This window comes from Achromobacter veterisilvae (assembly GCF_900496975.1).
GTDB lineage: Bacteria > Pseudomonadota > Gammaproteobacteria > Burkholderiales > Burkholderiaceae_B > Achromobacter > Achromobacter veterisilvae.
Genome location: NZ_UFQC01000028.1, coordinates 1 through 54,973, shown reverse-complemented (window position 1 = coordinate 54,973; position 54,973 = coordinate 1). Strand labels below are relative to the sequence as shown.

The following is a 54,973-nucleotide window of genomic DNA, read 5'->3' as shown; positions in this document are numbered from 1 at the left end:
TTGTGGAACAGTGTCTCGACCAACCGGCTCTTCTTGTGGACGACTTGATCATTGAAGTTGAAGCTGCCGTGGCAGTGGTGGCACTCGGCTTTCTCGCCGAAGAAAAGCACCATTCCGCGTTCTTCAGAAGCGGAGAGCGTTTCTTTACCCTGCAAGTAGCGGTCGTAGCGGCTATCCACAGAGACCATGGAGCGCTGAAATGCGGCGATAGCCTTGATCACCGTGGCCATGTTCAGCGGTTCGTCGTCGTCGGGAAAGGACTGTCGGAACAATGGCGGATAGATCGGATCGTTGCGAAAGCGGTCCAGAACCTGCTGTCGATTGGCGTCATTGACGCCCATTTCGATGGGGTCATCGCCAAACAGCGGGATCTCCATCTGCTGTTCCAGCGAAACCAGCGCTGGATTGGCCCAGTTGTATGTGGCATGCCAAGCGCTGTTGGCGAGCCCCAGTGCATTGCGATGCGTGCGCTCCCCAGTCGATCCCACCGATAGTGATCGGCCGTCGGTGAAGGCCCGGCTCTGGTGGTGGCATGACGCACATGACATGGTGCCGTTGCCAGACAGTCGGGTGTCGTAGAAGAGCTTCCGCCCGAGTTCGACTTTTACCGCCGACATCGGGTTGTCGGCAGGCACGCGCGGCTCCGGTACGTGCGTCGGCAGGTTCCATGACCAGACGGTGCTGGCGACCTCTGCTGCCACTCCCATGGGCACGGCGAGTAAACCGATAACCAGCCCTAGCGTTCGGCGCATCATTGCCTTCCCCCTTTCGAAGAATTCCTCGCGCATATGCATGACATGCGAGTTGTCTTCTGCTGGAAAACTGATTTCGCTTGCGCCGCTCCGGTGTGATGGCTCCTTCTTGTTGACTGTCTTTCAAGACCCCTGTGGGACAGCATGAGCAGGTCATCTGGAATGTGCATGCTTCTCATCCTCCAGTTCTTGTTTGTGTTCTACATTGAGGCGTATTCATCTGGCGCCGCGCAGAGTTAAGGCGCACGAAGCGGGCAGCATCTCTCTCGGAGAGGTGCCGACCAACCGCGTGCGAGAGCTGCTGCAGGGAGCAGCCAAGGTCCTATCGCTTCGTGGCGACAGAAAAGGCGGGGGAGTGCCTGGACGCATCGGGCTCACCACTGTCAAGTGACAATCCAAGTCGCTCAAAGATGGGGCCGCACTCGGGATCGGTGGGCCCACTCATGCATCCCACGGCGCCTCCCCGATCCTCGGAGAGGCGGGTGGACTTGAACAGTGAGCCAAGATCCAGTTCGACCCGCTGCGTGTCCGGGTCGAACTGCTCTAACACCACTGGGAGACGATTCGAGCGCAAGCAGGACACTGTTTGACCGGTGACCGGATTGCCGGTGCACCCAGTTGAACCCAGGTGCACATACCAGGACGCGGAACGTGAGCCATCCAGCTTCGTTACCCCACCTTCGGGGTCGATCTCGATCTTGGCGAACTTGCGGCCCGCTTGCCAACTCCAGCCCATCGCCGCAATGTCCAGCGGCGCCCCTTCCAGTTCAGTACTGGTGTGGTTCAACGAGGGCGGAACGCCCACAGTGAAGGCCAGACCGGTGTATCGACCAGCTGGCACCTTGCCGGTAACCACTGTATTGGTTGCGGGGCTCCCTCCAGCGCATGTGCCGGTGGCATCCTCGAAGTCGAGAAGTGCGACCTGATCGTTCTGCCAATCGTTGGGGGTCAGGGCGATGGGGGTTCTCCTGCCATCGGCCTGAACCAACGCCACGTCTTGCACGTAGAAGCGGGCATCGCGCAATGTGGCGCGCTTTGCATCTCTGCCCAGCGCGCCCAGCGCTGCTCCGCATCGAGCGCTATGGCCGTTTGCTACCAACTCGAAGGCGATGGTCACAGGCTGAAGGTCGTCCTTGCGAGGTCCAGGAGTGCTCACGCACCCAGAGAGGCCGATCACCAAGGCCAACGCTGCCGTCACGTGAATGAGTCGCATAGTGGCCTCCCGTCAAAACCGGGCGCTCAGCGTGACATTGACGCTGCGTCCCAGTTCGTAGGTAAATGTCTCTGCCATCGACTGCTGGTATGTGGCATAAGGTTTGTCGAAAAGGTTTGTGATACCGACATCTATACGGTACTGGCGCTGTTGGTAGGACAGGCCAATGTCATGCACGGCATAGCCGCTGCGCCGACGAAGTTCCGTTGAGTCGTAATCTTGGGCGCGTACAAACTGCCCGAGGTAGCGCACGGACCAGTTGTTGTCAATCCGATACTGAGCACCGAAGGCAAGCTTGTCAGGTGGCGCGTACAGATGGGCACCCGTGTCTGCATTCTTCGAACGCAGTCGCGAGTAGCCCAGGCCCAAGGTGAGGTCATCCCAAGCGTAGGCCACTTCCACCTCAGCGCCATGTCGCTCGGCGCGGGCCACATTGTTTCGCTGGAAGATCAGGCCGGTCCCAACGAAGGGTGCTGCACGTGTGTAGCTGCCAACCACCTGTTGATCGATCATGTCTTCCACATCCTCCGTAAAGTACGTGGCCTTCACGCGCAGGCGGTCGCCCGCGCCCAGCACATCGTCGAACGACAAGGTCGCACCCACTTCCTTCGCGGTACTGGTCTCAGGCTTCAGATCAGTGTTAGGCCGGAAGTTGAACAGTGCCTGGTTCGTGTTGAGATTGCCGAACATTTCCGTCAAAGTCGGACCGCGGTAGGCCTTTCCATAACTGGCGTAGACGCCCAGAACGTCCCAAGGCTGGTACTTGAGGGTGAGCTTGGGCGAAAGCTTGTTGTGGCTGACCTCGCTCTGACCGGGCGACGTGAGCTTGTAGTCGTCGTGACGCAGGGCGCCGATCAGCGTCCAGTTGTTGAGGAACGAAACTTCGTCCTGCAGAAACACGCCCACGGCACGCATTTCCCCGTTGGGCAAAACGCTATTGGACTGCCCTGCGGAAGTGTTCTCGCTGGTATCGCGGTAGATATCCACGCCATAAGTCAGGCGATGCGCCATCCACGGGCCGGTATTGAACCGGCTGCTGTTTTGCAGGCTGGCCCCGACCGTCTTGGTCATCGTCGTGGTGTCGGCTTGTGGGGGCGTCGCCAAGCTATGACTATTGAGCTTGAATGTGGTCTGGTAGATCGTCAGCTTGCCGTCCAGCAGACTGCGATCGGTATCGCGGAATGCCCAAGTACCTGTGTACTGCTCCTGGTCTCTTTTGAGATCGTGCGAGAACTGGGACAGTAGATTGCCGCCGGGATTGGTGGGACCAACCATCTTGTCGACAAAACGCTGGTAGCTCAGCTCCACACGGTTGAGTTCATTGGGAGAAAAACCGCCCTTGAACAGACCGCTCTTCAGGTTGCCGTCGTTAGGGTATTTCGCGTGGTCGCCGCTGGCCCCGGTATGGATCTCGCCGAAGTCGCGAAAGGTCCCGCTGGCCAGAAAATCGAAGTTTCCGGAGCGTGCTGCAGCAGTCAGGTTCGTCGACCATTCCTCATTGGCGCTTTGGTAGCCGCCCTTGATTCGTCCCCCGAAGCTCTTGCCAGGCTCCAGGAAATCCTCCGCATCGATGGTCTCGAACGCCATCACGCCACCAAGGCCACCGCCACCATACACAGCCGAGACCGGGCCGCGTACGACATCGACCTGCCGGATGAAGTCCGGGTCGATCAGCAATGGGGTATTGACGCCACCCTCGTTGTTGCGTCGCGCGCCATCCACGGACAGGATAATGCGCGGACCCTGCAGGCCGCGGATTGCAGGGCTCTGGGCAGCAGGTCGAGGACCGCCGCCATAGTTCACGTTGGGAAGTGCGCGCAACAGGGTTGAGACCGTGTTCGCCTGGGCATCGTCCAATTCCTCGCGGGTCACCGTCGAGACGGAGGCTGGAACGTCGAATCGGCTGTGTGGGCTGCGCGTGGCCGTGACGGTGATGGTATCCAGTACGGTCGTGGCCTGGGAGTCTTGGGGCTCAACGGTGTCGCTTTGCTGCTGCGCGTGGGCTGGCTGATGGGCCAGTGCGCAGGATACGGCGAGTGCCAGTGTGAAAGCTTTGCCAGACGGGTTTCGGAGGCCCTGCGGGGTCTCACAAAGGGCTGTGGCTATACGCCGGTGAGAGAACTGCGCTCTGATGGCGACTGCTAGCGCACGTGGGCGCAGACGCGAACGGCCAGCGCCGATCGCGGAAGAATCTCCGGACATGAAAAAACTCCAACAATGATCGTAGCGAAGACCGCGCAGAAAGTAATCTGCACGGTCTGATGGGCAGCGAATCAGATGTTGGAGGGGGGCGCGCGTGCCTGGTGCGCGGTTCTGAAGCCTTCGGCTACAAAGCGCGCCGCCGGGGGAGCTTGAGGAGCGTGAGTATTGAGATCGAGGGCGGGCAGAAAGGCCATCGATGGCGGGAGCCCGACACAGTGCGCGAGCGGACACAACGCACACATACCCCCGGATGGCATCGTCCCGCTGTCTGGCTGGTCTTGATCGAGATCAATGCCAAAGTCCGACAATGGCACAGTCTTCATGCCAGAGCCGGTGCAGATGATGACCATCTCTTCGTCCGCCGAGATGGACACCAAAGGCATGCTTGCTACGGCGAAGGTCTGCAACAGAAACACCACCGCCACGGCAACCGTACCGAAGCGGCGCATTCTGTTACGAAGTAGCCTCCGAAATAGCATGTCGTTTTCTTATTGCTCTAAAGCTGAAATGTGATGAAAAATCCCCAATCGTCATGTTACCTCTTTCACCCTTGACAGTCCAGACGCTTGTCTGTAAATCGGCTACCGTCACGTTGCTTCTTTGCTGCGCCGGTGGGTCGGCCATGCAGACATAGTTGGCTTCTTGGTGCGACACGTAGATGTCGCTTCTGCGTCGGTTCAACCCTTGAGAACCGAACGACCTACTCCCCCAAGGAGCAGGTTCAGGGTATTACCTCACTGCTATCAGTTAGTGCATCAAGGTGCCTGACACAAGTCAAAAGACCTAGCCTTGGCTGGTGTCTCAAACGACAGAGACACTTCTACGGAAGAGACTCTGCCTTACGGCGACGTTTACCAAACGCTCGTTCGCATTCTTACGCCCCTAGACTGCCCAACAGGGCAACTAGACACTCCAAACCTGAGTAATCCATACAACATCCTTGCGATATCAAATGGAACTCTTTGTGTGCGTAAAACGATCTGACTTAGATAACGTGAAACCGCAGAGCGCAAGCTCTGATCTGCCTTGTTATGCCTTCTGAAAGGAAGTGCCATAACCGTGTGTACGACCACACGTAGCCTATGGTGACGTGCTCGACCAGTAATGGATGGGTGCGAAGCTCACCAGACAACGTACCCCCGCGTAAGCGGCACTTCTGACCTGTGAGGGTCAGGGTGGACACTGCCAGCAGAAAGGCGGTTAAGGGGCTAGGCTAGTTTCGTATGGGCAATGTAATGTGAATCATCGTTGGAACCTGGGTAATTACTGAATGGCTGAATCTGCTGTTAGGCCATAACCAAAAAGGTGAATCGCCCCTGGTTCACTAGACATCTCCAAGCCGTACATTATGGCAATCACGGAGGTGGATATGAGCGGCAAGCGGTATTCGGATGAGTTCAAGGCCGAGGCGGCCAAACAGGTGATCGACTAGGGGCGGCCGGCGCGCGAAGTGGCAGCGCGGTTGGGTGTCAGCATCCATTCGATGTACGCGTGGGTGCGCGAGCAACGCAAGGCGCCCCAGACGCGGCAGATGGACACCTCGCTGGCGGCGGAGAACCGGCGTCTGCAGGCCGAGCTCAAGCGGGTGACTGAGGAGCGTGACATCCTAAAAAATGGCCGACGTCAAGCGTTTAGTGAAACCAGCCGGACGGCTAGAACCCTATATGGAACGTGGGGTTAGCTCTAATTTTGGCCGCGTTGCGGAGCTGCGACGTTGTGGACTAGGAGCCACATAAGAGCATCGCGGTAGGAAGCCGGAGCGTGCTGCAGCGGAGGCGACTGCCAGCAGAGGGCGGGCATATTTAATTATCCTAGCCTAGTCGATCGCGGCGCTCCAGAATGAACAACGCGCAGCGTCGAGTCGGTGCATTCCGACTCACGCCTCAGCACCATTAAGGCATCGACTACTCTGCCACAGGCCCGATTCCCTCCGCTAGCATCTTGCGCAACCGCACGCGTCGCTGTTCAAGCTCTGAGATCTGTCGCTCGATGGACGCAAGCCTTTTGCGCTGCACTTCCGTCGTCTCAGGGCACGCCGCCGCCCCTTCGATCATCTTCATGCAATCGGGAAACCCTCGGATTTCCGTCAGACTGAAGCCTGCCGCAATCAATCGCTGGAGTTGGCGAACTTGCGTGATGGCTGATGCAGGGAACAAGCGATAGCCGTTCTCGGCGCGCACGGAGGGCAGCAGCCCGTTATCGTCGTAGTGCCGGATCGAGCGCAGACTCGCCCCCGTCTTGCGGGCAAGTTCGCCGATGGACATTGAGGCTTGTGTCGTGGTTTTAGACATGAACAAACGATACCACTTTTTTCTCTTGACACTCACATCAATGTGAAGGTTGAGACTAGGAATCTTCCCAAAACCCAGGAGTGTTGATTCATGTCTCTACCGAAGATTCGTGGTGCGCTTGGTGCGCTGTTCGTGACCCTTGCATTGCTGGTCACGTCATCCGCCGCGCGTGCCGATACCAAGGACTACACCGTCACCGCACCCGATGGCGTCGTGTTGGCTGTGCAGGAGGCTGGCAATCCAAACGGCACCCCCATCATCTTTGTTCATGGACTGCTTGGCAGCCGGTTGAACTGGAACAAGCAATTGCTTGATCCCCAACTTCAACACCATCGTTTGATTACCTACGATCTGCGAGGCCACGGCCTGTCCGCCAAGCCAGTGGAGGCAGAGGCATACACTGATGGTCGCCGGTGGGCTGATGACTTGGCCGCTGTCATCGAATACACCCATGCACACAAGCCGGTGCTTGTCGGATGGTCATTGGGCGGCGCGGTGATATCGAACTACCTGGCCTCCCACGGAGATGACGACATCGCTGGTGCCGTATATGTCGATGGCGTGATCGAGTTGAAACCCGACCAAATCGTGTCGCATCCCGAGGTTTATCAGGATATGGTCGCTTCGGACTTGAAGACTCACCTGGATGCCGAACGCGCTTTTCTGCGCCTGTGCTTCCATCGCCAGCCCGACGCAACTACGTTCGACCTGCTGCTGGCCAACGCCGCATTGGCATCATGGGACATGCAGCGCTCCGTGCAGTCGATGACGGTTGCCGCAGCGGAAGGACTTGGCAAGACGCAGGTTCCCCTGCTGTTGATCTATGGCGCCCAGGACGCGCTTGTGAAAGCCAAACCCGCTATCGCCAGAGCCAAGAGCCTCAATCCCAAAGTGCAAAGCAAGCTGTATCCGGCATCGGGGCACGCGCCGTTCCTTGAAGAGCCTGATCGCTTCAACCACGATCTCTTGGAGTTCATCCACAAGGCTGATCCGCATTGATGACTTGTCGTGTCAGGGAGACGTTGATGCCGGATTTCGACCAAAATTTTTCGCTAGGGTTCTTCCCCGGATTTTCCGAGCTGCATGTCGAAGCTGGCGGCGTGGCATTCTGCGGTGTTACGGGTGGCTTTGGGCCACCCATGCTCTTGCTGCACGGCTATCCTCAAACTCATCTCGCATGGCGCCGCATTGCGTCACGGTTAGCCCAATCGCTCACAGTCGTAGTGCCGGACTTGCCGGGCTACGGCAATAGCCGGACATATTCAGAGCACCCGCGCTGGACAAAGCGCCGCGTGGCTGAGTCACTGATCGACTTGATGTCCAAGCTCGGACACGGTCGGTTTGGCGTTGTCGGGCATGACCGAGGGGCGCGCGCCGGGTATCGCTTGGTACTTGGCTACCCAGTCGGCCCTGCAAAATTCACGCAGCCGCCAAGGCCGAGCGATCTGAGCCGGTCTTCCTCGCCCGCTGTGCCGTTGTCAGGGCTGCGGCCAACGTGGCGAGCAGCGCAGATAGTGGCGCAAAAAGGCCCCTGAGCCCCGTAACCATCCCCTAGCCTTGGCCGTTTCGCCTAGCGTCGGGTAGCTCGCAGCCGCTGCATTGCACAAATCTTCCAGATTTTCTGTGGGTAAGGGCTAAGATGATCGTTCACCTTGGCTAACCGTTCTTCCTGCTAGGCAACCATGGCTACCGACAACTGGATCAACGTGAAGCAGGACCCCGAAAGCGGTATCGAAACCATTCGTGCCCATTTCGAGGGGCACGCCTACGATCCCCACTGGCACGACAGTTATCTAATCGGCTTCACCGAGCAGGGTGTGCAACAGTTCCACTGCCGCAAGGAGCTGCACAACAGCACCGCGGGCCAGGTGTTCATGCTGGAACCCGGTGAAATCCACGATGGCTATGCACCCGCGCCGGGCGGCTTCACATACTCCATGCTTTACTTGGACCCGCAATGGATTGAGCGGGAGTTGCGAGCATTGTTCGAGAATGCCCCCGATCACTGCCAGCCGAGTTTCGACAAGACCCTACCCTGTGAACCCGGCCTGATGCCCTGTATCGTCAACGCCGTTTTGGCGCTACAGCACAATGAGCTACGCATGGTGCGGCAGGCATCGTTGGATGCCCTGCTGGAGCGACTTTCGCGGCAACTGCTTTGGCGTACACGGGATGCGGTAGACCCGCGTCTGCCTTCGGTGGTCATTCGTGCCCGCGACTATCTGCACGGGCACTTTCAGCAGGACATCAACCTCGAGGATCTGGCCCATGCGTGCGGGGTCGACCGCTTTCGTCTCTCCCGCGCGTTCAAGGCAGCCTTTGGCCTGGCGCCGCATGCTTACCTAGTGCAATTGCGCTTGGCCCAGGCTCGGCGCCTGCTCGCGAATGGCTGGCCTCCCGCCCACGTGGCCATCGACCTGGGCTTCGCCGACCAGAGCCACCTGGGGCGCTGGTTCCGGCGGGCCTATGGCTTTACGCCGGCAATCTACCGCCGATCCTGCACAAATCTTCAAGATCACTGGTGAGTTGCTGCGGACAATCGACTCCTAGCAAGTGACTGGAGTCCGTCAATGAACACCCTCTCTTTCAACCAACTCTTGCCCTTCGTGCTCTTTGCCTTCGTTGCCTCTATCACACCGGGCCCCACCAATTTATTGATTCTCGGTGGCGCCGTCCGCCACGGTCTGCTGGCTGTTTTGCCTCTTGTGCTCGGCGCCGCTGTGGGTGCGACCGGCCTGCTGCTGGTGGTTGGCCTCGGGCTTGGTGAGATGCTTCTGCATTATCCGCTGCTACAGAATGGCATGGCCTTGGTGGGGGTGGCCTGGATCAGTTGGCTGGGTTGGAAGCTCTTCAACGCCCCGGCCAGTGGTATCGAGGTCGAAACCTCCGGCAATTGTCCAGGTGCCATCCATGGCGCCGGACTGCAACTGATCAACCCCAAGACCTGGATGATGGCGTTGTCAGTGGTGAGCGTTTTCGTCGGTGCCGGCTCAGGCCCGGCAACCTATGGTTTGTATGCGGCGATCTTCCTGTTGGTAGCGCTGCCTTGTCTGACGGTTTGGGCGTTGTTGGGCAGGGGCGCTGCTCGCCTTCTTGCATCGCCGAGGGCCATACGGTGCTTCAACCAGGGAATGGCACTGCTGCTGGTTACATCGGCCTGGATAAGCGTGCTGAGCTAGTCTTGCGTGCTCCAAGGCCAACGCACAGTCACTTTGCTGTTCGTGCTGGCGCTTCCAAATGCCCTGCAGGCTTTTGGCGATACCCAGCATTTGGGTCATGTGACGGAGGGGCGTCTGGTCGTGACCCTAGCATGGCTGACACCTATCAATCCTGATCATCGCAACCTTCGAGAAGCCAAGCTGACGCTGGAATCGGCACGCATTCCGCAATCCGAATGTTCGTCATGCAATCTGCGAGGACTATCGGGCGGCAGCACAAGAAGACCGTGCTCATGATGCAGCAGACCGCTCCGCAGGAAAAAACTGCACTGTCCTGTCCTCGTTCTATGGTCAGGAGCGCGGCATAGCGCATCACCGATCTGCATCTGGCATGCGTTGGGCTGGAAACGTCTGCGGCAAATCCATTCGAGGCGGTCATCTTCAGCCCGAAGAATCACCTGAAGACGTGCTGGCGGAGCTGCTTCCCTTCCTCCTGAGCACAGAACCGGATGAAAGGAATTGAGCTTGGTTCGGTCATTATCAAGTCGGACTTTTCAGATTCCTGCTCTATTTACTATGGATAGCGCAGCAGTCGCCAGAACCAGAAAGACAGCGTATCGGGCGACGGGACTGCATCCGGAAAAAGCTCCACCACGGCACTGTGGTTGGGGTAACAGACTTGGCGATCACTGTTCAATTTTAAATGGGCGCAGAATTTTACGAAATGCTGGTAAAAACCAACGGCGACCACCTGCTCGCTCTTCTTTAATCAGACTTGTTCATCGCTACAATCGCCACTCCAACCCGGCATAGAAAGCACGCCCATCGCCAGGAAAGTAATATGCGCCATCGCGACCTTGTACGTTGGCTTGCGCGGCTGTACCCGCGACATACTTGCGATTCGTCAGATTGCGTCCTTCGACAAACCAGCGCAAATTTCGCGCCATTTTACCGCCAACTGTTAGGCCGAACAGGGCGTACCCACCCTGCGACAATGTGTTTGCATGGTCGATTTTTGTATTACCTGGCAACCATTCGATAGAAGGCGTCATAAACAGGTAAGGTGAGATTTTCCATTCTATCTCCGCACGAAGGACATGTGGCGCAATACCAGCCAAGCGATTTTTACCATAGACAGAGTCATGATTGAAACGGAAGTCATTGAATAAATAATTAAATCGTCCTGTAGCATGAGTATAAAGGGGGATTTGCATTCCTAGTTCAATCCCTTGGTGGATGGTGCGATCTGCATTTACAGTGCCCAGGGCCACTCCATTTGCGTCATTAAGTGATAGAAGTTCACCGTGCAAGCGCGAGCGATAGATTGCCGCGTCTACCCACGAATCGCCATTCCGAAACCGATACCCTAGTTCCAATGTTGTAGCTTTCTGGTCAGAAGCGAGAGGATATGCGGGCCGTACAACCAACTCACCGAAAGGAGGAGCCTCTAAACTTCGGCTGAGATTTGCATAGATTTGTGAATTCTCGGAGTAGTTGTAGATAAGGCCGAGTTTGGGACTCACGCCCGTGAAATGTTTGCTGTAACTATTTGAGGGTGCAAAGAGGTTCCGCAAATCACGCCCCGCATACACGGCCTGTGCCCCGACCTGAAGAGTCCAAGACTCCACCAACTCATGCGAATATTCTCCATACAGCGTGTACTGGCGCCCTATCAGAACGTTATCCCGAGTTTGGCGACCGGCCTTACCATTCAAGTTGGCATAGCTGCGCTCATCCGCCCGGTGTTTCATAAACGAAGCCCCTACTACCAACCGTCGTGTTAATGCTCCCTTTGACAGATTAAGGATCCCCCTGCTGTCCATGCCTGTATCTATAGACTGTTGATCGAGAATGCCATAGGCCATGGAGTGCAATCGGTCCCGGTTAGCAAGATAAATTGAACTAATCCATTTCACCTTATCTGTAGGAGTCCACTCCAATTTTAGAGCTGCGCGACTCATTCGATAGTTGTTATCTGCATCCAGCTCAGCGTAGCCTGGTGCGCTTTGATGGCGGTCAGCCCTCATGGCTGATCTGGTGAGAGCACCTGGCAATTGCAGCTTACTGTCAATATGGGTTAAGTAAAGGCGCGCATACCACGCAGAATTGAACATCAACCCGACATTTCCTGAGAATCGGGTTGCGCGCGTCCTTGCGTGATCGCGATGACCGTCTTGCTCGCTATGTGATAGGCTCAAAAATCCATCCAAGCGTTCATTGGCTCCTGCAAAGGAAGCGTGACTTTGACTCTGGCCATAAGATCCTGTCTGCGCTCGCAGGACAACATGCGGTGCGGTCCAACCAGTTGGAGTGACGAAATTTACCGCCCCTCCAAGGCTATTTCCTCCAAACTCCAACGCATTCGCACCGCGCCAAATCTCGACGTACTCAGCAGCAAGTGGATCGATTGATTGGAAGTCACCGGCTCCGTCGGCATGGCTTAACGGTATACCGTCTTGATAAAGATAGATGCCGCGAAGCAAGAACCCCCGTTGAATACCGGAACCACGTATCGAAAAACGCGTTTCCTCGCCGTGTCGAGTCTGGGCATAAACTCCGGGAGCGTATGACATTACATCAGCCATGTTTCCGGCTCGGCCATCGCGATAGTCTTTCGCATCGACCACGCTGGTTCCACCAGCACGATACGCCATTTCTTCCCGCGCCTGTTCGAGCCGCTCTCTGGCTAGATCATCGGGCGTCAGAGAACCTGTTACGGTGACGGTGGGCAATGCGGCCACCTCTTCAGTCTGAGCCCATGCTGGGCCGGCAGGCGTCGAACCTAGGAAAATTGCTAATAAGGAAAGGGCGACCTTGCCGAAGAAAACCGGACGAGTAAGTGTATCTACATGCCAAAGAGTTTGATCCGAGTTGCCGGTATATAAAAATATTTTGATCATGCGGTACAGCTTATGAGTGGATTGGCTTGCAAATAGCGAGCGTCACGATAAGCGCCAAAGCCGCAGTAACAATCATGGGGCCGGCTCTGTACCACGATGACTCTAATAATGCATCGCCCGCCACTCGCTTCTTTAAGGCTGATCTGAGTAATCGATGCAGGCCGGTCAGGACAATTGCGAGAATAACCTTCCCAATTAGCCAATTTTGCTCCATCCAGCCGCCACTGATTGCCATAAGAAATCCAAGCCCAAGAACTGTAAGCATGGCCGGCACGGTTACATAGTGATCCCACCAAAGAAGCGTACGGCCAATACTCCTCTCGTGAGGCAGAACTACACCATAAACCCGTGACCAGCCCGACATTACGAGAGCCAAACTCATTACCCCCCCGGAGAAGGTCAGCGCTGCTATTAGGTGGAGGGTTTTTAGTGATAAATACATTATCGAGGAATTGGCAGACATTTCTATGGCAAGAAGGTATACGCTGCTATCAGCGCAAACGTATCAGCCATACACAAAAAATCCACCGATCTCTCAGCATAGTGAAATACGCCGCCATAGATTATCTCCATTGTGGCCAGCGCGAGATTCGTAGACCCCTCTTTGGAACCAAACAGAGTTCTGTCAAAACGGATCAATTGCGGCTGCGCGGCTTGATGACGAAAGGATGCCTATTGAGAATCGTTGCGACTGCACATCGCGTGAAGCTCAATGCATTCGATTTTCTTGGATAGCGTTGATTCGGGGAACTGGCTAGAATGACAACAATCGACTATTTTTCGCCAACCTTCCTACTCGTTGCCAGCATCCAGATGAAGCCTCCTTTGCAGCACTCACCACACAAGGTCGTCTGTTTAGTAGTACCGGGGGTGCTGTCATTCGACCTAGCGACTGCCTGCGAGACCTTTCGCTTCGCAACACACGAGAACGGCCTTCCTTGCTACCAAGTGGCCGTATGTGCAGAGCAGGATGAGATGGACGCTGGTCCGTTCTCGCTGCGAATTCGCCACAATCTGGCTATTCTGAAGACTGCAGATACGATCATCGTGCCGGGCGTCCATACGCCACAGCGAGCACTGACGCCTGGAGTAACCGAAGCACTTCGCACTGCATTAATGAGGGGAACGCGGATTGCATCTATCTGCACTGGAGCATTCGTTCTGGCAGAGACCGGCCTATTAGATGGTCTTTGTGCTACCACTCATTGGGCTGCTGCCGCAGATCTGCAGCGCCTTTACCCAAAAATTAATGTGGACCCTCGGGTACTTTTTGTAGACAACGGACAGGTACTCACTTCGGCAGGGGCTGCCGCAGGCCTTGATCTTTGCCTGTACATGATCCGCCGTGACTTTGGTGTCGCGGTGGCATCGCAGGTGGCCCGACTGTCGGTTGTGCCGCTGCAGCGTGAGGGCGGGCAAGCACAGTTCATCCCTCCCAAGCCCCAAGGAGCTGACAGGAGTCTTCAACCTTTGCTCACTTGGGCCTTGGCCAATCTACATAAACCGCTGTCTTTGGTCTTGCTTGCTCGCCAGGCACACACCAGCCCGCGGACACTACATAGGCGATTCCACGAACAGTATGGAGAGTCACCGGCTCAGTGGATTATTCGCGCAAGAGTTCGACGGGCACAAGAGTTACTGGAACGTAGCGGACTTACAGTAGAGCAGATCGTGGGAGAAGTGGGCCTTGGTTCCGCCGCCAACTTCCGTCTGCAGTTTCAGCGCATAGTAGGAGTCAGTCCTCGCCAATATAGAAAGAACTTTGGAGATAGCTGAGCGAGACACAATAATCTGACCGAGTTGGTGAAGATCGGATTCAACCTTTGCCAGATTCGATCTGGCGATGTGGTTGTACGCTGTTATTGCACATATTCCCCGCCATGATGGACAACAAGGGCGAGCGCGCAATCCACTTTTTTGTCGCGGCATACTCCACGGCTTCCTTTAGGATTTCGTTCTTCAGGATCTTCTTGCCGAGCACGCGCTGGAGCTTGGTGAATCGCCCCGGGGAGATTCATGGTGATTTCCGCATGGGCCGCCGCCAGCTCAGATGCCGGCACGACTGCCTCGCCAGCCGAGACCGCCGTCAAGACACCCTAGCGCTCAGGCTTGCATCACTGGAACAGCAGTCCCGCCGAGACACCTTCCTGGCGTGCCAGCAACGACACACTCATGCCCGGCTCATAAGTACGGCGCACCAGGGCCGCCTTCTCTGAAAGCGGCCAGCGCCTAGGGCACAGGTCCTTTGCCACTACCTCTACTGACTCCGTATGCCTAGTCATATGCACAGCCCTGTTCCTATCTCTAAAGATAAGCGACAGGACGGGGCCGGGGAATCAGGGGGCTGCTCCAAGGAGATGCTTGGCTTGAATCAGTCGATAAGTGTCCATTTGGCCAGTTGGCGGCCGTACTGCGGCACTCCATACTTTGCTCGTAGCCGCAGTTGTTCCGGCATATCGGACCTGTTTACTTGTTGTGACCTATGCAAACAATGGATGTAGTCGCAAATGACCTCAGTAACTCATATACCGCTGCGCGAGCACCGCTTAAGGTGCAGATTGCGCTGTTCAACGGCTTCGACCTGTTAGATGCAATAGCTCCATACGAGGTGTTCCTGGCAGCTGGAGAACTCAGTGCAGTTCCCGTCCACGTTGAACTGGTCAGTGCCGAGGGTGCCCGTGATGTCCCGTGCGGTGTCAGCGGCGTGCGCATCCCGGCTAGCGCAGCCTTGGCTCCCCATGATGGCGGTATCGTCTTGGTGCCGGGTGCCGCCGGTAAGGTGAGCGGAGATGGCTCCGAATCCGTCCCGCAATTGCTGCTTCAGGCATCGCAAACGCAACTGTCCTCTGCTATGCGAGAAGCAATGGAAGATCCGGACGTCATCGTGGCCACGGTATGCGGCGGGTCATTGATTCTTGCCATGGCCGATTTGCTTAAGGGACGTTGTGCGACAACCCATCACATGGGCCTAGAGCTATTGAGTGCGCTGGGGGCACTGCCAATGTCAGGTCGGGTTGTCGACGACGGCGACTTAGTCACTGGTGGTGGCGTCACGTCCGGCCTAGACGTGGCTCTTTACTTGCTTGAACGCGAACTTGGTGCGGATGTAGCGCTTGGTGTTGAAAAGCTCTTTGAATATGAGCGGCGCGGCACCGTCTGGCGCAGCGCCAGTCTCAATGGGCAGCGGCCTGATACCGTAGCAGTTTCCCAGCTACACGAAATCTCCGTTAACAAGCCCGCTTCCGCACTGGATGCGGGCGATGAGCGTTTGGCTAATCGATTTATCGGCGTCTGGAAAGTTGAGTTGGCAACGCCGATCGGCGCATTGCAAATCACGTTGGACATTTCATCCCTGCAAGGCATCTTGCATGGTCGGGCAACGCAAGGAGATCAAACGGTGTCGTTCCAAGATATCTCCCTTCACGGCGATTGTCTTCAATGGACTCAGCGCGTGACCAAGCCTATGCGGCTGACATTGAGATTCTCAGTCACGGTGGAGGCTGACGTAATGACAGGTACTGCAAAGGCCGGCCTTCTGCCGGCATCGAGGTTAACTGGCAGCAGGATAATCGAGGTTCACGCATGATGCCCCTGTCGAAAGTAGACGCCGAAATCCTTCAGGTGCGTCGCATGCGGGTGGCCTCATTAGTGGAGGGCGCTACGTTGGTGTTGCTACTAGGGGTGGCGGTTCCGCTCAAGCACTTGGCTGGAATGCCGACTGCAACGACGTTGCTAGGCCCCATCCACGGCCTAGCGTTCATATTCTACTTCTGGACGCTAGTGGGATCGATCTCTGGCTATGGTTGGTCACGATCTGAGCGTGTCTTCATGGTGTTGGCCGCTTTGATTCCCTTTGGGGCGTTTGCCTGCGAACGCAGACTCGCGAAACGCGAGGCAACCCTAGCTTCCCAACGTTGAATGAATGGTCATGCTGTATTTATCGATCAAAGCGGTGCACCTGTCGGCCGCCATCACGTGGATGGGAGGGCAATTGTTCCTTATGCTCTCAATAGCATTTTCCCGGCACACCTTGAAGGCTTACGACCGCGATGCAGGGCTAGCGTACCTCACACTGGTACATCGTTGGGATCAGCATGTGACCACCCCGGCAATGATGGTGACATGGGCACTAGGACTGTACCTTGCGCTGCAAGGTGGATGGTTTCCCCAACCGTGGTTACTGGTGAAGTTAGTACTGGTCGCGGGTCTCTCTGCGAGTCATGGATTGCTGCGGGGGCGACTTCGCAGGCTTTCTTTTGATGACGGGGCCAATTTGCACAATGGTCGCGGTGTCGTTATGCCTTCGATCTTGCTTGGGAGTACGGTGTTGCTTGTCGCACTGTTGGTATGCATTAAACCAATCTGACTTACTATTTTTTACTCGACTGCCGGGCGTCTTCCAGGCTGTCGCCAGGGCCGACGAATAAGAGCAGATGCTGGCTTTCAGTCGTCGATGGTGCCCCTTGGGTCTAGAGAGCAACGGGGTGAAGAGAGGTCGAAATGGAACTTCGTCACTTACGATGTTTTCTTGCAGTCGCTGAAGAACTGCACTTTGCTCGCGCCGCTGAGAGGCTGCACATCGACCAATCGCCGCTATCTCGCACCATCAAAGAGCTGGAAGAAGAGTTGGGGGTACTGCTATTCATTCGTACCACCCGCAGTACGCAACTGACTCGAGCGGGACACTTGTTTCTGGAGCATGTTCCGCGTGTATTTATGATGCTGGATCAAGCTCTCGACAGCGTCAAAGCCGCCGCTAGAGGATTTCACGGTCAGTTACGTGTGGCCTTATCTGACGGAATCATGCCATCGCGCTTACCTGCACTGCTGGCGCAATGTCGTGAGGAAGATCCTGAGGTGGATATTCGATTGTTCGAAATTCCTTTGGCCCAGCAAATCGCTGGTTTGCACGATGGCATCTATGATGCCGGATTTTCGATGGCTGAAGATGCCGGCGATGGAATCGTGGCCACTCCTGTCTGGGAGGATGAAGTGATGGTTGCGGTACCGGCGCGCCATCCCGTGCTAGCTTTCAAGAAAATTCCGCTAGTTGAAGTGTTGCGCTACCCGCTAGTACTGGGATATCCTGTCATATGCGAGGGGCACGCTCGCCAGATTGACCGCATTCTGCGAATGCAGGTACAAGAACCACTGGTTGCTCAACGCGTAGGCAGCTTTGATGTAATGATGACTTTAGTTTCTGCGGGTTTGGCCTTGGGCTTAGCAGGCGCAGCGCATATTGCTTCCACCCGAGAGTCAGGCATCGTGGCTCGACCGCTAGAGGGTAATCCTCTGATGCTGGCAACCTACTTGCTGCACCGCGACGCTGAGCCGGCCCCTATATTGGCCCGGTTTGTCGAACGGTCGACTGCTGTCGATTCGAAATTTGACCGTCCCACAATTGACAAGTTCTGAAGCATTCAGCGGAACAACAATTGCACCGACTCGAGTGATATCACCGATTCCACGGTTCGCCCGCTGACACGGGCCAGGTCAAGAACCCGACGACAGGCGAGAATGCCCCCGCAGCACTTTGCGGTACCGGTTTTGAGGCGTGGCATGGAGGCTCCATAGCGCTGCCCGGAAGGATGTCCGCGAACCGTCCTTCGTGGCGCGTTGGGCAGGAACCACAGCGTTGAGGGCGGCACACATTTGCACAACCTACCGTATGAAGCGCCAGCGTGTTCGCCAGCGCCCCGTCCATTGCGGCGGGGCGCTGGTCGGGCCGGTCCGGCGCAGCCGGTTCGGCTGCATCAAGGATGCGCCAAGCATCGCACGGCGGGGATGGCCCGCAGGGCTGCCCCCTGAAGGCAAGCGTCAGCGCGCAGCGCCTCAGGTGTGAAGGCGTGAGCAACTGTCTTGAATGTCAAGCGCAGGCGGCTCGACCGGATCCACATTCCAAGTCGGTCTTGACATACATCCAAATATGCAACATCATTAGTTACATGAAACGCGATAGCCGTCTGTCTTCCGTCCTGCATGCCCTTCTGCACATGGCCGAGCAGGAGGGCCCCGTCACTTCAGAAACCCTGGCGCAATGCCTGGGTACCAACCCAGTCGTTGTCCGGCGCACCATGGGATACCTGCGAGAAGCGGGCATCGTCACGTCCGATCGAGGCCATGCGGGAGGATGGCGCATTCATGCCGACCTCGGCACCGTCACCCTGCGCCAGTTGCACGAAGCACTCGGCGAGCCGACGATGTTTGCCATCGGTAACCGCAACGAGACACCGGAGTGCCTGGTCGAACAAGCGGTGAATGCCGCGCTCGAAGGTACGTTTGCCGAGGCCGAAGCGCTGCTGCTGAAGCGGTTCTCAGAAATCACCCTTGCCGATCTGGCCGCTGACTTTGCGCGCCGGCATGCGGCAGTGCGACGCAAAAGGAGTTGAACATGCACTACGATGTGATCATCGTCGGCGGAAGCTACGCAGGAATGGCTGCAGCCCTGCAACTTGTACGAGCGCGTAGGTCCGTGCTGATGATCGATGCAGGCGAGCGGCGCAACCGCTTCGCAAGCCATTCGCATGGTTTTCTCGGCCAGGATGGCGTGCCCCCCGGCGAGATCGCGGCGAACGCCCGCCGCCAGCTTAAAGCCTATCCAACTTTGACCTGGCTCGAAGCTCGTGTTGAGGCCGTTACGGGACAAGTGGACGAATTCACGGTCAGGATGCCTGACGGCGGATCGCATCAAGGCCGCCGCATGCTGCTAGCCACCGGTGTGACCGACCACCTTCCTGCCGTCGTCGGACTTGCTGAACGCTGGGGTAAGACCGTCTTCCATTGCCCGTACTGCCATGGCTACGAGATCGGACAAGGCCACATCGGTATCGTCGGCGCCAGTCCGATGTCCATCCATCAGGCCGAACTGCTCACCGACTGGGGTGATGTGACCTTACTCGTCAATGGTGCTGTGGATCTGAGTCAGGACGCTAGGTTCGCCTTGGAGCGCCGGGGCGTGGCGATCGAGGAGGCCACGATCGACAGGATCGAAGGGCATGCTGATGTGGTGATGGCCGACGGGCGGAGGCTGAGTTTCACGGGCCTGTTCACGGCGACACGCACCTCTCCTTCCAGTTCCCTGGCCGAAGCCATGGGCTGCGCGCTGGAAGAGACGCCCATGGGCATCCAGGTTCGCACCGATGCCGAGAGCAAGACCTCAGTGACTGGTGTATTCGCCTGTGGTGACGTGGCGCGGGCACCCCATTCGGTGTCGCTTGCCGTGGGTAACGGTGCCATGGCAGGCGCCCAGGTCCACCGTTCGCTGCTATGGCCTGAGACCCCCGTTCCCACGCAAACGGAAGGCCGCATTTGATGCCCCCGTTCTCCGAACCCGGCGATTGTATCGAGCTATTTTGAGAAAATAGCGAGGACTGTGCCTGTCTTTCTGGACTTGCACAGGATGGCAGGCGTGCTGTTGGCCGAACGTGCGCCTGCCGACGCAGACATTCTGGTGCTCGGCGCTGGCGGCGGGCCGGAGCTGAAGGCCTTCACCGAGATGCAGCCTGGCTGGCGCCTCTACGGCGTTGATGCCTCCGCCGAGATGCTCGATCTCGCCCGATGGCTCAGGCACTTTTTCCATATACCCTGACGCCACTCGAATCGGGAGAAAGCAATGAGGAGTACATACTTCCCGTTGCCCTGGGGCTCCAGCCAACTTCACGGTTCGCGCGCTTGCCGCTGAGAACAGTCGAATGAATGACCTCATTGACGAGCCGACCGTCAACGATCCGATGGCTCTATTTTGCTATGTCCCAGGGAATGGATGCCGGTCAGGCAGCGTCAAGGCAGCTGTGGATGGAACTGTCCACGGTCGCGGCGAGGATGTGAGAGCTGCGTTCTCGGAGAACGGTCTGGATCTGAAGTTCCGTCAGCCAGTGGATACCGACAGCCAGGAGCGAGTGATCAGTGTGCGCGGCTTTGGTGATGCGGCCAGACAGATGGCCAACCAAATCGCGGCGAACTACGAAAAAAGTTCCGGCGTCAAGTCTTTCGTGCAAAGCATGTAGAGCTTGAAACCGTATATGGGACGGTAGGTTAGCTCTTTTCCGAGCCTGCTTTGCAGGCTAGGAGAAAAGCGTCAGGAGAGAAAGCCGCATCGCACCGCGTCGTGCTGGACTACCGAGAGCCGGCTGGCTTATCGCATCGTCATAGCCCAAAGGCTTGGCGGCATCCATCATGTCTGCTTTGATGGCGCACTCCGGATCGCCGCGCCCTTTCTGAACCCTCGATCCCCCGCCATGAACGCCTCCAGCATGTGCGGAATCAACTTCTCTGCATCAACTGCTTCGCCATATGCGTGCGCGTGCAGCGTGGCGTAGCGGTCGAAATGTTGTCGGCAACATTACGACCGCTATGTTGCGGCCAAAGATATGTGTTTGCGATGCCTGCCTTGATATCTGCTCCCAGGCTATCGGTCCAGATGTAGGGCCATTGACGCAACATAAATTCGATCATCTGCTGGTCTTCCTTGTTCATCTTGGAGGCCAGTCATGTTCGAGACCCTTTTCAATTCTCAGTTGGTCGTAGCGCGCCACCGATCCGGCCCATTCGCCTTGGAGCGGGAGCGCTACTTGCACCATGGCACCACAGTAGGCGCGACAGATTCCACGCAGCGGCATCGCGCTCACATCCTGCTGCGGTTCGCGCGCAAGATGTCGCCGGGCGACCGCGAAGGCGTGGACGCACAGCGTCTTGAGGACATCATCGGCGCCATCAGCCCGTCACCTACACCGAAGTGTGCCCTGACCATGGTCACAATAGCCCGTCCATGGTTGAAGTACCTCGGATGGTGGTACGAGCCGCAACGACCTGAAGCCTTTGTCGATCAACTTCAGGAGTTTGTGCGATGGATGCGTGACGAGCGCGGCCTGGCACCATGCACCATCGAGCAATGGCGAGACCGTGTCGCAACATTCCTGCTTTGGTGCAGGCAGACTGGCCGCAGTCTGGCAACCCTGGAGCCGGAAGACATCGATGCGTACTTCGTGACGTATGGCGCTGGCCGCTGGTCACGGGTGTCGGCGCGGTACGTCGCCACCATGCTGCGGGTGTTCCTGCGCCACGCGGCGGACAGCGGATTGTGCCAGGCACGACTGGCCGACTCGATCCTGAGCCCGCGCCACTACCGCTTGCAGACGCTCCCATATGCTCCGGGATGGGACGACGTGCAACGATTGATCTCCACGGCAGCAAGTGACTCGGAGGCCGATCTACGGGATCGCGCCATCATGCTGTTGCTGGCTGTGTACGGCCTGCGAAGCGGGGAAGTCGTTGCGCTCAGGCTGGACGATATCGACTTCGACCGTCAACAGCTCCGGATCTGGCGGCTCAAGCGCCGCCAACCCCAGACCTATCCCCTGGTCGCTTCGGTTGCCCAGGCTCTGCACGAGTACATCGACACCGCACGGCCGGCTGTAGAACATGCACAGGTCTTCATTCGCGTGCAGGCACCTCGCATACCCATCAGCAGGCGGGCCATCTACGACATCGTCGCGAGACGCTTTGAAGGGCTGGACGTGACACTTGCCCATCATGGCCCCCATGCGTTGCGTCACGCGTGTGCTTCCAAGATGCTCGCAGAAGGGCTGACGCTCAAGGAGATCGGAGACCATCTTGGCCACCTCAGCGCCGAATCGACCGCGATCTATACCAAGGTGGACCTGGCCGCGCTGCGGCAAGTCGGCCAGTTCGATCTGGGAGGCCTGCAATGAAGACCAGCGAACTCATCGAGCATTACTTGGCAGCCCGGCGCGCAACCGGCACGAGGCTCAAGAGCGCTGAGCGTCTGCTCTACCAGTTCGCCAGGGAAACAGGCGATCTGCCCTTGGCAGAGGTGACGCCTGCAGCCGTATCGGCGTTCCTGCATGGGCATGGCAAGCTCACCACAGGCTGGACGACACGCTATGGAAGATTGAGCGGCCTGTACCGCTTCGCCATTGCGCGAGGCCACATCCATGTATCGCCCCTGCCGCAGCAACGTCCCAGGTTACCGCCACCACTCACTCCGTACGTGTACTCGCACGAGGAATTGCAACGACTGCTGGACGCCACGGATTCGTTGGCAACCCCGATGAGTGAGTTACAGGCCCCGACCTTCAGGGCATTGCTGTTGCTGCTGTATGCCTGCGGGCTTCGTATCAGCGAAGCCTTGCACCTGACGTTGGCGGACTTGGATCGAACACGGCAATTGCTCATCGTGCGCGAGACGAAGTTCTACAAGACAAGGCTCGTCCCGCTGGGAGAGGCTGCCTACCATTCGCTGTCTTGCTACGTTGACCTGCGTTGCCGCGAACTGCCGATGCCCGAGGGACTGTCCTCGGCATTGTTCGCAACGCGCACAGGCCACGGGCTGTGCTATCAGAGAGGAATTCTTCTGTTCCGCAAGGTGCGTGCCCGAGCCGGGATTGGTCGCCCACCCGGCGAACGTCAACCGCCACGCATGCATGACCTGAGGCATACCGCAGCAGTTCATCGAGTGGTGAATTGGTATCAGGAAGGCAAGGACGTACAGCAATTGCTGCCGTATCTGGCAACCTACCTGGGTCACGTGAGAATCGCCTCGACCCAGCGATACCTGCATATGACACCGGAGTTGCTGCACCAGGCGAGCTTGCGCTTCGCCCAGTACGCCAGCCTCGACGCATGCGAGGAGGATGGCGATGCGTGATCACTCGCTGTTGGCGCCCTGGGTGCGCCGCTTCCTCCTCGAACACCTGGTGGCCGAGCGCAACCTCGCACGCAACACCCAGGTCAGCTATCGGGACGCCTTGACCCAGTTGCTGCCCTTCGTGGCCAGTGCCGTGCGCAAGGATGTCGATCGCCTATCGGTCGAAGATGTATCTGACGAGCGAATCCGCGCATTCCTCGATCACGTCGAGCGTGATCGCACCTGCAGCGTGCTCACGCGCAACCAGCGTCTTGCGGCGCTGCATTCGATGGCGCGCTTCATCGGATCGCGATCACCGGAACATGCAGCATGGTGCGCTCAGGTTCGCTCGATTCCCTTCAAGAAGGCGGCCAGGACGACGGTCGGCTACCTGGACAAGCCAGAGCTTGATGCACTGCTTCGAGTGCCCGAACGCGGCTCAGCGCTCGGCGCGCGCGACTATGCACTGCTGCTGTTCCTCTACAACAGCGGTGCGCGAGCCGATGAAGCCGCGACGCTGAAGGTCGCAAACCTGATGCTCGGAACGTCGCCGGCTGTGCGTATCTTGGGTAAGGGCAGCAAATGGCGGGTGTGCCCGCTATGGCCTCAGACAGTCGCCGTCTTGCGTCCCTTGGTGAACGGTCGCGACCCCGAAGACTCTGTGTTCCAAGGTCGCACGGGCGAGCCGATGACACGCTTTGGCGTGCACCGTGTCGTGACATGCTGCGCGGCACTTGCCGCCAACAGCGTCACGTCGATGGCGGACAAGCGGATCAGTCCACACACGATTCGACACACGACGGCCGTCCATCTGCTGCGTGCCGGCGTGGACATCAACACCATCCGCGCATGGCTCGGACACGCCTCACTCGATACGACCAACATCTATGCCGAGGTTGACCTTGAGATGAAGGCCAAAGCGCTGGCCAGCGTCGATATCACTGGGTTGCCGGCATTGCCCAGACCACGAAAGCCACCGGCTGTCATGGACTTCCTGAGCCAACTGTAGGGCACTGGCGGCTGGAATTTATGTGCGCTGTGCTGGCGCCTCTACCTCAATGAAGGCACCAGCGCATGCACCACGAACACATATCTTTGGCCGCAACATAACGGTCGAGGTCGGCTTTCAGGCTGGCCGGGCAAGCGAAGGTCAGCTTCACGCTTTCGGTCTTGGGCAGCGGCCCATATGCCGTATTCGGCATATGGGCCGCTGCTTCTTGGTCGCGCTCATTGCGAAGCTCCCCGATTGAAGAACAGCGGCTGGTACGGCCGCAGCACCAGGTCGTATGCCGCGTCCGGAACTATGCCGAGTTGGATGACCACCGCCTCGTCGGGCGGAAGCTGCATGACTTCGCCGGGCGTTAGCAGCGGGCGCGCGGTTTCCTGACGCGACACCATCAGGTGGCCCAGCCACGGCGCGAGCCGGTGGCCCGCGTAGTTGCGCTGGGCGCGCAGCTCGGTGGCCGTGCCCAGCGTCTCGGAGATCCGTTTGGCGGTGCGCTCGTCGTTCGTGGCGAACGTCACGCGCACATGGCAGTTGTCCAGAATCGAATGGTTCTGGCCGTAGGCTTTGTCGATCTGGTTGAGCGACTGCGCGATGAGGAAGCTACGGATGCCGTAGCCGGCCATGAAGGCCAAGGCCGTCTCGAAGAAATCGAGCCTGCCGAGCGCAGGGAACTCGTCGAGCATCAGCAGCAGCTTGTGGCGGCGCTCGATGCCATCCGAGCCATCGAGCGATTCGGTGAGGCCAGGAATGCGATGACATTCACCATTTCGATGGGTTTCGAGGGCCGCCCTAACGGATACCTCCCAGCAACTGCCACCATTGAATTAAATATCTTGCGTTTCCTCGAACCCGATAGTTTTCAACGCCCCCGACCTTTCTTCGGCACGCAACGTTAGAACTCGAACCCCATTCGGTGTTACAGCTACCGTGTGTTCAAACTGCGCGGATAGTTGCCCGTCGCGCGTAACGACCGTCCAGCCATCATCCTCGGTTCGGACGGCACGCCGTCCTTGATTGAGCATCGGTTCAATGGTGAACACCATGTCTTCCCGCAGCACCAGGCCCATTCGCGGCTTGCCCCAGTGCAACACCTGCGGCTCTTCGTGCATTTCGCGTCCGATGCCGTGTCCGCAGTATTCCCGGACGATCGAATAGCCATTCCTGCGGGCGTGCCGCTCGATGGCGTGGCCCACGTCGCCGAGCGTGGCGCCCGGACGGACGGCCTGGATGCCTTTCCACATCGCTTCATAGGCCACTCGTACCAGCCGCCGCGCCGGCGGTGACACTTCGCCCACTAGATAGGTCTTACTGGAGTCGGCGATGTAGCCGTTCTTCTCCAGCGTGATGTCGAAATTGACGATATCCCCGTCTTGCAAGATGTCTGCGGTGGATGGAACGCCGTGACAGACCACGTTGTTGGAAGAAGCATTGATCGCATAGGCGTATCCGTATTGACCTTTGCTTGCCGGGCGTGCATGGAGTGCATTGACGATGAGGTCATCGACCAACTCATTGACTTGCATAGTGGACATGCCGATCAGGTTCAATCCATCGAGATGGCTGAACACCTGCGCCAGCAACCGCCCCGACTCTGCCAACAGCACGATTTCCTCCGGTCGTTTGGTCATGGCAATGCCATCTTGTGGGGCTGCGCCGCAACGCCTGCGGCCCGCAGCTCACGGGCAACGATGTCGTTGAAGCTCTGCGTCGGGTTCATTTCGCACAGCATGCCGATCCTGATCCAGAAGGCCGCCTGCGCGTTGATCGACCGGCACGATACGGCGCTTGCCTTGCGCAGTTGGTCGTGTAGATCGTCATCAATATTCACAATACCCATGGGAAATAAGTCCTATACGAAACATATATGAATCGTATCATGAAATGTACCGCTGTAAAACGGTTCCGATGCGCTAGATCTGCACTGATTAGCCCACGGACAGGCTTCGTTGCCGCCCAACCTCCCAAGACACACCGCCGCTGCGAGCCGTGGCGGCAAGCTGCTGCCCCAACCGTTGCTCGATCACCGGCTTCCACGGCACCAGGCTGAAGCCAATGCCGTCATCGAGCATGGCGTAGCGCCCGCTGGCAAGCATGACGGAGCGCCTGTAGATGCCAGTCACGCGCTGCCCGTCGGCCACCGAGCGATGCTCCAAGCCAGTTTCGGCGGCAATGTCCTTTGCGGCCTGCACCAGTTCCCGATTGCGCAACGTGCCCAGCAGGTTGCGGGCCAAGATCACGCGCTGGCCGCGCTTCTCGGCCAGCCCCTGTTCGGCCAGGAAGTCGGCGCGCTGTTGCAGCGCATTCTTAACCTCGCTGCCAAAGCCCAGGTCGCCCAGCCCCTTGCCTCCACCGATCAACTGCTGATCGAACCAGGTGGTGCCGATGACGCGGGCCTGCCGCTCGATGGATAGGTGCGATTTCAGCTCCACGGCCACGCCACCCAGGCGCTGCGCATCGTAGCGGCGGCCCTGTTCGGGCAGGTCGTCCGGCACCTTCCATAGCCCCTCGGCCACGTGCTCCACGATGCCCACCCGGCGCAGGGCTTCCAGCCGCCGGACGTGTGCAGCGACGACTTCCTGCGGATCGCGGCCCGGTATGGCCTGACCCTGCGCGATGGCGAGGTGGTGGTCGGTGCGGTACAGGCCATCGATCGCCAGCGCGGCGATGTTCTTGTCGGCCGCGCGCACGTCGGCCGATCCCTTCACTTCCACCACGGCGCCGGTCGGATAGTTCGCCAGCTCGTGGCGGGCATTGAGCGCGACGTAGTGGGCCTTGCCATCCACGCCGTCGATGACCAGATAGCCCCGGTCGCGCAACTCGTCGGCCAGCCCCTTTGCGGCCACGCGGCCGAGGATGATTCGGCCATCGTTGCCCGGCTCGAACACCGCCAGCTCGCGCGGCTCGCCCCGCATGACCCGCTGCATGGTGCGGATGATGTCGCCGCGCTCACCCAAGGCACGCAGTGTCTTTTCTGCATCGGCATGAACGGCCCAGGCGCCCGGCTGTGTCTCGTCTGCCAGGCCCAGGCGCTGCAAACGCTGCAACCGGCCGATCAGCAGCAGGCGCTGGCGTTGAAGCCGCGACTCGTTGAAACGTTCGATATGCACGTGTCTGTCCTCACCGGCCTCGCGTTGCAAGGTGCGATCGAGACTCGTCCACCGCTCCTGATCCACCTCGCGCTGCAAGGTCTTCTGGATCTCCAGCTCGGTGCGCTGCCCCAGCCATTCGGTCGCCAGCTCGGCAGCACGATGGCGGAAGCCATCGGCGATGTAGTCGCCCGCGATGATGAGGTCTTTGCCGGTGTCGTCGCGTCCACGCACGACGATGTGCGTGTGCGGGTTGTCGGTGTTCCAGTGGCTGACGGCCACCCAGTCAAGGCCTGTGCCCATGTCGGCCTCCATCCGGCCCATGAGGTACCGCGTGTAGGTGCGCAGGTCTTCCAACTCCGCGCCGTCCTCGGGCGAGACGATGAAGCGGAAATGGTGCCGGGCGTCGGCGCAGCGTTCCTTGAAGGCGTCGAGGTCGGCGGCATCGGTTTGCGGCCCGTAGGCTTGGCCCGGCTCGCCATCGCGGCCCACGCCATCGCGCTCGATGTAGCGCAAGTGCTTGGCGAGCGACTGCGGGCTGGCCCGCTGCTGATTGACCAGCAACGTCTTGATGGACACGCGCCGCGACATGGGCGTGAGCTTCGCCCCCGCGAAGCGCGCCGCCGTGTGGCCGCGCCCCAGGCGCGAGCCGGGCCGCTGACCGGCGTGCTGCCCGTTGCCGCTGGCGCCAGGACGGCGCACCGCCGACTTGCCGCTGCTGGCCTTGCCTGCCTGCTTGAGCACCTTGGAGACGAAGCCCTGACCCCGGTTCTTCGGGGCGCTGGGGCGGATGCGGAAATCGTCGTCGCGGCAGTCGGTCATGGCTGCGCTCCCTGAAAGCTCTGGCGTGTCCGGTCGTGCGAAGCACGCGGACTTGCCTGCATTGGCGCAGGCCTCGCGCCATAAGCGGCACGGCGGCGAAGCCGCGCCGTGCCGCGCCACCCCCACGTGCAGACTAGCTTTGCGGGCCGACAGGTGCCGCACCCTTTTGTCTTGCCTTCCGCCTTTGCCCTTCGCTCTCGTTCCGGGCGTCGGCGGCCCGGCAGCGCTGTGCTGCTTGCAGCCAGCCCACTGGCGAACGCGCCAATGGCCGCAGGCCAGGCGCGTTCGAGGCAAGACGCCTGCACGCTGGACGGCTGCGCCGGATGTTGCGCGAAGCGCGGCGCGAATGCGCCCGCGCTGCACGCGCGACGACACGGCGGCGGCAGCCGGAACGACATGCCCGATGGCACGATGAGAGGCACGGCAACGTGCAGCGAATCGACGGCCATCATGGGCGCGACTCCAGCCAGACCGGATGCGCGACGCCGATCACGGCGGATACTAGGTGCAACCGTCGCAAGACGACTGCAAACGTTCAAACCACCCCGAGGGGATGTACACCATCCCTTCGGGGACGTTGTGCGTCCTTTTAACGGGATAACCGGAAAGAGGAAAGCATGAGAAAGACCACTCCCCGTGGTTCTGCGTCCTCACACGAGCCGCAAGACTGGCACGCCATTGACTGGCGACGAGTCGAGCAATTCGTGCGAACAACGCAGCAACGTATCGCGAAGGCGACGCGGGATAATGATTGGCGCAGGGTCAAGGCTCTGCAACGATCTTTAACCCACTCGTTTTCCGCCAGAGCCTTGGCGGTAAGACGGGTTACTGAAAACCAAGGCAAGCGAACGGCCGGTGTCGATCGCCAGCTTTGGGAAACTCCTGCCCTGAAACGGGCGGCGATAGGCAGGTTAAGGCAGCAAAGAGGTTACAAGCCTCTTCCCTTGCGGCGGGTCTACATCCCCAAAGCGAACGGTAAAGAACGCCCCTTGGGTATTCCCACGCTGTTCGACCGGGCGATGCAGGCTTTGCATTTGCTGGGGCTTGAACCCGTGGCAGAAACCACGAGCGACCCGAACAGCTACGGCTTTCGGAAACAACGCTCAACGGCGGACGCAATGGGACAGATATTTGTCTGCACATCCAGAAAAGTTGCGGCTCAATGGGTGTTGGAGGCGGATATACAAGGTTGTTTTGACCACATTAACCACCAATGGCTGGTTGACCACGTTCCCATGAGCAAGGTCGTCCTGCGTAAGTGGTTGAAAGCCGGGGTAGTCCACAAGGGCCGCCTCTCGCCAACCGAAGAAGGAACGCCGCAAGGCGGAATCATCTCGCCCACGTTGGCGAATGTGTGTTTGAACGGACTGGAGTCAGACCTGAAAGCGTATCTCGGTACGCGATACGGAAGGGCAAAAGCCACGAAGCTGAAAGTCAATGTAGTCCGGTACGCCGACGATTTTGTGATCACCGGCAATTCGCAAGAATTGTTGGAGGCTGAAATCAGGCCGTGGGTAGAAGCCTTCCTTGCACAACGAGGACTGCGACTATCGCCGGAGAAGACGAAAGTCGTACATATAGACGAAGGCTTTGACTTTCTGGGATGGAACTTTCGCAAGTACAAAGGAAAGTTGCTCATCAAGCCTAGCAAGAAGAACGTGCAAGCGTTCTATCGCAAGGTCAGAGAGATCGTAAAAACGCATTTAATGGTGAAACAGGAGGATCTCATTGCCAAGCTCAACTCCGTTTTACGGGGATGGGCGCAGTACCACCAACCGGTGGTGGCGAAAGAAACCTTTAGTCGGATGGATAATCTGATCTACTGGCGCCTCGTGCGTTGGTCGAGACGACGGCATCCGAATAAGTCCCGACCGTGGTGCCACCGCCGTTATTGGCAAAGCATCGCCGGTCGGAACGAGTTTGCTGCAACGATATGGACAGAAGAAGGCTCCTTCCCGATCACCCTGTTGAAGCTCGCTGATACAGAGATCGTGAGACACGAGAAAATCAAAGGGGAATACAACCCATTTGATCCATCGTGGGAGGTCTATGGTGAGCAGTTAAGGACGAAGCGGCTGCTTAAACGCATCGCCTATCGAACCGAGACTGCAAAACTATATGTATCCCAAGCAGGGCGCTGCGCCTTGTGCGGGGAACCTCTGGACTACGAGAGCGGATGGCATGACCACCACCTGGTTTATCGGATGGATGGTGGGTCAGATGCTCTATCGAACCGAGTGCTTCTGCATCCGGTCTGTCACATAAAGGTGCATACCCTTGGTTTGCAGGTAGCGAAACCGGCCCGATAAGGGCTTCGAGTCCAGACGGAAAAGGTGATCAGAGATATAATCTGAGAATCCTTTTTCTGCTGGACGTGTTGTGCTTGAGCCGGATGCGGTGAAAGTCGCAAGTCCGGTTCTTAGGGGGGGATGATCCAGCAATGGATCGTTCCTACCCTACATGAGTGCGTCTACTTGGTGTTGAGTACCCTGAGGTGCGGATTGTTGGGGGGAACCTCCTGCGCAAATAGAACATGGGTGCGCGCCAGCAAGTATCCATGAAGTCGCCGTGACTTCCGAGGCCCGGTGACTTCGCATGTCCAGATGTTCAGGCCATTGGGCTGCTTGCGATGCAGTTGCAGTCGCTCGAAGCGCTTTTGCACCCACTGCCAATCCTGTTGATTCTCCCGCTTGGCCAGCAAACTGACCTGAGGATGCTCCTGCGCATAGCGCTGGAACACGCCGGGGCTGACCAAGTACCCCGTATCGCACACGGTATGCACCAGCGCTCTTGCATCGTTGATGATGAGCCTGCGCGAGACTATGCCCTGTTTCAACCATGCCATGAAATGCTCACCGGATGGCTGCGCGTCCGTAGACACGGGCGCCGGTGACAGGGGCAGTGGATTGGCCAAGGGCGGTGTAGGCGTTTCGGGTTCTGCGGCAGTCGCTTCGTTCGAGGCGGCTTCTGCGTCCTGCCGGGTGACAGGCAAATCACCCATTCCCACCATCGCCAGCATGTCTTCCATGACATCGGGCATGGTTTGGGCGGCTGGCAGTGGAGCCAGGGCAGCGGTGCTGGCGATGCCCTGGCTCTGAGGGGGCAGCTGATCTTCGGTAGCGGGCCTTGCAGTGATCGCTGGCGTTGGTAGCGACGCATCGGCATCTTTGTCTGCCGAGGTGGTGTCGATCACTACCTCCCCGGCGAACGGCGCTGGCCGCTCGCCAAACTCCCAAATCAGTGCAGGTGCCAGCCGCAACAGGGTGAACGAATGTGACCAACCAGTCGCACTGGTCACGGTCGCGCGCCAGATCGCCCTGCCATCCGGCGTCGGCTGCAACATGCCGTGGTCCTGCAGCACGTTGAACACGGCAGTGTTGTTCGCTGGGATGCCGTCGCTGCCCTGGGACAGCAAATGCGCGCGCAGTTTGTCTGAGACGGTCTTGCTCACCAGCCACAAAGCATCCTCGGTGAGCCAGCCATCAGAGGCTTCCGGCTGGTTCAGCTTCAACGCTTCCTTGAGCAGATAACGCAACCCGTCGAGCAGCTTGCGTTGCAGCGCATGCTTGGGCGCGGCGATGGCGCGCGTCGGATCACCGCCCAGTTCCTGAGCGACTGAGGCCCGGTCGGCCTGCACGATCAGTTCGCCCAACACTCCGGCGTGCTCGTACTGCCCGGCCAAGACATAGAGCAGCGGACCCCAGAGCGCGGGGTAGCCACTGAGCCAGTCGAAGACTTGGCGGTCAAGCAGTTGACGGTAGAGCAATCCCGTCGCGGCGCTGTGCAGGCGGTACTCGCGATCCTCGCGGTAACGAAAGCGGTACGGCTGGTGCAGCGGGCCGTGCCAAGGATGCCACACCGTACCGTCGGCGTACTCGACGTGCAGATCGACAGCGATCTTGCCGATGTCGTGCAGCAGTGCGGCGTAGGCGACAGCGGCGGTCCAGGCTTCGGATTGCGCCGCCTGGTCCTCCGGGGTGCTGCCTGCCGGTAGCAGGTGCGATTGCCGCAGCTTGAGGGCGTAGGCAACGATCTCCAGTCCGTGGTCCAGCATGCCGCCGGCATACGCATGGTGATGGCTTTCGGAGGCCGGAAATCCCTGGACCAGCTCGGCGTAGCGTTCCAGCGGGGCCCGGTACAAGGTGGCGAACTGCTTGGGCGAGAGCGACGTGCGCTGCCAGATGTGTTCCAGCAGTTTCTGCCGGCGCGGCGTAGCCAGCAGAGATGCGGCCGACTCGGGCCGCAGCAGTCCTTTCGGGAGATTGGCGGCAGGCGTTGGCGACGGAGCGGGCGCGACCGAGGCCCTTTTTCGCTGGAACAGAAAGAGCATGCGGGTGTCCTGGTGGTGGGCCGAGCGGGGGGCCTTTTTGCCTTTTCGGGTAGGGCCTTTCCCCTTGCACCCCATTCCCTTGCCCTTTCGGCCCTTTGGGCCCTTAGCAGCCTTTGGGTATAGAGCGGCAGACGTTGATCGTCCACCCCCAATGCGGGTTGCAGCGGGGCCGGATTGATGTGGGAAGGCGGGCTGTTCCCGCCCTACGATGGGCCGATTCTTGGACTCGGGAGAACGCCATGAGACCCCACATTGACATTGTAAGGAATTTTCCTTACCATTCAGGCATCGCAATCAGGAGAGCCGCCATGCCTGCCATCCACGAAATCGCCACGCTGACCTCAAAGGGCCAGATCACGCTGCCGAAGCCCATCCGGCAGGCGCTCGGCGTCGACGTCGGCGGCAAGCTCGCGTTCGACCTGCGGGGCAGCGAAGTCGTCGTTACCCGTGTCGATGCCGAGCACGAGGACCCTGCCATCGGCGCGTTCCTCAGCCTGCTGGCGCGCGACATTGAAGCGGGTCGGAACATCCAGGGCCTGCCCGAGGATCTGGCTCGCGCCATGCTGGAGCATGCTGGCCACGGCGTGAACCTGGACGAGGAGATCGACGGGGAAGTGGAACTCTAATGCAACGGCATGGCTGGACGCTGCTCTTCCACGACTGCGTGATCGAGCAGTTGCAGAAACTGCATGCGGCCGCGAGGCGCGCGCAGGAGAACGACCCGGCGGGCTTCGAGTCCAATGCCAACGTCAAGCTCTTCCGGGCGTTGAGCCAGTTGATGTTGGAAGTGGTGCCAGGTGATCCGGCACGCGACGAGTACCGCCAGGGCAATACCTTGGGATCGGCCCACCGCCACTGGCGAAGGGCCAAGATCGGACGGCGGTTCCGGTTGTTCTTCCGGTACGACTCGAAGGCGAAGGTCATCGTGTACGCCTGGGTCAACGATGAGCAGACATTACGGTCGTCGGGTAGCAAGTCAGACCCCTACGCCGTTTTTGAGAAGATGTTGGGGCGGGGAAATCCGCCGGACGACTGGAACGCATTGGTACTGGCAAGCAAGCAGGATTGGAGCAAGCTGGAATAGCTATACCCATGTAGCAGGAGACGACCATGAGCACGACAACCCGCATCAGCACCGCAGAACGCCTCGGCCGCAGCATCGGTCGTGGATGGCGCGCCTATGTGCGCGGCGAGCGACGGTTGTCGAACTGGCTCGCCTCCAAGGGGATGCCGATGGCGGGCGTCGCTGTGCTGTTGTGGGTAGTCAAGCTGGCTGTGCTGGGAATGCTGTTCTACGTTGCCTTCTGGTTCGCAGTCATGTTGCTGGGCGTGGCGGCGGCGGGGTGGGCTACTGCTGCCAATACCTCGGATGAGGAAGAGTGGCCTTTCACAGACCTCACCGAACTGCGTAAGACACCGGGCTACGATCCCAATTTGTACAACGACACGTCGCACGAGTTGTACACCGACGACTGATCGCATCCTCTCTATTTCAGCTTTCCTCCTGTGAGTGCCCCGGCGCCCTTGCCACCTGCTTGACCGGCGCTCTTGCTGCCATCAGAAAGCCCTTGAATGGCATGTCCGGCCCGAATTCCAACCCAGGTGAGGCTCGCCAGCCAGAATCCCGGCAGGACCAGGAACATCGTTCCCATGACGAAGTTGAGCAGCATGTCGCCGAACGCATTGTTCAACCCGACCAGCGGATCGAAATTGCTGTGCGGCCGGTTCCAGCCCCAACCCCACCCATAGAGCGCGTCCAGGATAGTGCTGTCGATCCAGCGTGCGAGCTGGAACCAAAAATCCACGAAGAACAGCGCGAACTGCACGACGCTGACGGTAATGACCATCTTCAGGTCATAGGTGCCAATGACCAGCACGAGCGGGATGCAGATGACCAGCGCCATCTTGAGCAAGGCGAGCACCATGGGCAACGCCTGGCGCACGACGTCCATGGCAGGGAACGCCGCAATTCCCCCAACTGCCATTCCTACGTCGCCGGCCGCGCGCGTGATGACGTTCGGCAAGGTCTTGTCGATCTGGCCCCCGTAGTCCGTATAGACGCTACCCTGGTTCAACTTCTGTTGCCTCGGCGAAGCGATGGTGCGGATCACGGAGTCGTCCACCTCGGCGCGGCTCAGGAACCCGGCCCAGCCCGCCAGCCGCGTGAGCAGGCTGGGGTCCACTTGGCCCAGCAGCCGCGCGCGCAGGCCGTTGCTACCGTCGGCCCACCATTGCCTGCAGGTCGGATAGCCACCGCCGCTGGATATCTGAGCCAGCCCAGCATCACGGTTGCTGTCATAAGGCCAGTCATCGCGCGGCGTGCTCGACCGATAGTTGTCGTAGTAGCCGGCTGTGTCCGTGAAGAAGCGTGAGCCGATCCAGGTGACATCATGCATCTGCGCCTCGTCGAGTTGCGGGCGCTGCATGAACAGCTTGGCGCGTGCCGGTCCGTAGCAGTCGTGGGTGAAATCCGCGACCTCCTGAGCCAGCACGGGGTCATCGATGCGCGTGGCGTCGATCTCCATCCTCATCTGCCGCAGATCAGTGCCGCAAGGGATCGCCGCCACGGAAGCACCCGTGACGCCGCGCGAGAGTGCATGCATGAAGGCCCACCACACCGGCAGCTTGGCGCTTTGGTTGTTGAGCGTCGAGAAGGACTGCGACCAGCCTGTATCGGTCGGCTGCGGCACGTTGACCTGGCACTGCGCCGAGCGCGAGCTGTCGTACCGGATGGTGTTCAGATCGACGTCGATGAACGGGATGCCGGCGAACATCACCACCACGATGGCGACGAACACCCGGTTCTCAATACGCGCAGCCGACAGCACGCCCTTGTTGCCTTCGTCCGCGCCTTCTGCTCGGGCCTTGAGCCATTCCTGCACGATGATCGCCACGAAAGGCAGCGCGAATACCCCGCTGGACACCAGCACGGCCCAGATCCCGTTATGGACGATCCAGGACACGAGGGTGAGGTAGTACTCCAGATAGTCCGTCGTGAAAAGCGTCATGGCACGAACCTCCCCTCAGCCCTGCATCAGCAGGCTGGCTTCCAGCGCCACGATGGCGACGACACTGGCGATCTCGCTGCGCACCAGGCGGCGCCGTGCCTGCCCATCCGCGTTGTTCTGGGCCTCGCGCGCCAGCAACCGGCGGCGCATCCAGACCCATCCATAGGCTGTCGCGCCGTACAGGCACAGCCGCCACACCAGAAAGTAGCCCGCAGCGGCGGCCAGCCACTGCTCCCAGCCGGCAACGCTGCCGACCAGGTAGATGCCGACGACATTGGCTCCCACGGCAGTTGCGACGATCACCACCGTCCATAGCAGCGCCTTCGCCGCGCGCCGGCTGATCAGCCGGCGCAGCCACTTCGCGCGCATCGGACTCATGGCCGGCCTCCCGGGTTGCCCTTCTGCAACTGGTCGAGGCGGTCAGGCACCGGGTCGCCCTCATAGACGCCGCGCGAACCCGTCGCGCGCGTACCGTGGCGCTGGATGATGGCCATCGGCGAGTTGTTGGCCAGCTCGCGGCGCAGCTCCAGCTCGGTCTTGAGATTGCGGATCTCCTGATCGAGCGTGTTGCTCTCGTGGTTCACGGCCTCGACGGCCAACTGGTTGGCCGCCACGTTGGGTTCCTTCTTGCCCGTCAGCAGGGTCCGCTGAAGCAGCAATGCCTTCTCCAGCACCGACGAGAGCGCGACTTCGGACGCCAGGCGCCGCGCCAGGAGGTCTTGATCTGGCTCGTCGCGCAGCGCCTCGATGACGCCGCGCGTGATGGGCAGCGAGGTGCTACCTGCCTCGCGCAGGTTCTCGAACGTCGTGTTGCGCGTCCCCGAGATCAGCTCCTGCAGGGTTTCCAGCTTCGCCTCGTATTCCTCCTGGATCAGCGGCGTCAGTCCGACGCCGGGCACCGTCTCGGTCTTGGTGCAGGCGTCGCAGGTGCGCTGCTCCTGCTCCCCGAGGACCCGTGTGGCCCATTCGATCGCCTGCTGCGGCGAGGCCCAGGTCTGGCACGAGAGGCTCGCGCAACTGGCCGCTGCGACGGACGACGTGTCGGTCACGCCACGACCGTTGACCAGGTTGTAGCCCGCGCGGGTGACATCGCCGACCACCCGGATAGCCGGCTGGCCTGCGCCACCGGCATTGCTGCCGCCCACCCAGGGCACGCCGTCATTGCCCCGGCGCGTCTCGGCCTGCTCGATGGCCGACACGGCGTCCGTGCTCGACACCGCATCGCGCAGCGCCATGCCTTCGGCCATCTGGCTCCAGCCAAGCTGGCCGCCGGCCGTCTCGGCCATCTTCTCGGCCATGGCGCGGCACGTCAGCTTCGAGCGGTCGAAGTCCAGCCGAGCCTGCAGCACGCCATTCGTGAGCAAGTTGTACAGGCCAGGATCGGCGCGCTGGATGATCAACGCAGGCAGGGATGCCACGGCACTCGTGGCGCTCTGGATCACGTTGCCCATGATCTGCTGGAAACCATTCGTGATGCCGTTGAGCTGATTGCGCAACGTGGTCTGGATGCTCATGTCGCCGCAGATCAGGTTGCTGTTCCACCCCACGCCGACCCCGATCGAGCGCATGCCGGCCGCACGGCCCATGGACACCGCGCTGCCGCCGCCGATCGAGTACATGACGTCATCGCCGATGACGGGGCCACTATTCTGGTATCCGACCTGTGCCCATGCCAGGCCGCCGCTCATGGCGAGCGCACCGACCAGTACCGTCGGACGCAACAGGCGGTACGCCATGGTGGAGAGATTCGTCGGTTCAGGACGCTTCATCGTGGCACCTCAGAGGAAATCAACGCTGCCAAGGAACACCTGCCCGCGGCGTTCGCAGCACGCGTAGGGCCGCCACAGCGCCCACGCGTAATCGCCTTGCTGGGCCTGTGTCAGGGAGCCGCTGCGCGGGAAGACCGAGCACGACGATGACAGGACGGGGGTGAGTTCCTGCCACTTGCCCGTCGAGGCGTCGCCTTCGACCAGTTCTCCAGCCGGCCAGTAGCCATCACGGGCGTTGGCGAGCAGCGGCTGGTACACGTGCAACTGCCCGCGGCGAGTGACGACATCGCCCGCACGCTGGGCCACCACGGCGCCAGCCTTGTGGTCGTCCGTCTGGTGCAGGAAGCCGCCGCGCGGATACACGTTGCCCCAGAGGTTCAACGTCGATCTCGCGCCGATCTCGCGCATTCCGGGGACCAGTGCCTCGGGATAGGCCATCTCGGGCACGTTGTAGCGCCAGGCCAGCGTGTCCAAGGTGCTGAGCAGATACGGCATGAACGCCGTGCCCGCGCCCTCGCAGAAGTAGCCCGATGAGGAGACGAACTGGTTGAACACCTCGACGCCGGGATGCCCGATGACATCCGCGTTCTTGAATTTGGCGAGGTTGTTCTCGTGGTCTTCGTTGGTGGTGCCGTCGCCGCCGGCCTGGGCCGAAGGGTTAGGCATGCTCATCGCCCGAACCTCAACCCAAGGGTTCTCTCCGGTATTGCTGTAGCTGGAGACGACCGCATCGGGGATGTAGTGGCGCACTTTGACAGACGTGCGCACCGTGCAGCCGGTCCAGGTGCAGTACAGCCAGTAGCAGATCCCGACGACGCGGTATTCGAGGCAGTCTGGCGATGCCACCGAGCCGACGATGGTTGCGGTGTTGAGCGCATAGCTGCCCGTAGCGCTGAGCAGCAGCACGGATGCCACGCCAGCACGCAGGCGGCGCATCAGGTCGAATGGGCGGGTCACGGCTGGGCCCTCCGGTGCTGCTCGATGCGCGCGACGGCGCGGGCCACATCGGGTTCGCCATAGACGACGTAGCGTTGATCCACCACGACGGCCGGGATGCTGGTGATGCCCAGGCTCCATGCGTCGGTAACGCCCTGGTAGGCGGAAGCGATGCGGCGTTGGAGGTCGGTGCCGCCGCTGTTCAGCCGACGCTTGACGAGGACGGTCGCCTGTTCGGGTTCGGCGGGCAGTTCCGCAGAAAGCTCCGCTTCAATCCGGTACGCTTCGTCCAGCTCGATCAGCCGCTCGCCGCCCATGGTCTTGACCGGATGGCGGCTGTCGGTGATGACCAGCACATCGGCAGCGAATGTGGCCGGACTAAAGACACCCAAGGACACCGGCAGTACAACGGCCAGGCCAAGGGCTCGCCAGCTTGGAGCGGACCTGGGAAAAGATGCTGGCATGACGCGTGCCCCGGAAGTTGATCAGGGCCATAGTCAAACGCCGAACCCGGTGCGGCCCCCACAAACAATGCGCATCGCGGACACCCCGCATACCTGCTTGCTTCTCGGCAAGGAAGAAGCGGAGGCCGAAGCCCCCGCTGTGATCAATAAACTTCCCCGCCCCAAGGGGCGGGGTATTCGCCGCTTCGCTTCACAGCGACCTGCGATCGCCGTTCTCGAAAGCCGTCGCAAGCGACGGGGTATCGACCCGAAAGGGAATGAAGCGATGTGCTACAGCAGGCCGTGCTCCGCGAAGGAGTACGGAATTCCCTGGCCGACGATGATGTGATCCAGTACCCGAACATCGATCAGCGCCAGCGCGGCCTGCAGTTGCTGGGTCAGCGCGCGATCGGCGCTCGACGGTTCAGTGGCTCCCGAGGGATGCTGGTGCGAAAGAATGACCGCGGCGGCATTCAGCTCCAAAGCACGCTGCACGATGACACGCGCGTGCACCGTGGCCGAATTGATCGTGCCTCTGAACATCGGCTCGTAGGCCAGCACCCGGTGCAGGCTGTCCATGAACACAACGACGAATACTTCGTTGGGCTCGGCGACCAGTTTCAGACGCAGGTAGTCCCGCACGGCTGCAGGCCGGTCGAGCCGGGGGCCGGCTTTGAAAACCCGCTGTTCCAGCAGCGCGATGGCTGGCTGGATGATCCAGTCTTCGTGCTGGGCTGCGACGACGGAAAGCGACTCCACGCAGGAGTCATTGAAGACGAAAGACATGACGAACCTCCGGGTGATGAGATCGGAGGCGCATGCCCAGGGAGGGCAAGCCCTCCTGGGGATGGGAACAACGGAACATGATGCATCCACCACCGCGGGTGCGGTGATCGTTCGCGGCCAGGATGCGAGGCGAACGGGTAGCGATCAGCGCAGAGGACTGCGCCGTAGCCTCAAGGACCGCAGGCTACCTGGGCATGTCGCCGACAACGTCGGCAGGCATTTCGGTGGCGGGTGTGGCGGCTGGGTCGTCAGCCGACAGCATGTCCATGGCCGACAGCAGGGAGTCACCCTCGATCGGCCCTTGCAGCAGGATTGCCTGACCCGTCTGGCGATCATGCAGCCGGATAGATGGCGTGGCGGTCACGCCGCCCTTCGTGGCTTCCTCGGCCTGGGCGCGGATCACTGCATCCGGCCGCTTGCTTGCCAGACAGTGCTCGATGGCGGGCGTAAGGTCTGGATAGCTCAGGCCGTCGGGCAAGCCCTGGCCGTCGCTGCGTGTATGGGCATAGACCCATTCGATGGCCCGCCAGAAGGCAGCTTGCCCGCCGACCTCAGCGGCGCATTCGGCTAGGCGTGCTTCGGCTGACGCGGCCGGCTCATGCGCGGCCAGCGGCTGGTGATGCCATTGCAGGGCAACGTCGGTGTTGGCTCCTACCCACTGCTTGAGCTCCGGAAAGTAGTCCCGGCAGAACGGGCATTCCAGGTCGGCATAGAGCGTCAGCGTAAAGCGGCCTTCCGGGCTGCCCATCTGCCACGGCGGCCCCGCCACCTGCGCAGCGCTTTCCGGAGCGGACGACTGCGTTGAGGATTCGCCGGGCAACCGGGAAGCGAGCCAGATCAGCAGCAGCGCCACCAGGGCAACGGCCAGCGCCGAAGACCAGCGGGGCCGCCGGTGTCGGCGGCGGAATGCCTGTACTTGCATCGGAATGGAAGGACGTTTTGGTTCCATGGCGTTCTCCAGCTATTGCGGCAAGTCGAGGGCCGGCGACTCGATACCGCGCGCCTGGTCAATCTTCTCGGCCACCTTGAAGGCCGCCTCCAGTTCGGTGATGCCGTACTGCTGCATGAGCTGGTAGCGCTCGGCCTTCTCCTCGGGTTCGGTCTGCGCGAGTGCGAGATAGAGGCTCGGCGGTACGGCCCGGAACAGCACCTCCATCGACTTCGACAGGATCACGCCTTCGGTGAATTTCCCCGCCTCCTTGCGTGCGGAAAGCATCAGCGCTTTCTGCGCGGGCGAGAGTTCGCGAAAGCGCGCGATCTTCTCCACCTCGTCCGGCGGCATCGACAGGCAGATCCACCACTCGATCATGTTGAGCATGGGCTCGGCGGCGCGAGGCAGATCGTCGATGTTCTGCGTCGCGAGCCAGAACCACGCGCCCAACTTGCGCCACATCTTCGTGATCTTCACGACGTAGGGCGCGAGCAACGGGTTCTTGGTGATGATGTGGCCTTCGTCGGTCACGTTGATGATCGGCCGACCGAGGTACTGGTCGCGCTCGGCGATGTTGTTCACCGTGCTGATCAGGCTGATGTACGCGATCGAAAGCTGCGCGTTGTAGCCCTCGCGGGCATAGGTCGCGAGATCCACCAGGGTGATGTCGGCCTCGGGCCAAGGCGAGCCGTCCCGATCGAACATCTCGCCATCGGTGCCTTGACAGAACATGTCCATGGCATCGGCCATCTCCAGCAGTCGCACGCGCCGCATCTCGGGCAGCGTGCTGTCGTTGCCCCGCGCGCGCAGCGCATCGCGCACGTCGCGTGTGAGCACCGTGCGCTTCTCGCCACTCTCGCCGTGGCAGCGCTCGGCAGCATCCAGAATGCACTGGCGGATCAGCGAGCGGTCGGCCCGCGTCATGCGGGCTTCTTCCTTGTCTTCGCCGCCTGTGATCATCAGTCGCGCAGTGATCTCCAACTCGCCCAGTACGTCGCGTTGCTCGTCCGGCTCCATGGCCAAGGCATCGGGTGGCAGGTCTTCGTCCAGCGCATCGGCATCGAGCGTCTGCACGTCGCTGGGTGTCTCGATCAACCGGCGCGCATCGGCGAACGGCGCCAGGGTCACGCCCGAGCCGGGTGCCAGCTTCACGCGGTTGACCGTCAGACCCAAACGCCTGGCGAAGTCGCTGAACAAACCGAAGCTGTTTCCAGCCTCCACGATGAAGAGCCGCGGCCGGTAGATGGCCGTGACCTGGTTCAGCAGGTTGTTGAGCGTGGCGCTTTTGCCCGAGCCGGTCGGGCCGAACAGGAACAGATGGGCGTTCATCTGCCGGTCCAGGCGGTTGAGCGGGTCGAAGGTGATCGGGCCGCCGCCGCGGTTGAACATCGTGATGCCGGGGTGCCCCGTGCCCTGGGCACGGCCCCATACCGGCGACAGGTTCGCCGCGTGCTGGGCGAACATGAGTTGCGTGTACCACTTGCGCCGGTCTTGGCTGGGGTTGTAGCAGCACGGCAGCCAGCGCAAGTAGCTGTTAAGCGGCGCCACCTCGTCGTCCTCGCGCACCGGTTGCAAGCCGGCGTTGAGCATCACGTTGGCCAGATCCAGCCCGCGACGGTCCAGCTCGGCTTCGTCACGTCCGCGCAGATAGAACGCCAGCGTGCCCCGGTAGAGCTTGTGCGCGCTGCCGATGAGCGAACGGGCCTCGTGCACATCCTTGAGCGTCTGCTCGGACGCCAGGGTTTCGCCCACGGCCTTCTTCGCCAGGTGATTCAAATCCGATTCGAGGACATCCTGCGGTGTGGCGACCATCGTCAGGCACATCAGGGTGTCTTCGGGCATCTGGTCGAACAGCGTGTTGATCGCATCGCCCTTGCGCGTCTCGCCGGTCAGGTGCCCGGCGCCGGGTGGCATCCGTAGCCGGTCGGTGATCAGCACGCGGTGCGGCATGCCGTCGAAATACCAGGTACCGCGCGCTACGTCAGAGCGCGGCTGCCCAAAGAACAACCGCTGGCTGAAATCCCGTCCGCTCGCCAGCTCGATCTCGCCGTCTTCGGTCTCATCGGGATAGCGCGCCAACGCATAGAAGCGCTCGCGGTCCTCGACCCCAGGCCCGAGCAACGCGGGATTAGGGTTGAACCACCGCAGCAGCCAGTCGTGAACGTCCGTCGCGATCATGCGCCGGGCCTGGATACCGGCGTTCGCCAATCCACCGCACAGGCGGTCGCAGACAATATTGAGCATCTGCTCCGGCGTTTGGCCACGGCGGCTCGCCTGTCCGGTGGAGCACCGATAGACCACCATCCGTACACGTCGGCTTTGGCCGCGCCAGCGCAGGCGCGTGACCACGGTGTCCTCGAACAGGCCGCCCGGCTTGGCCACCGCGCGCAGGTGATGACCGAAAAAGCGCAGGTAAAACTCGGTGAAGGCCGTATCGCGGGCGCGCGGCTGCACATAGTCGCGCAGGGTCTGCATGTACTGATCGAAGCTGGGCTCGTCCTGGGCGTAGAGCTGGAGTACCCAGGGGTGCTCGTCCAGTTCATCGAAGCTGTCCTGCAGCGCATTCTCCAAGGCATCCCGGGCATGCGCGAGCCAGCCGGGTTCCCGGCCCTCGGTGCCGAGCGGCACCAGCTCGTAGAAGGCCGCGACCGATTGCCCGTCCTCCAGCAGCATGGACTTCGACTCGGGCAGAAACTCCACCCAAGGCAGAAGTTCCACGAACGAAGGCGCGACGTCGTACAGGGCCTGCTCGTCGGCCACCGTCGCCGGCTTGCGATCGTGCACCGCCGAGCCGGGTTCGGGAATACCAGCTTGGCGCAAGGCCTCGATGTGGCGCTGCCAGCCGTCCGGTTGCTCTTCATTGCCAGCGCCGGATGCGGTCAGCTTCGGCGCGGCCGGCTTAGGCCAGGGGAGTTTCCAGCGCATCAATAGTCCTCCACGCGCTCGCCTGGCATGGCGTACTGGATGCGCTGATACAGGGGGAAAACCGTCGTATAGCCCGGCACGGGGACGGGATCGGTGCCAGCCAAATGCGGGTACACGTACATCACAAGGTCGGGATTCGGCAGGCGCTGGAACTGGCGATAGACCTCATTGCGCGCAGTGCGCGTGTAGCGCATCTGTTCGGCCGGCGCGGCCTGCACGTCCGCTTCGGTCAGCGGACGACGCACGCTTTGACGCGCATCGAGCAATTGCCTGCGCGCCACCTGGCCGGCACCGCCGCCACCGTCGCCGGCTTCCTGCTGCCAAATGTCCATCATCGTGCTGCTCCCGTGGGGCAGCAGCTTTTCCTTGCTTGTGGCGCAACCGCCAAGCACCGCAACGGCAACGGCCAGCGCAAGGCCCTTATTCAAGTTCGAGAGCATGGCTTTCTCCTGCGCGGTGATCGACCTTGCGGCCTTCGGGATCGAAGTCGATGGCAAGGGGTTTTTCGAGGTGGACGGCGACTTTCGCGCCGGGCTGCACATAGACGGCGGCGAAGGCCTGGCCGTAGAGCTTGTTGACCCAGTTCGACATTTCCTGGACGCCACCGGCGAGAATCCGGCCCACGGCCTCCTGACCACTGATGCCCACAGTGCCGATGGAGCCGTCCGAGCCGACGTAGGACATCTGGCCGCTGTCGCTTTCGATGAGCGAGGCCACGCCGGCACCGGCCGCGGTGATCAGGGCCTGCGAACCGAGGTACTGCTGGGCGTTGCTGCGCCGCTCCCCACTGACGCAGGGAATGCCATAGGGATCGCTGATCCAGCCCAGGCCATCGCGTTGCTGGTTGTTCTGCTGGTTGCCCTCGCGGTCCTCGGGAATGGTGCGGATGGTTCCGTCATGAAAGACGAACGTAATGCTGCGCACCTGGCCGCGCACGCACGAGAGCGTCCAGTCGCCCGAGGCTGTGCCGCTGAACACGGCGCCCGCCACGTCGGGAATATCGATGCCGTTGGCCGTGAGGTTGTCGGGGCCCACCAGGACTTTGAAGGGGTACGGGTCGTTCACGGTGCCGTCGATCGGCACGCGGCCGATCAGGGCGGTCATGGCTACCGATCCCATGAGGGTGGAGTTCGTCGGCACCGTATAGACGGGCTTGGCAGTCTTGACGCCGGCGGCGCGCGCACCCGCGTTCGCCACGGTTTCCGCCGTGGCTTCCAGCGTGCGCTGCGCCGGTCCGAAGCTCGTCGGGAAGCTGATGCCGCCGCTGGACGAGGCGCGGCCCTCGGATTGCTTGGCGTCGTCCGGCTCCACCCAGCGCATGCCGCCGTCCATGCCGGCCTCGTCGCCATCGCGCAGGCCCAGGCCCACGGGCAGATCGGCATGGCCGCCGCCGCGCCCGCCAATGCTGTCCAGGCGCCGCTGCAGGTCGGCGAGCAGCCCCTCGGTCTGCTGCTGGTCGCGGCGCAGGTTGGAACGCTCGGATTCGAGCGCGGAGTTGATGCGCTGGTCGATCGAGTTCTCGCGCTGGCGCAGCCGCTGGTTCTCTTCGCGCTGGGATTTGTTGTCGGACAGCGCGGTCTGAAGCTCGGTGCGCAGTTGCTTGACCTGCGCGACCAGCGTGGCCACGGTATCGCGCGGGGTATCGCCCTCGATGCCCAGCGCCTTCATCTCTTCGGGCGTGAGCTGGCTCCCCGCGTCGGTTTGGGAAGGTGTCGAGGCCCCGTCGCCCGAGAACAGACGGACGCCAATGAACAGCACCAGTAGCGCGACAGGGATCATCAGCCACTTCAGGAGTCCATTACTGCGCATGGCGGGCCTCCTTGCCGTTCTCATCTGCACCCGGCTGCGGCAGATGCACGGCCGGGTCGAAGCGGTGGATGGCGGGCAGCAGCGATTGCGCCAGGCTCCGCCCGCGCGTCACCAGGTACAGGACGGTCGTGTCCTCCGGTGTGCCGCGTGGGCCCAACGCCTCATGCTGGAAAGTGGCGGTGAGGAAATCGCCTTGCAACACGCGCGGGTCGAGGGTGGTCCAGGCGGCACTGTTGTTCGTGAGGCGCACTGCGGTGACCCACTGATCCTCCAGGTGCCAAGAGGCGAGTGCGACGGCGTGCACTGGCAACGTCGGCATCAGCGTGCCGAGGTCCAGGTCGCGGCGCAGGTTGACCCGCATCACGCCCGCAAGCGGTTCTACCGTGCGCAACGGTGCGTAGAGGTTCTGCGCGGCAAACCGTGTCAGTACGACGGGGACCGGGGTTTCGCGCCGGGCCGACGGCGCGCTCGCCGAATCACCAGCGCGTGCCGACGCTTCATCGGCGGCCGCTGGCTGGTCGCCATAGCGCGCTGGGGCGGTTTTGCCCTCGACGATGCGCACCGGCTCCAGTGCAGGTTCGCCATCCTTGGCCGGCTCGGCGGCGATGTCCAGCAGGATCAATGCGCCGCTGTCCGCGTCTTGCAGTTGCAGCCGTGTGGGCTCGATTGGCTCGCTCGCCCGCAGGTACACCGCGCCGCCCGCGCTTTGCACGCGCAGGCGCTCGCCCACGCCGGCCGGTACGCCAACCCGGACGTTCCTGTCGATGAACACGATGCGCTCCTGGCCGACCTTCAGGGGAACGGCCAGCGGCATGCGCTCCCAGCGCAGGATTTCCACCGCATGGGCTACAGGTGTCGATGCTATGGCCAGCAGCCCCAGCACGGCGAGAAAGTAATGCTGTAGGGGGTGCTTCATGGGGTTTCTCCTTGAGGCGCTTGCGGAGACAGGCCGCCAGATGCCGGGCGCGTCGGCTCCGGGGCGTTGATGCGTTGGGGCGTGCCGTCGTAGCAGTCGAGCGCCAGGCCGAACGGGTTGCGCGTGGGATCGACGTCCACCCGTGTGACCTTGATGGGGTAGCGCACCAGAGCGCGCTTGACCTGCTCAGCGCCGTAGTACTCGTCGGCGCTGATGTCCAGCGACACCACCCAGTCGCGGTCGGAGACGATGCGCACGCGGGCGGTGGGATCGTCGCCATAACCACGGCCCGGGATTTCATAGATGCCGCGCACGCGCTGCCGCAGTTCGCCCGTGCTGCGCCGGTAGTCGTAGTCGGCACGCAGGAAGGCGTGACAGGCCGGCGTGAGGTATGGCGACAGCGCGTGCAGGTTGCGCGGGTAGTCTTCCTCGCCATTGGTCGGCCAGCGGTTGAGTTGCTGGAACACGTAGAACGTGAAGGCATAGACCGATTCGGGCGGCACTTCCCACCACTTGCGGGTACTGCCGGAGCGCAGGTCAGGCGGGACATGGATGGTCAGATCGCGCGGAGCACTCCACCAGCCGCCACCCATGACCAGGGCGACGATGACCAGTGCTCCAGCGCCCAGCCGCAACGTCTTGATATGCGCCTGCAGGTGGGCGATCTCGTTCTTGAAACGGCTCATCGCGCCCCCCTTGCAACAGACCTTCGGGTGGTCCAGAAGCCCGAGCGCGAGATCAGCACATGGCCGCCCACCCAGCCTGCCATCAGCGGATGGCGCGTGGCGACGCGCCACTGCAACTGCCGGTACAGCCAGGTGTCGGGCCGGCCGCGCTTGAGCCGGCGCAGAATGCCGCCGCCCACGAACACGCCAAACGCCACGCCGAGCACGATGAATGTAGGAGCCAGCGCAATGGTGCGGAACACCCAGGACAGCGGCGCGCCGATCAGCAAGCCCGCGCCGCCGGACAGGCCGCAGCAGATCCACAGTTCGTCCGCCGTGAGGCCGCGCACGACGATGGGATGGCGGTTGAGCCGGTGCGGCAGGAACGTGACCGTTCCGTCCGCACGGATGTGCTGGTGCTCGGACATGGCCTGCACCTGCTCACAGGATGCCGGTGGCTTCGGTGAGCAGCCAGATGCCGATCACGAGCAGGACAGCGCCAATGGCGACCGTGAGGCCGAACTGGCCCCAGGTCTTGCGGCCGGTGTGGATTTCCGCGTAAGTCCCGTAGGCGTGATAGCAGACACCGATAAACATCGACGCCACGACCAGGAGGGCTACGAGCATGATGATGTCGTAGCCGTAGTTCCTGATCGTTTCCATGATGCCGTTGCCCGTGCCGCGAGTTGGGTTCTCCAACTGCGGCAGACCCTGCGCGAACGACAGCGCAGGCAGCGCGGCTGCACCCAGGGCCACGGCGGCGCGCTGGGCAAAACGGGAAGTGAGGATGCGGTTTTGCATGGTCAGGCCTTTCAGGTCAGGAGAGGAGGAAGAAAGTCAGGACGAGGTACATCGCGACGAAGCGAATGCAAACGCCGAGGAACTGGCGTTGGTTGAGGCGGCTCTCGGACCACCCCACGTAGGCCGTTCGGATGGCCCAGACGCCCCACACGAGCAGGACTGCGAACACGACGCCGACCAGGACGGTCGCCATCGCGGAAGGCGTGATGCCGCTGTTGGCTTGAAAAGCCGAGACCTGGGCGCCGTTCATAGCTTGCCCTCCGCAGCCGGCAGCGGCTCGGCCGAGCGCTCGGTGCGGTAGTCGCCGGCCAGTCCGGAGGGGTCGCGCGGCTGGGCGCGCGACGGTGTGAGATGGGCCTGGATGCCAGCGCGCACGCGCGCCAGGTCCGCCAGCAGCCGCGGGTAGTCGAAGTGGTAGCGCTCGCCCGGAATGACGGCGGTGTGCGCGGCGCTGTCGGTCACGGTGCGCTCCAGCGCGTCGAGCTGGCGCAGCGCGCCGGCCAGTTCCTGGCGCTGTGCCGGGGACTCGGCCACCGCCATCGGGGACTGACCCATCAGGAGGGCCGTCACGAGAAAAGTGGGCACGCCGCGATGCGCGGCGCGCAGCCAGGTTGAAGCCACCATCGCGCCATTCCTGTGTGATCAGCAATGGCTCGATCGTGGAGATCAGGGCGACTTCAGACCGCAAACAATAGGAACTCGCGGGCGACCGGATTGATGGTCTAGAGATACTTTTTGAAGCTGCCGGCGGTCAGGCTCACGGCCAAGCCCAGCAAGGCGGCACTCGGCAGGAGGATCAGCAGCGGATGCACCGAGATCGGCAGTGCCAGGTAGGTGATCCACGGCAGCACGGCCAGCGGCATCAGGCTGGCTTTTGCACGGTGGTAGATGAAGCCCGATTCCCGCCCGGCGCCAAATCGACGCACGTCACGCCGAACCAGGCCGTCGATCAGCCCGACGAATGCCGCCGTGAAGATCAACGGCAACGTGAGCACCAAGACCAGCAGTCGCACGAGAAAGGTCAACGTCGTGAACGCGGCGGCAATCAGGTAGCTCTCGGCCCAGACATAGACCTGGCTGATGAAGTACCGGAAGTTCCGCGTCTGTCCCTGGCTGGGCGTGCGGGCGCGCTCAGCGGTCTGACTCATGCGTTCCAGCAGCCCCGAGCGCACGAACACCCATTCGTAGCCGGTATCCACCAGCTCGTGTGCCGTGCGCCCCGGCTCCTGCACGACCACGCTGCGCGTGAAGTGATTGGACAGGTGCCCCAGCTCGTACTGCAACATCTGCTGGGAATGGTGCCAGCCCTGGTCCTTCCAGAACAGGTGCATGCCGACGCACTCCACCACGATGGAGAACAGCAGCGAGCCGATCAGCACCCCGAGCAGCCGGAACGGCAAGGTGATGGTGCCGACGATCAGACCTTGGCGCTGGTTCTGCTCCCGCTGCGCGGTCGAGGCGGCATCTTTCATGGTGAGGCCTCGTTTTCGGCGCTGTCGTCGGCGCCGGTGGCCGCCGCGGCAGACTCGACCGGCTTGGCCAGCTCGGCGTCATCGAGCAGATCGTCGGGCAAGGCCGCATCCTGTAAGGCTGGGGAACTGGTGAACTCCCACCATTGGGTGGCATCGGTGTAGCTCTGGCGCATGTAGCCCGCCAGTTGTTGCAGATCCTGCGGCATGGCCTCATCGGGGTCCGGCGCCGGCAGTGGCATCCTGATCTTCCAGAGCTGGCCGCCCTGCAGGAGCGCGAAGCATTGACCCTTGGGCAGGCCGACGACGTGCGACGGCTCGATCATCGCCACGCTGGACATGCTGATGCGGTCCTGCGTGTTGCTGGTGAAATCCGTCGCGCCGCGGATGTCTGAACTGTCCGTCGCGCCCGAGACGATGGTGGTGGTATAGACCTCGACCTTCGGCAGTTGGCGGGTCAGCAGTTCGGCGGTGGCCGTCTCCCGGACCCTGAGCATGAACAGGTTGTTGAAGTTGCCGATCACCTGGCCCGCTTTCGCGCGGTTGCCAATGCGGGCTTCAATGTCCGAGAGCGTCTGCGTGTACGCAGTAACTTGCAGGCCGGCGCCGCCACCCTTGTTGATGAGCGGTATGAACTCGTCGCCCATCAACTCATTGAATTCGTCCGCGTGCACGTTGATCGGCACGCGTGTGCCTGCCGATGCACCGGGTAAGCCATCATCGATCCCGTACTTGTAGATGTGCCCTGCGACGGATACTAGATCCGAGAACATGGAATTGCCGACCGCTGCGGCGACTTCAGCGTCCGAGAGCGCATCCAGGCCCACATAGACCACGGCGCGCTTTCTGATGACTTGCATCCAATCGAAGATCGGGCGCGGATCGGCCAGGTCGGAGTAGTTCGGGGCCAGGAGCTGCGCGATCTTGCCGCTGGTGAGCTTCTCCAGCAGTGGCAAGAGGCTGGCAACAATCTTGTCGAAGTAGGTCTTGTCGTAGCGGACTGCCGAGCGCAGGCCGTCAAGCACAGGGTCGTAGTTGCGCGCCTGGGAGAGGTACTGCTCCAGCGCCACCACACGCTTCTCGCGCCCGATCATGTTGCGCGGGATGTTCTTCTCATTGACCTTGGCTTCGATCTGGACGATCACCTCCCATGCCTTGGGTTCGGTCTTGGCGAAGTAATGTTGTGCGTACTCGATGAACAGCGCGTCGATGTTGATGACGTGCCGCTGGATCAGCATGTAGTCCGGGCGTTGCCCCAGCTCCACCAGCGCGCGGGCGATGATGTTGACGAAGCGCCAAGCGAACTCGCGGAACGCCGCGCTATTGCCTTCGCCGGAGAGCTGTCCCGCGATGCGGGTGGCGACTTCCGAGATGCGTCCGAAGCGACCCACCGCGTTGTAGCGGGCGCTGATTTCCGGCCAGCCCAAATGGAAGATGTAGAACTCGCCCTCGCGTCCCGCGCGCTTGGCCTCGACGTACATGCGCTTCAGGAGGTCGGCATCGCCCTTGGGGTCGATGACGATGACCACCTCATGTTCGCCTGCGGCGTTCTTGCGGCGGATGTCCTGGGTAACAAACAATTCGGCGAGCCGTGTCTTTCCCACGCGCGTCGTGCCCAGCACCAGCGAATGCCCGACGCGCTCGCCCAACGGCAAGCTGACGTCCACTTCCTCCGGCTCGATGCCGTGTAGCCGCGGCAGGCCCCCCACGGGCGGCAGCGGCCGAACCGGGTTGAAAGGCACATCCCAGCCTGTGATCCTTGGCAGACGTGAAAGCGGAAACGGCGCGAACTCCAACCGCTCTTCCAGACGCCGCGCCAGCCGGTAAGCGGATGTCGCCTCAACGTAGCGGCGGAACTCCGGCCGGTACGTCTGCATCAGCCTATGGGTGTGCTTCTGCTCCCAGAGAAAGCCCCGACCGATGAAGAGCCGCTGCTGGCTGACCGGCACGTCGCGGCTGGTCATCACATACCGCGGAAGGCGGCGGATGTTGCGCCGGTAGCGCAGGATCACGCGGGCATCGTGGTAGCGGATGGCACCGTAGGCGCCGAACGCCAGCGCGCTTCCGACACCCATGGCGGGGCTCAGCGCGAGCGACCACGGGGCCACCAGGGACAAAAACGCGGCGCCTGCACACGCTGCGACGGTATATAGCTCCACCGCTGGGCGAAGCAGAACCTCAACCGGCTGTTTCCCCGACATGGCTTCATTGCTCGATGCCGGTGGCCGTGATCAGCGCCGGGTAGTACCGCAGGCCCAAGCGCTCGGCCAGATCATCGCCCGCCACGGGTGCCAGTGGCACGCCGGGCGCCAGTGCGCGCAGCCGCGCCAAGGCCTGTGCGGTCTCGACATTGACCACCAAGCCGACCGCACCGCGCTCGTGCAAGGAGGCCGCATGGCGCTGCAGCCAGTCCCGGGAAGCCTTGTCGTCGCCGATGACCACGAACGGCCGCAGGCCCGGTGCCTCGATCACCCGTCTCGCGACGGTGCCGGGCGTGAGCTTGGCGCTGCGCACCGGCAGCATCGCGGCCTCATCCGCGGCTGTCGCGGGAATCTGCGGCATCGGGATGGGTGACCGCGCCGCACCGTTGCCCCGCGGCTGGAGGTTGAGTGCTTCGTAGTACGGCAGCGCCGATGCACCGCCACGGTCCTCGACCACGATCAGTGGCTCGCCGGCACGCGAGGCCAGCGGCAAGGCCGTCAGCAGCATGAGCAGGCCCTTGAACGTGAGATTGGCCAGATGGGATTTCGTCATGGAGAGATCTCCTGGCGCGCGGCGGACGCCGCAGTGGTTGGCGCGCACCCTGCACGCGGGCGAGGTGGCGGGACACGCTGCGCCGGTAGCGGGCGGCCGGCTCACCACCCGCGGGGCGGTGGTAACGGCCGACCGCCACCAGCCAGTCCTCACCGGGGGGGTGCTGTTCTTTCAGAATCTCGGCGGCGATGGCGAGGTTGCGGTACGGGTCAAGCAGGTCGCACGCGGTGCTGTAGCGCTGCTGGTGGTAGCCGAGGTTGATCTGCCCAAGGCCCGCGTCGATGCGCGTATGAGGCGTCGAGCGCATCGCCCGCTGCAAACCCGCGCAGGCGTCGGCTCGGGTCGTGTAGCGGCGCGACTGGCCGGCGACGTTGAGGGACCAAGGCCACGGGACGATGCGCCCGTTGCGTCGGATACCGCTCTCTTGCAGGGCCACGGCGTAGAGCACCGTCGAAGGGATGCCCGCGCGCTGGGCGGCAAGCTGGTAGGCCGGCGGCGGAACCTCCTGGGCATAGACGGTGCTGACGTACAGGCCAGCAGCGACCACCAGTGCGCGCAGCGGCGCCGTCAGGGTTGGCGCTGCCATTGGCCGTTCACCTCGCGCACGACCGCTGGTAAGTCGCCGGGCAGGCTCAGCGACAGCCAGCGGCCGCCGTCGTGGTTGAGCGTGATGCTGCCGCTGCGCACGCGGGCCGGGTCGATTTGCGCGCGCTTGGCCCAATCACGGATGCGTGCATCGTCCTGGCGGCTGCCGACCATGTACAGGTCGAACTCGGCCCCCGAAGTCTGTAGGCGCTGCACGAGTTGACCGCAGGCGACACAGCCGTCCTTGATGAAAACCGCCGTGCGGCCACTGCCGCGCATCGCGGCGGCACTTGACGTGTCATCAGGGAGGTTCACGCGCTCCATGCCGGGGTGCAGCCGCTGCCAGGCCTCGTCGTAAGCGCGCTGGTAGGCGAGTAGCTTCTCTACGCGGCGCGCCTCGGCCTGCACCTGCATCTCTGCGTAGCGGCGTCGCTCTTCGTCGGAGCGGGCCTCGATGCCCAGCGCGGAAAGCGGGTCCAGGTTGGGCGAATGGATGCCCAAAGGCCCTTCCATGAGTTCCTGATAGCGCGCCCACTCCTGCGGTTGCAGTCCCCAGTCGCGTGCCGCGCGGTCGTCCAGGGTACGACCGACGAGGGGCCGTTCCTGGCTCTGCGTATGGCGAGGCTGGGCCGTGGCGGGTTGCTGTGCCCAGGCGGTCAACTGCGGTGAGGCCAGCAGGAGCACGGCGAGAAAGATCGCGGGCTTCATGGCGAGTTGGCCTCCCTCAAGGAATCGCCAGGCGGCGGACTTGCCCGTCGGCCTGGAATACCGCGGCGTTGCCATCGATGGCCAGCAAGCGCCACGGGCCAACCGCGTCGCCTGGCAGCAGCACCTGGAGCTGGTCAGGCGTGAAATCCCCGGCGCTCGGCGCGACGGACACGCTGCGCTGGCCAGCGCGCAGTTCGGCGCCGACGACGCGAAACGGCAGCGTCGGCGGCTCAGGTTTCGCGGCAGCGGGCTTGCTAGACATGCGCGGCTGCGCTGGCACGGCGGCACGCGCTGCCGTCTGGCGCACCTTGATCTGCTCGACTTCCGCGCGTAGCGCCTGAAGGTCGTCGGCAGTTGCATGGCCGCCTAGCGCCTGCTCGAATTGGGCAATGCGCGCCTCCAGGGCCTGACGGGCGTCTTGCAGGCCTGTGGCAGTCGCGGCTGCGGGCCGCTGCTGGAAGGCCTTGATGGTTTCGGCCAGACCTACTACCTGCGCTTCGAGGCGCTGCAGGCGGGTTTCGAGCCGCTCCTGGTCGGCCAGGTCGCTCATCGTCTGGTAGCCCAGGACGACGAGGACGCTGAGGCAGATCAACCAAAGCCAGAGCAGGCTCTGCACCACCACGGCGGCGGCCGGGCGCCGGGAAAACTGCGAAGCGTTCATGGCTGGCCTCCCGAAATGGAAGGCACCGGCGGGAACGTCTGCGCCGCGTCGGCGGCGGGCAGTTCAAGAATCGGCTCGGTCCCAGCGGGTTCGCCGGTCCGCTCGAAGCAGACTTGGCGCGTGCGGTCATTCACGTGCAGTTCCCAGGCCGGGCCGGCCAGGGTAAGCAACGCATCGCGCAGGCTCATGGGGCCCAGATGCAGGTGCGCTGCCGGCAGCGGCAGCGCGTACAACTCGATCACGGCATGCGCCGTCTCGCAAAGCTGATAGCCACTGCGCTTGAGCACATGCCGCAGCCCATCGCCGACCGTCGCTCGGGCGTCTTCGGGCATAGATACATCGACGGTTTGCAGCAGCAAGTCGCGCTGTGCAGCCATCGGCGCAAGCTCGACGAGGGTGTAGCGACCGTAGCGCACGACCGGAATGAACTGGGCCGCTTCGGGCTGGGGTGCGAGCGAGGCTTCCTCAATGACGTCGGGCGCTATCTGCGTCGTGGTCGTCGCGCAGCCGCCGGCCAGGACCGATACGAGCAGGCCGAGAAACCCCGACAACAGGCGGCGTTCGGGATGGTGGAACCAAGGATGGGATGGGCACATAGCACGGTGTCCTGAAACATCGAGCCCTCACCATCGCCGCTGCGTCTGCACGCGACAGCAAACAATACGAATCGCGCGGCGTCCGATTTGCTGGCAGCGTTCCCGCCAAAAAAAACGGCCCCGAAGGGCCGTAAGTGGAAAAAATCAAGCCATCACAAGTTGCCTTGCAAGGGCAACCTCGACGGAATCACCATCCTGGTTCAGGACATCGAGCCCGGATTCGGGCACGTCGCCCGAGGTGGACTGCGACACCATGATCTTCTTGGCCATCAGCTCAAGGCAGGTCATCTGCGAAGAACCCGCGTAGCCGAGGTAGATCACCCGCACGGACTGTTTCTGCCCGATACGCCAGGAGCGGCGTGCCGCCTGCTGGAGCGAGTACACGTTGTAGCCCGACTGCATGAACACGATCGTCGGGAACTCCAACAGGTCCAATCCCGTCTTGACGAGTTCGGGGTTGGTGATGAGCACGTCGATGCCACGGTCCAACTGCTCGGCGATCCAGTCCTCGCGGCGGCTGGCATCCACGCTTGCGCGTAGTACCGCCACCTTGAAGCCTTCCTGCTCCAGCAGCACCTTCAGACGCGACGTGGTGTCGCGCGTGCCGGTATAGACCGTGTAGGCCAGAACCTTGCGGCCCTGCGCCTTCTCTTCTTTGCAGATGTCGATCAGCTCGCGCTCTTTCGGCGTCACCTCGAACTCAGAGAACTGAGCCGGGACGAACGCCAGGGTGTTGCGCGTGCGCGGATGCACCACGGTCTCCGACCGGAAGCAGCAATCCGGCCAGGCCAGCAGCACGTTGAGGA

At 61.5% G+C, this 54,973-nt stretch carries 55 protein-coding genes and 6 pseudogenes (1 of these 61 cut by a window edge); 21 read left to right on the top strand and 40 right to left on the bottom strand.

Annotated elements, in window-relative coordinates:
- The 4 genes from AVE30378_RS22725 to AVE30378_RS22710 form a co-directional block, all read right to left on the bottom strand.
- Positions 1-794, bottom strand: the 5' portion of a protein-coding gene (locus tag AVE30378_RS22725; protein WP_244235121.1) for a methanobactin export MATE transporter MbnM. The gene continues 385 nt to the left of window position 1, outside the view; 794 of the gene's 1,179 nt are visible here — the first part of the coding sequence; the start codon lies at positions 792-794; its stop codon lies beyond the left edge, outside the window.
- A gap of 280 nt (positions 795-1,074) precedes the next feature.
- The gene (locus AVE30378_RS22720; protein WP_129243619.1) at positions 1,075-1,965 is read right to left on the bottom strand and encodes an MbnP family copper-binding protein; all 891 of its coding nucleotides are present in this window, start codon (positions 1,963-1,965) and stop codon (positions 1,075-1,077) included.
- Positions 1,966-1,977: 12 nt separating this feature from the next.
- Positions 1,978-4,167, bottom strand: coding sequence for a TonB-dependent hemoglobin/transferrin/lactoferrin family receptor (locus AVE30378_RS22715; RefSeq protein ID WP_129243616.1), 2,190 nt, complete (start codon positions 4,165-4,167; stop codon positions 1,978-1,980).
- A 71-nt stretch (positions 4,168-4,238) separates the two neighbouring features.
- Positions 4,239-4,616, bottom strand: coding sequence for a DUF2946 family protein (locus AVE30378_RS22710; RefSeq protein ID WP_165360274.1), 378 nt, complete (start codon positions 4,614-4,616; stop codon positions 4,239-4,241).
- A 920-nt stretch (positions 4,617-5,536) separates the two neighbouring features.
- Here AVE30378_RS22710 and AVE30378_RS22705 point away from each other — a divergent pair.
- Positions 5,537-5,791, top strand: a pseudogene (locus tag AVE30378_RS22705) (transposase); the annotation flags it as partial.
- 280 nt (positions 5,792-6,071) lie between these two features.
- Here AVE30378_RS22705 and AVE30378_RS22700 read toward each other — a convergent pair.
- The gene (locus AVE30378_RS22700) at positions 6,072-6,458 is read right to left on the bottom strand and encodes a MerR family transcriptional regulator (protein ID WP_027015258.1); all 387 of its coding nucleotides are present in this window, start codon (positions 6,456-6,458) and stop codon (positions 6,072-6,074) included.
- Between the two features lie 90 nt (positions 6,459-6,548).
- On the opposite strand from AVE30378_RS22700, the gene AVE30378_RS22695 reads away from it, so the two are divergent.
- The 4 genes from AVE30378_RS22695 (at position 6,549) to AVE30378_RS22680 (ending at position 9,637) form a co-directional block, all read left to right on the top strand.
- On the top strand, positions 6,549-7,457 hold the full coding sequence (locus AVE30378_RS22695; RefSeq protein WP_027015259.1) for an alpha/beta fold hydrolase: 909 nt from the start codon (positions 6,549-6,551) through the stop codon (positions 7,455-7,457).
- A gap of 26 nt (positions 7,458-7,483) precedes the next feature.
- Positions 7,484-7,993: an alpha/beta fold hydrolase gene (locus AVE30378_RS22690; protein WP_129243609.1), complete on the top strand. Its 510-nt coding sequence runs from the start codon at positions 7,484-7,486 to the stop codon at positions 7,991-7,993.
- A 147-nt stretch (positions 7,994-8,140) separates the two neighbouring features.
- On the top strand, positions 8,141-8,983 hold the full coding sequence (locus AVE30378_RS22685; RefSeq protein ID WP_129243606.1) for a helix-turn-helix transcriptional regulator: 843 nt from the start codon (positions 8,141-8,143) through the stop codon (positions 8,981-8,983).
- A 45-nt stretch (positions 8,984-9,028) separates the two neighbouring features.
- Positions 9,029-9,637, top strand: a complete 609-nt coding sequence (locus AVE30378_RS22680; RefSeq protein WP_129243603.1) for a LysE family translocator — start codon at positions 9,029-9,031, stop codon at positions 9,635-9,637.
- Between the two features lie 764 nt (positions 9,638-10,401).
- Here the strand turns inward: AVE30378_RS22680 and AVE30378_RS22670 are convergent.
- Positions 10,402-12,516, bottom strand: a complete 2,115-nt coding sequence (locus tag AVE30378_RS22670; protein ID WP_129243600.1) for a TonB-dependent receptor family protein — start codon at positions 12,514-12,516, stop codon at positions 10,402-10,404.
- A 10-nt stretch (positions 12,517-12,526) separates the two neighbouring features.
- Positions 12,527-12,958, bottom strand: coding sequence for a CopD family protein (locus AVE30378_RS33155; RefSeq protein WP_425265789.1), 432 nt, complete (start codon positions 12,956-12,958; stop codon positions 12,527-12,529).
- 371 nt (positions 12,959-13,329) lie between these two features.
- Here AVE30378_RS33155 and AVE30378_RS22660 point away from each other — a divergent pair, with 371 nt between their 5' ends.
- Positions 13,330-14,292 (top strand): GlxA family transcriptional regulator, encoded by a 963-nt coding sequence (locus tag AVE30378_RS22660; protein WP_129243699.1) that lies wholly within the window; start codon positions 13,330-13,332, stop codon positions 14,290-14,292.
- Positions 14,293-14,405: 113 nt separating this feature from the next.
- Here AVE30378_RS22660 and AVE30378_RS22655 read toward each other — a convergent pair.
- A pseudogene (locus AVE30378_RS22655) lies at positions 14,406-14,798 on the bottom strand (transposase); the annotation flags it as partial.
- A 269-nt stretch (positions 14,799-15,067) separates the two neighbouring features.
- Here AVE30378_RS22655 and AVE30378_RS22650 point away from each other — a divergent pair.
- The 8 genes from AVE30378_RS22650 to AVE30378_RS22610 all read left to right on the top strand — a co-directional run bounded on the left by AVE30378_RS22650 (position 15,068) and on the right by AVE30378_RS22610 (position 20,522).
- Positions 15,068-16,102: a DJ-1/PfpI family protein gene (locus AVE30378_RS22650; protein WP_027015265.1), complete on the top strand. Its 1,035-nt coding sequence runs from the start codon at positions 15,068-15,070 to the stop codon at positions 16,100-16,102.
- A complete protein-coding gene (locus AVE30378_RS22645; protein WP_050461158.1) occupies positions 16,099-16,434 on the top strand; it encodes a DUF3817 domain-containing protein in 336 nt (111 codons plus the stop codon). Before AVE30378_RS22650 ends, AVE30378_RS22645 begins: the two co-directional genes overlap by 4 nt.
- A gap of 10 nt (positions 16,435-16,444) precedes the next feature.
- Entirely contained in the window at positions 16,445-16,882 is a 438-nt protein-coding gene (locus tag AVE30378_RS22640) for a CopD family protein (protein ID WP_027015267.1), read from the top strand.
- 134 nt (positions 16,883-17,016) lie between these two features.
- Positions 17,017-17,931: a LysR family transcriptional regulator gene (locus tag AVE30378_RS22635; RefSeq protein ID WP_129243594.1), complete on the top strand. Its 915-nt coding sequence runs from the start codon at positions 17,017-17,019 to the stop codon at positions 17,929-17,931.
- A gap of 530 nt (positions 17,932-18,461) precedes the next feature.
- Entirely contained in the window at positions 18,462-18,905 is a 444-nt protein-coding gene (locus AVE30378_RS22625) for an Rrf2 family transcriptional regulator (protein ID WP_129243592.1), read from the top strand.
- Between the two features lie 2 nt (positions 18,906-18,907).
- Positions 18,908-19,828 carry an NAD(P)/FAD-dependent oxidoreductase gene (locus AVE30378_RS22620; protein WP_129243589.1) on the top strand — a complete coding sequence of 307 codons (921 nt, stop codon included), beginning with the start codon at positions 18,908-18,910 and terminating at the stop codon, positions 19,826-19,828.
- A 96-nt stretch (positions 19,829-19,924) separates the two neighbouring features.
- Positions 19,925-20,104, top strand: coding sequence for a class I SAM-dependent methyltransferase (locus AVE30378_RS22615; protein WP_341868040.1), 180 nt, complete (start codon positions 19,925-19,927; stop codon positions 20,102-20,104).
- Between the two features lie 103 nt (positions 20,105-20,207).
- The gene (locus tag AVE30378_RS22610) at positions 20,208-20,522 is read left to right on the top strand and encodes a hypothetical protein (protein WP_129243587.1); all 315 of its coding nucleotides are present in this window, start codon (positions 20,208-20,210) and stop codon (positions 20,520-20,522) included.
- A gap of 167 nt (positions 20,523-20,689) precedes the next feature.
- Here the strand turns inward: AVE30378_RS22610 and AVE30378_RS22605 are convergent.
- A pseudogene (locus AVE30378_RS22605) lies at positions 20,690-20,839 on the bottom strand (DUF2274 domain-containing protein); the annotation flags it as partial.
- On the bottom strand, positions 20,779-20,991 hold the full coding sequence (locus AVE30378_RS22600) for a hypothetical protein (RefSeq protein WP_129243584.1): 213 nt from the start codon (positions 20,989-20,991) through the stop codon (positions 20,779-20,781). The pseudogene AVE30378_RS22605 and the gene AVE30378_RS22600, both read right to left, overlap by 61 nt.
- Positions 20,992-21,005: 14 nt before the next feature.
- Here AVE30378_RS22600 and AVE30378_RS22595 point away from each other — a divergent pair, with 14 nt between their 5' ends.
- The 3 genes from AVE30378_RS22595 to AVE30378_RS22585 are packed head-to-tail and all read left to right on the top strand — an operon-like array spanning position 21,006 to position 24,170.
- On the top strand, positions 21,006-22,226 hold the full coding sequence (locus AVE30378_RS22595) for a tyrosine-type recombinase/integrase (protein ID WP_129243581.1): 1,221 nt from the start codon (positions 21,006-21,008) through the stop codon (positions 22,224-22,226).
- Positions 22,223-23,182, top strand: coding sequence for a tyrosine-type recombinase/integrase (locus AVE30378_RS22590; protein WP_129243578.1), 960 nt, complete (start codon positions 22,223-22,225; stop codon positions 23,180-23,182). Before AVE30378_RS22595 ends, AVE30378_RS22590 begins: the two co-directional genes overlap by 4 nt.
- Complete coding sequence (locus tag AVE30378_RS22585) at positions 23,175-24,170, top strand: tyrosine-type recombinase/integrase (RefSeq protein ID WP_129243575.1); 996 nt, start codon at positions 23,175-23,177, stop codon at positions 24,168-24,170. Before AVE30378_RS22590 ends, AVE30378_RS22585 begins: the two co-directional genes overlap by 8 nt.
- A gap of 91 nt (positions 24,171-24,261) precedes the next feature.
- On the opposite strand, the pseudogene AVE30378_RS22580 reads toward AVE30378_RS22585, so the two are convergent.
- The 5 genes and pseudogenes from AVE30378_RS22580 to AVE30378_RS22560 form a co-directional block, all read right to left on the bottom strand.
- Positions 24,262-24,363 (bottom strand): annotated as a pseudogene (locus AVE30378_RS22580) (DUF2274 domain-containing protein); the annotation flags it as partial.
- Between the two features lie 76 nt (positions 24,364-24,439).
- Positions 24,440-24,907, bottom strand: a pseudogene (locus AVE30378_RS22575) (type IV secretory system conjugative DNA transfer family protein); the annotation flags it as partial.
- An 84-nt stretch (positions 24,908-24,991) separates the two neighbouring features.
- A complete protein-coding gene (map, locus tag AVE30378_RS22570; RefSeq protein WP_129243572.1) occupies positions 24,992-25,795 on the bottom strand; it encodes a type I methionyl aminopeptidase in 804 nt (267 codons plus the stop codon).
- Entirely contained in the window at positions 25,792-26,004 is a 213-nt protein-coding gene (locus AVE30378_RS22565; RefSeq protein ID WP_129243569.1) for a ParD-like family protein, read from the bottom strand. Before AVE30378_RS22565 ends, map begins: the two co-directional genes overlap by 4 nt.
- 88 nt (positions 26,005-26,092) lie before the next feature.
- Entirely contained in the window at positions 26,093-28,075 is a 1,983-nt protein-coding gene (locus AVE30378_RS22560) for a relaxase/mobilization nuclease domain-containing protein (RefSeq protein ID WP_129243565.1), read from the bottom strand.
- A gap of 617 nt (positions 28,076-28,692) precedes the next feature.
- Here AVE30378_RS22560 and ltrA point away from each other — a divergent pair.
- A complete protein-coding gene (gene ltrA / locus AVE30378_RS22550; protein ID WP_129243560.1) occupies positions 28,693-30,384 on the top strand; it encodes a group II intron reverse transcriptase/maturase in 1,692 nt (563 codons plus the stop codon).
- Between the two features lie 161 nt (positions 30,385-30,545).
- On the opposite strand, the gene mobH is transcribed toward ltrA, so the two are convergent.
- Complete coding sequence (gene mobH, locus AVE30378_RS22545) at positions 30,546-32,405, bottom strand: MobH family relaxase (protein WP_129243557.1); 1,860 nt, start codon at positions 32,403-32,405, stop codon at positions 30,546-30,548.
- A 308-nt stretch (positions 32,406-32,713) separates the two neighbouring features.
- On the opposite strand from mobH, the gene AVE30378_RS22540 reads away from it, so the two are divergent.
- From AVE30378_RS22540 to AVE30378_RS22530, 3 genes are read left to right on the top strand one after another with little or no spacing between them, the layout of a single operon-like run.
- Positions 32,714-33,031 (top strand): type II toxin-antitoxin system PrlF family antitoxin, encoded by a 318-nt coding sequence (locus AVE30378_RS22540; RefSeq protein WP_129243554.1) that lies wholly within the window; start codon positions 32,714-32,716, stop codon positions 33,029-33,031.
- Positions 33,031-33,489 carry a type II toxin-antitoxin system YhaV family toxin gene (locus AVE30378_RS22535; RefSeq protein ID WP_129243551.1) on the top strand — a complete coding sequence of 153 codons (459 nt, stop codon included), beginning with the start codon at positions 33,031-33,033 and terminating at the stop codon, positions 33,487-33,489. Before AVE30378_RS22540 ends, AVE30378_RS22535 begins: the two co-directional genes overlap by 1 nt.
- A 26-nt stretch (positions 33,490-33,515) precedes the next feature.
- Positions 33,516-33,881: a DUF3742 family protein gene (locus tag AVE30378_RS22530; protein WP_129243548.1), complete on the top strand. Its 366-nt coding sequence runs from the start codon at positions 33,516-33,518 to the stop codon at positions 33,879-33,881.
- Between the two features lie 11 nt (positions 33,882-33,892).
- Here the strand turns inward: AVE30378_RS22530 and AVE30378_RS22525 are convergent, their stop codons facing one another.
- The 24 genes and pseudogenes from AVE30378_RS22525 to AVE30378_RS22410 all read right to left on the bottom strand — a co-directional run.
- Entirely contained in the window at positions 33,893-35,413 is a 1,521-nt protein-coding gene (locus tag AVE30378_RS22525; protein WP_129243545.1) for a conjugal transfer protein TraG N-terminal domain-containing protein, read from the bottom strand.
- Positions 35,414-35,428: 15 nt separating this feature from the next.
- Positions 35,429-35,791, bottom strand: coding sequence for a hypothetical protein (locus tag AVE30378_RS22520; RefSeq protein WP_129243542.1), 363 nt, complete (start codon positions 35,789-35,791; stop codon positions 35,429-35,431).
- On the bottom strand, positions 35,788-37,182 hold the full coding sequence (locus tag AVE30378_RS22515; RefSeq protein WP_129243539.1) for an integrating conjugative element protein: 1,395 nt from the start codon (positions 37,180-37,182) through the stop codon (positions 35,788-35,790). Before AVE30378_RS22515 ends, AVE30378_RS22520 begins: the two co-directional genes overlap by 4 nt.
- 9 nt (positions 37,183-37,191) lie before the next feature.
- Positions 37,192-38,139: a TIGR03756 family integrating conjugative element protein gene (locus AVE30378_RS22510; protein WP_129243536.1), complete on the bottom strand. Its 948-nt coding sequence runs from the start codon at positions 38,137-38,139 to the stop codon at positions 37,192-37,194.
- Positions 38,136-38,582 carry a TIGR03757 family integrating conjugative element protein gene (locus tag AVE30378_RS22505; RefSeq protein WP_129243533.1) on the bottom strand — a complete coding sequence of 149 codons (447 nt, stop codon included), beginning with the start codon at positions 38,580-38,582 and terminating at the stop codon, positions 38,136-38,138. The genes AVE30378_RS22510 and AVE30378_RS22505 overlap by 4 nt, the downstream gene beginning before the upstream one ends.
- 270 nt (positions 38,583-38,852) lie before the next feature.
- On the bottom strand, positions 38,853-39,347 hold the full coding sequence (locus AVE30378_RS22500; RefSeq protein WP_129243531.1) for a JAB domain-containing protein: 495 nt from the start codon (positions 39,345-39,347) through the stop codon (positions 38,853-38,855).
- A gap of 184 nt (positions 39,348-39,531) precedes the next feature.
- Positions 39,532-40,296, bottom strand: coding sequence for a DsbA family protein (locus AVE30378_RS22495; RefSeq protein WP_129243528.1), 765 nt, complete (start codon positions 40,294-40,296; stop codon positions 39,532-39,534).
- A gap of 12 nt (positions 40,297-40,308) precedes the next feature.
- A complete protein-coding gene (locus AVE30378_RS22490; RefSeq protein WP_073664063.1) occupies positions 40,309-43,203 on the bottom strand; it encodes a conjugative transfer ATPase in 2,895 nt (964 codons plus the stop codon).
- Positions 43,203-43,643, bottom strand: a complete 441-nt coding sequence (locus AVE30378_RS22485) for a TIGR03751 family conjugal transfer lipoprotein (protein WP_129243525.1) — start codon at positions 43,641-43,643, stop codon at positions 43,203-43,205. The genes AVE30378_RS22490 and AVE30378_RS22485 overlap by 1 nt, the downstream gene beginning before the upstream one ends.
- Positions 43,624-45,012, bottom strand: a complete 1,389-nt coding sequence (locus AVE30378_RS22480; RefSeq protein ID WP_129243522.1) for a TIGR03752 family integrating conjugative element protein — start codon at positions 45,010-45,012, stop codon at positions 43,624-43,626. The genes AVE30378_RS22485 and AVE30378_RS22480 overlap by 20 nt, the downstream gene beginning before the upstream one ends.
- Complete coding sequence (locus tag AVE30378_RS22475) at positions 45,002-45,928, bottom strand: TIGR03749 family integrating conjugative element protein (RefSeq protein WP_129243519.1); 927 nt, start codon at positions 45,926-45,928, stop codon at positions 45,002-45,004. Before AVE30378_RS22475 ends, AVE30378_RS22480 begins: the two co-directional genes overlap by 11 nt.
- Entirely contained in the window at positions 45,925-46,614 is a 690-nt protein-coding gene (locus AVE30378_RS22470; protein WP_129243516.1) for a PFL_4703 family integrating conjugative element protein, read from the bottom strand. Before AVE30378_RS22470 ends, AVE30378_RS22475 begins: the two co-directional genes overlap by 4 nt.
- Positions 46,611-47,021, bottom strand: coding sequence for a TIGR03750 family conjugal transfer protein (locus AVE30378_RS22465; protein ID WP_129243513.1), 411 nt, complete (start codon positions 47,019-47,021; stop codon positions 46,611-46,613). Before AVE30378_RS22465 ends, AVE30378_RS22470 begins: the two co-directional genes overlap by 4 nt.
- Before the next feature lie 13 nt (positions 47,022-47,034).
- On the bottom strand, positions 47,035-47,394 hold the full coding sequence (locus AVE30378_RS22460; protein WP_005795174.1) for a TIGR03745 family integrating conjugative element membrane protein: 360 nt from the start codon (positions 47,392-47,394) through the stop codon (positions 47,035-47,037).
- 16 nt (positions 47,395-47,410) lie between these two features.
- On the bottom strand, positions 47,411-47,644 hold the full coding sequence (locus AVE30378_RS22455) for a TIGR03758 family integrating conjugative element protein (RefSeq protein WP_129243509.1): 234 nt from the start codon (positions 47,642-47,644) through the stop codon (positions 47,411-47,413).
- The gene (locus AVE30378_RS22450; RefSeq protein ID WP_129243507.1) at positions 47,641-48,018 is read right to left on the bottom strand and encodes an integrative conjugative element protein, RAQPRD family; all 378 of its coding nucleotides are present in this window, start codon (positions 48,016-48,018) and stop codon (positions 47,641-47,643) included. Before AVE30378_RS22450 ends, AVE30378_RS22455 begins: the two co-directional genes overlap by 4 nt.
- Before the next feature lie 98 nt (positions 48,019-48,116).
- Positions 48,117-48,866 carry a TIGR03747 family integrating conjugative element membrane protein gene (locus tag AVE30378_RS22445; protein WP_129243504.1) on the bottom strand — a complete coding sequence of 250 codons (750 nt, stop codon included), beginning with the start codon at positions 48,864-48,866 and terminating at the stop codon, positions 48,117-48,119.
- Positions 48,863-51,064 carry a type IV conjugative transfer system coupling protein TraD gene (traD, locus tag AVE30378_RS22440; protein ID WP_129243501.1) on the bottom strand — a complete coding sequence of 734 codons (2,202 nt, stop codon included), beginning with the start codon at positions 51,062-51,064 and terminating at the stop codon, positions 48,863-48,865. The genes AVE30378_RS22445 and traD overlap by 4 nt, the downstream gene beginning before the upstream one ends.
- A gap of 4 nt (positions 51,065-51,068) precedes the next feature.
- Complete coding sequence (locus tag AVE30378_RS22435) at positions 51,069-51,617, bottom strand: integrating conjugative element protein (RefSeq protein ID WP_129243498.1); 549 nt, start codon at positions 51,615-51,617, stop codon at positions 51,069-51,071.
- Positions 51,614-52,203, bottom strand: a pseudogene (locus AVE30378_RS22430) (transglycosylase SLT domain-containing protein). The gene AVE30378_RS22435 and the pseudogene AVE30378_RS22430 overlap by 4 nt, the downstream one beginning before the upstream one ends.
- On the bottom strand, positions 52,185-52,910 hold the full coding sequence (locus AVE30378_RS22425) for a TIGR03759 family integrating conjugative element protein (protein ID WP_073664051.1): 726 nt from the start codon (positions 52,908-52,910) through the stop codon (positions 52,185-52,187). The pseudogene AVE30378_RS22430 and the gene AVE30378_RS22425 overlap by 19 nt, the downstream one beginning before the upstream one ends.
- Positions 52,911-52,926: 16 nt before the next feature.
- Complete coding sequence (locus AVE30378_RS22420; protein ID WP_129243495.1) at positions 52,927-53,571, bottom strand: hypothetical protein; 645 nt, start codon at positions 53,569-53,571, stop codon at positions 52,927-52,929.
- A complete protein-coding gene (gene pilL2 / locus AVE30378_RS22415; protein WP_129243492.1) occupies positions 53,568-54,167 on the bottom strand; it encodes a PFGI-1 class ICE element type IV pilus protein PilL2 in 600 nt (199 codons plus the stop codon). The genes AVE30378_RS22420 and pilL2 overlap by 4 nt, the downstream gene beginning before the upstream one ends.
- A 144-nt stretch (positions 54,168-54,311) precedes the next feature.
- Positions 54,312-54,973 (bottom strand): helicase-related protein (locus tag AVE30378_RS22410; RefSeq protein ID WP_129243489.1); only part of this gene is annotated, 662 nt, incomplete at its 5' end.

Excerpts from the sequence above, each read along its gene's own strand:
- AVE30378_RS22710 (WP_165360274.1), bottom strand. The coding sequence starts at position 4,616 with ATGCGCCGCTTCGGTACGGTTGCCGTGGCGGTGGTGTTTCTGTTGCAG.
- AVE30378_RS22715 (WP_129243616.1), bottom strand. The coding sequence starts at position 4,167 with ATGTCCGGAGATTCTTCCGCGATCGGCGCTGGCCGTTCGCGTCTGCGC.
- AVE30378_RS22595 (WP_129243581.1), top strand. The coding sequence starts at position 21,006 with ATGTTCGAGACCCTTTTCAATTCTCAGTTGGTCGTAGCGCGCCACCGA.
- AVE30378_RS22645 (WP_050461158.1), top strand. The coding sequence starts at position 16,099 with ATGATGCCCCTGTCGAAAGTAGACGCCGAAATCCTTCAGGTGCGTCGC.
- AVE30378_RS22460 (WP_005795174.1), bottom strand. The coding sequence starts at position 47,394 with ATGCAAAACCGCATCCTCACTTCCCGTTTTGCCCAGCGCGCCGCCGTG.
- AVE30378_RS22720 (WP_129243619.1), bottom strand. The coding sequence starts at position 1,965 with ATGCGACTCATTCACGTGACGGCAGCGTTGGCCTTGGTGATCGGCCTC.
- AVE30378_RS22490 (WP_073664063.1), bottom strand. The coding sequence starts at position 43,203 with ATGCGCTGGAAACTCCCCTGGCCTAAGCCGGCCGCGCCGAAGCTGACC.
- AVE30378_RS22435 (WP_129243498.1), bottom strand. The coding sequence starts at position 51,617 with ATGACGAAATCCCATCTGGCCAATCTCACGTTCAAGGGCCTGCTCATG.
- AVE30378_RS22620 (WP_129243589.1), top strand. The coding sequence starts at position 18,908 with ATGCACTACGATGTGATCATCGTCGGCGGAAGCTACGCAGGAATGGCT.
- AVE30378_RS22525 (WP_129243545.1), bottom strand. The coding sequence starts at position 35,413 with ATGACGCTTTTCACGACGGACTATCTGGAGTACTACCTCACCCTCGTG.
- AVE30378_RS22500 (WP_129243531.1), bottom strand. The coding sequence starts at position 39,347 with ATGTCTTTCGTCTTCAATGACTCCTGCGTGGAGTCGCTTTCCGTCGTC.
- AVE30378_RS22425 (WP_073664051.1), bottom strand. The coding sequence starts at position 52,910 with ATGAAGCCCGCGATCTTTCTCGCCGTGCTCCTGCTGGCCTCACCGCAG.
- AVE30378_RS22660 (WP_129243699.1), top strand. The coding sequence starts at position 13,330 with ATGAAGCCTCCTTTGCAGCACTCACCACACAAGGTCGTCTGTTTAGTA.
- mobH (WP_129243557.1), bottom strand. The coding sequence starts at position 32,405 with ATGCTCTTTCTGTTCCAGCGAAAAAGGGCCTCGGTCGCGCCCGCTCCG.
- AVE30378_RS22480 (WP_129243522.1), bottom strand. The coding sequence starts at position 45,012 with ATGCGCAGTAATGGACTCCTGAAGTGGCTGATGATCCCTGTCGCGCTA.
- AVE30378_RS22590 (WP_129243578.1), top strand. The coding sequence starts at position 22,223 with ATGAAGACCAGCGAACTCATCGAGCATTACTTGGCAGCCCGGCGCGCA.
- AVE30378_RS22445 (WP_129243504.1), bottom strand. The coding sequence starts at position 48,866 with ATGAAAGATGCCGCCTCGACCGCGCAGCGGGAGCAGAACCAGCGCCAA.
- AVE30378_RS22540 (WP_129243554.1), top strand. The coding sequence starts at position 32,714 with ATGCCTGCCATCCACGAAATCGCCACGCTGACCTCAAAGGGCCAGATC.
- AVE30378_RS22520 (WP_129243542.1), bottom strand. The coding sequence starts at position 35,791 with ATGAGTCCGATGCGCGCGAAGTGGCTGCGCCGGCTGATCAGCCGGCGC.
- ltrA (WP_129243560.1), top strand. The coding sequence starts at position 28,693 with ATGAGAAAGACCACTCCCCGTGGTTCTGCGTCCTCACACGAGCCGCAA.
- AVE30378_RS22530 (WP_129243548.1), top strand. The coding sequence starts at position 33,516 with ATGAGCACGACAACCCGCATCAGCACCGCAGAACGCCTCGGCCGCAGC.
- AVE30378_RS22505 (WP_129243533.1), bottom strand. The coding sequence starts at position 38,582 with ATGCCAGCATCTTTTCCCAGGTCCGCTCCAAGCTGGCGAGCCCTTGGC.
- AVE30378_RS22560 (WP_129243565.1), bottom strand. The coding sequence starts at position 28,075 with ATGACCGACTGCCGCGACGACGATTTCCGCATCCGCCCCAGCGCCCCG.
- AVE30378_RS22695 (WP_027015259.1), top strand. The coding sequence starts at position 6,549 with ATGTCTCTACCGAAGATTCGTGGTGCGCTTGGTGCGCTGTTCGTGACC.
- AVE30378_RS22690 (WP_129243609.1), top strand. The coding sequence starts at position 7,484 with ATGCCGGATTTCGACCAAAATTTTTCGCTAGGGTTCTTCCCCGGATTT.
- AVE30378_RS22670 (WP_129243600.1), bottom strand. The coding sequence starts at position 12,516 with ATGATCAAAATATTTTTATATACCGGCAACTCGGATCAAACTCTTTGG.
- AVE30378_RS22680 (WP_129243603.1), top strand. The coding sequence starts at position 9,029 with ATGAACACCCTCTCTTTCAACCAACTCTTGCCCTTCGTGCTCTTTGCC.
- AVE30378_RS22565 (WP_129243569.1), bottom strand. The coding sequence starts at position 26,004 with ATGGGTATTGTGAATATTGATGACGATCTACACGACCAACTGCGCAAG.
- AVE30378_RS22420 (WP_129243495.1), bottom strand. The coding sequence starts at position 53,571 with ATGAACGCTTCGCAGTTTTCCCGGCGCCCGGCCGCCGCCGTGGTGGTG.
- AVE30378_RS22485 (WP_129243525.1), bottom strand. The coding sequence starts at position 43,643 with ATGCTCTCGAACTTGAATAAGGGCCTTGCGCTGGCCGTTGCCGTTGCG.
- AVE30378_RS22635 (WP_129243594.1), top strand. The coding sequence starts at position 17,017 with ATGGAACTTCGTCACTTACGATGTTTTCTTGCAGTCGCTGAAGAACTG.
- map (WP_129243572.1), bottom strand. The coding sequence starts at position 25,795 with ATGACCAAACGACCGGAGGAAATCGTGCTGTTGGCAGAGTCGGGGCGG.
- pilL2 (WP_129243492.1), bottom strand. The coding sequence starts at position 54,167 with ATGTGCCCATCCCATCCTTGGTTCCACCATCCCGAACGCCGCCTGTTG.
- traD (WP_129243501.1), bottom strand. The coding sequence starts at position 51,064 with ATGTCGGGGAAACAGCCGGTTGAGGTTCTGCTTCGCCCAGCGGTGGAG.
- AVE30378_RS22475 (WP_129243519.1), bottom strand. The coding sequence starts at position 45,928 with ATGAAGCACCCCCTACAGCATTACTTTCTCGCCGTGCTGGGGCTGCTG.
- AVE30378_RS22450 (WP_129243507.1), bottom strand. The coding sequence starts at position 48,018 with ATGGTGGCTTCAACCTGGCTGCGCGCCGCGCATCGCGGCGTGCCCACT.
- AVE30378_RS33155 (WP_425265789.1), bottom strand. The coding sequence starts at position 12,958 with ATGTATTTATCACTAAAAACCCTCCACCTAATAGCAGCGCTGACCTTC.
- AVE30378_RS22585 (WP_129243575.1), top strand. The coding sequence starts at position 23,175 with ATGCGTGATCACTCGCTGTTGGCGCCCTGGGTGCGCCGCTTCCTCCTC.
- AVE30378_RS22600 (WP_129243584.1), bottom strand. The coding sequence starts at position 20,991 with ATGAACAAGGAAGACCAGCAGATGATCGAATTTATGTTGCGTCAATGG.
- AVE30378_RS22495 (WP_129243528.1), bottom strand. The coding sequence starts at position 40,296 with ATGGAACCAAAACGTCCTTCCATTCCGATGCAAGTACAGGCATTCCGC.
- AVE30378_RS22455 (WP_129243509.1), bottom strand. The coding sequence starts at position 47,644 with ATGAACGGCGCCCAGGTCTCGGCTTTTCAAGCCAACAGCGGCATCACG.
- AVE30378_RS22470 (WP_129243516.1), bottom strand. The coding sequence starts at position 46,614 with ATGAGCCGTTTCAAGAACGAGATCGCCCACCTGCAGGCGCATATCAAG.
- AVE30378_RS22700 (WP_027015258.1), bottom strand. The coding sequence starts at position 6,458 with ATGTCTAAAACCACGACACAAGCCTCAATGTCCATCGGCGAACTTGCC.
- AVE30378_RS22515 (WP_129243539.1), bottom strand. The coding sequence starts at position 37,182 with ATGAAGCGTCCTGAACCGACGAATCTCTCCACCATGGCGTACCGCCTG.
- AVE30378_RS22610 (WP_129243587.1), top strand. The coding sequence starts at position 20,208 with ATGAATGACCTCATTGACGAGCCGACCGTCAACGATCCGATGGCTCTA.
- AVE30378_RS22535 (WP_129243551.1), top strand. The coding sequence starts at position 33,031 with ATGCAACGGCATGGCTGGACGCTGCTCTTCCACGACTGCGTGATCGAG.
- AVE30378_RS22465 (WP_129243513.1), bottom strand. The coding sequence starts at position 47,021 with ATGTCCGAGCACCAGCACATCCGTGCGGACGGAACGGTCACGTTCCTG.
- AVE30378_RS22685 (WP_129243606.1), top strand. The coding sequence starts at position 8,141 with ATGGCTACCGACAACTGGATCAACGTGAAGCAGGACCCCGAAAGCGGT.
- AVE30378_RS22640 (WP_027015267.1), top strand. The coding sequence starts at position 16,445 with ATGCTGTATTTATCGATCAAAGCGGTGCACCTGTCGGCCGCCATCACG.
- AVE30378_RS22625 (WP_129243592.1), top strand. The coding sequence starts at position 18,462 with ATGAAACGCGATAGCCGTCTGTCTTCCGTCCTGCATGCCCTTCTGCAC.